We start from the raw sequence: 57,671 nt of genomic DNA on the forward strand, positions 1-57,671 counted from the left end.
GATTCGGATCGTGAGCGTGAACTGCCGCGGCACGGGGGCAGCGACGCCGCCGGTGTTGTAGAACTCGGGATCCTGGCCGTTGAGTTTCTTGTCGGCGTAGATCAGGAAGAGGTTCGTGGCCTGCAGTTTGAGCGAAAGCGAGGAGAAACGCAGCTTCGAAATAAGTCTTTTCGGGAAGTCGTACGAGAGCGAAATCTCCTTCATGCGGATGAAGTCGCCCTTGGCGATGCGTGCCGTCGAGTAGTTGTAGGCGCTGTACCCGTACGAAATCGAGGAGTTCAGCTGGCGCTGGCGCTTCGAGGCGATGGTCGGGATGTTCGTGACGGCTTCGTCGCCGGAGACCATCCAGCGGTTCTTGAACTCCCGCGGCATGGCGTCGAGGTCCGAATAGATGCTGCTGAAGACCGGGTTGAGCCGCACGACGTTGCCGAACGAGTAGGTCATGAAGACGTTCAGACGCCATCCCTTGTACTGGAACGTATTGCCGAAACTGCCCAGGTCGGTCGGGTCGACCGGTCCGGAGTAGACCAGATTCGTTTTCAGGTTGTTCTCGTTGCTGTCCTGGAAATTGAAGGAACTGGAGCTGAGCTTGCCTTCCGTGTTGACCACGACCGGCAGTCCGACTTCGTTCAGCCCTGCGAACTGGAACGAGAAGAGCGAACGGGCGGGATACCCCTCCATCGTGAATCCGGTTCCCGAAACCAGCGTCATTGCGCGTGTGGAAGTTTCGAGTTTGGTGACTTCGTTGTGGATGTGCGAGTAGATGAAGTTGGTGGTCCAGCTGAAATTCTTCGTCTGGATGTTCTTGGTCGAAAGGCTGACCTCGACGCCGTTCGATTTCATCTCCGCGACGTTGCCGTATTTGGAGATCTCGCCGCCGATGCCCTGGGTCGTGACCGTGCCGATCAGGTCGAAGTTGTTGCGTTTGTACCAGTCGAAGGCCAGGTTGATGCGGTTGTTGACGAAACCTGCATCGAGTCCGAGGTTCAGCTCGTGCTTCTTCTCGTAGGTGAGCTGTGCATTTTCGAGGCTCGAAACCTTGAGACCGGTTTCGGTGTCGCCGCTGGTCGGGCGCCACGGGGTCGAGGCATTGATGACAGCCAGCGAGTTGGTGACGTAAGACGGGCCGCGGTCGGCGGTCAGCGAGTAGGAGGCTTTGAGCGACAGGTGCGACAGGGCGGGCTGTACATGATTGAAGAATTTCTCCTCGTGGACGTTCCACGCCCCGGAGATATTCCATGTCGGCAGCCAGCGGGCTTTGCGGCTCTTACCCATCTTGTTGGTCCCTTCGTAGCGGTAGGTTCCGTTGATGGTGTAGCGTCCCTTGTAGGAATAGGTCCCGTTGAAGAAGAAGGCCACCTCCCGGTAGAACGTGTCGCCGATCGTATAGTACTTGCTGCCGTTCTCCATGCCCTGTTTGAAGGCCAGGTAATCGTAGTAAGGCTCCATACCCATATCGTACTGGAGTCCCCAGCCGCGGAACCAGGTGTTGTGACGGTCGATCTTGTTCACCGACATACCGCCGTAGAGGCTGATGATATGCGTGTTGTTGAACGTTTTGTTGTAGGTCGCCGACGCACGGAAGTCGTACGAAAGCATTTTGTTGTCCGTGCGTTCGTAGATGCCGCCCTTGGGCAGCACGGTCACCGGAACGGCGTAGGGGTTGTCCGGATCGGTGTAAAGGAACGGATTGTTGTCCCGGACGGTGGTCGGTTCGACGGTCCGGTAGGCGACGGACTGGTTCGAGGACTCGGTGATGTTGTGCTCCTGTATCGAGGCCTGGTATTTTACCGCACCCAGGGCGCTCAGGTCGAGGCCCTCGACAGGCGTCCACTTCAGCTCGGCCTGGAATTTGGTCTCGACGACCGAAAGGTCGATGTAGTTGTTGGCCAGTTCGTGCAGGATGTTGAAGCGCGCGTAATTCCGCGTGTAGAATTCGCCGGGATCGAGCGTGCGCGACGTGTTGAGCGCGTAGGAGTAGGGGTTGATGTCGAACTCGCGCTTCACCTCGCCCGTCACGTAGTTAGTGGCCGACGACAGGGTTCCCGGTGCCTTCTGTTTACGATAGGAACCGTTGGAAATCAGGTTCAGCGACAGGTTTTTGAAGATGTTGTAGGTGGCGTTGATGTTGGCCGTGTAGCGTTCCACCTTGCTGGTCTTCGTCCATCCCGGGTCGCTCATGGCGCTCAATGAAGCGTAGTAGGACGATTTGTCGGTTCCGGACGAGAGGCTTACCGAGTGGGTGTGCATGACGTTGTTGTTGAACAGCTCGCTGAACCAGTTCGTATTGCGGAACTCCGCCGCACGCAGATAATTTCCGGTGCTCACGTCGTCGTTCTGCAATTGTCCGGCCGCAATCATCTGGTACATCTTTCCGAATACGCCGCTCTCCGAGTCGGTGATGGTTTCGGCGAGGTTGAGCCAGCCTTTTTTCTGCATGTCCATATACACCGACATCTGGTCCTGCGAGTTCATGATGTTGAAATCCCGGTAGGACGGAATCATGCGGTAGGTGAATTCGCCGGTGTAGTTGATGGTGCTCACGCCGGCGCGGCCGCGTTTGGTGGTGATGACGATCACACCCGCCATGGCGCGCGCTCCGTAGATGGAGGTGGCGGAGCCGTCTTTCAGAATGTTGAAACTCTCGATGTCTTCGGCATTGAGTCCGGCGATGGCCGATGCGATGAGCGTCGTGGCGTCGCCCGAGGAGAGGTCGTCGGCGTCGATGTCGACGATGTCCTCCATGATGACGCCGTCAACGACCCACAGCGGCTTCGAACTGCCGTAAATCGATGTGGCGCCGCGCACGCGGATTTTCGGGGCGGTTCCGAACGTACCGGATACGTTCTGGACGGATACGCCGGCCGACCGGCCTTCCAGGCCGCGGCTGATGTCGGCCATACCGGCCAGTTTCACGTCGTCGGCAACCAGCTGGTCTGCGGCTCCCGTGAACAGCCGCTTGTCCATCTTGGTCATACCCGTCACCACGACGGCCTCCACGGCCTGGGCGTCGGGTTCGAGTTTTACCTTGATGTCGGGAGCAATGTCAACATCCTGGGTTTTGTAACCTACATAAGAGATTTGGAGTTTTCCCCCCCCCCTTCGGGACTCCTTGAAGTGCGAATTCTCCCTTGACATCGGTCGAAGTGCCGATTGTCGGACGGTTCTTGACGACAACGGTCGCACCGATGACCGGTGCGTTGTTCTCGTCGACGACACGGCCTTTGACCGTCTGGGTCTGGGCCGAAGCTGCCGTCATGCAGAAAACCGCCGATAGCGATAAGAGCAATTTTTTTATCATAGGCGAAAATTTAAATGGGTTTGGTACATGGTTCGGGTCGACTGCTTTTCCGATGAGCCGTCGGCAATCGGAAAAGAAACAGTATGTTTGAATAAGTGTGCAGCAGGTATGACGGGAGGGTTGCTGCGGGAGGATGCGGATGCGATACGGTGGATTAACCGAGGTGCGGGTCGTTCGGATGCCGTTGTTTCCGGTATTTCGACCTGCGGAACTGGAAAACGGAAAAGGATGCGGAGACTGCCCGGAATGATTTCCCGGCTATCGCCCGATTTTGATGCGAATACCTTTGATGCCGAAACGAGTGCGTTTTCTTCATTGCATGCTGGTTTTATATAAATAGGTGTCGCAAATAAGCCTTTCGGAAAGCGGAAACTTTCGTCCGGGCTTTTACAAAAATATCAGAAAACGGCGTTGTATGAGTATATTTTCTTGTAAAATTAGTATGATTTCATATCACAGAGGCCGAAGATCGCACTTTGCTGCTCCCGGCGCAAGCCATACGGCATATTCGGGAAAAACGCTCGTGCGGTGGGGAATCTGCCGTGTTGTTAAATAAGATATTTTGTTTTGAAATCCGGTTTTTTTGTATATATTTACATAGATATTCCGGTCTGTTTTTATCTAATTCGCCCTGCCATGTATTTCAGATGCGTATTCCTTCTCCTTGCGGTCGCGGTCGCCCGGAGTGCATTCCCGCAAAATATCCGCCGCATTACCCACCGCGACGGGCTGTCGAACAGTTCGATTCTGTCGCTGGCGCAGGATGCCGACGGGTATATCTGGGCGGGCAGCTGCGACGGACTGAATCTGTGGGACGGCAATTCCGCCCGGAATTTCCGTTTCTCGGGCAACCTGATTCAGGAGATCGTCGCCACGGACGACGGTTACCTCTGGGTGCGGACCAACTACGGCGTCGACCGTTTCGACACGCGCGACCGGCGGATCGAAATGCTCGCCGGATTCCAGCGGGTCTATAAATTTGCGGCCCGCAGCCGGGACGAGGCGTTTTTCCTGCACGGCAATAAGCTCTATGGATATGTGGCGTCGAAGGGTGCGTTCGAGCCGGTCGATGTCCGCGGGGCCGAGCTGACCGGAGTGTTGCGCATGTGTCTCGACGGCGACGGCGTATTGTGGCTGGTGCGTTCGGGGGATATCCGTTGTGCGCAGGTGGCCTACGACGCCGACGGCAGGGCTTCGGTGGGGGAGTGGGAGCGGATGACGATGCCGGACGGGGTGGTGTTCACCCGTTACGACGGTGACCGGACGATCTTCTTCACCGACCGGAACGGCATGTTGTTCCGTTTCGACACCGAACAGCGGCGGGCTTTTCCGATTTTCGATTTGCGGGAGGAGCTCGGACGGCGCGGCGCCCTTTCGTCGGTGATCAGCGACAAGGACGATTACGTGCTGGCCTTCGGGATGAGCGGCGTGCTGCGGCTCCGTTCGACCGATCCGATCGAGGGGCGCTACGAGTTGCAGGAGATCGATGTCAACTGCGGCGTTTTTGCATTGCTGAAGGACTGTAACCAGGATATCGTCTGGATCGGAACCGACGGCAGCGGGTTGCTGCGGCAGGCGGTCGGGGAGGTCGCGATCCGTTCGGTCACCTACGAAACGCTGCCCTACCTGCTGACCAAGCCGATCAAGGCGCTGCATGTCGATTCGGAGGGCGACCTCTGGATCGGGACCAAAAACGACGGCATTCTGCGCATCCGCGATTTTTACTCCCGGCGGACTTTTACGCGGGAGAATACCGACAGCTATACGGCCGCCGATTCGCCGCTGGGAAAAAATTCGGTCTTTGCGTTTGCCGGAAGCCGCCGCAATGTGTTGTGGATCGGCGGCGACGGCGGGGTGTGTTACTATTCGTACCGTCACAGGCGGATTTTCGAACTGCCGCAAAGCGGGGAGCTGCGCCGCATATACGGTCTCTGCGAGGACCGGGACGGGGTGCTGTGGGCTGCGAGCGTGGGTTACGGGGTCTGGCGTATCGAACTGTCCGGGAGTGCCGACGCTCCCGTCGCCGCGCGTGTCGAGCCGGTGGAACTGGGACTCGGGACGCGGAGCCGGAACTTCTTTTTCTCCGTTTGCGAGGAGTCCGACTCCACCCTCTGGTTCTGCAACCACGGTATTGGCGTCGTACATTATAACAAGCGCACCCGGGAGGGCCGGACCGTCGGATTCGATGCCCGCCGGGGACTGGCCGTGAACGACGTGACGGCGGGCGTGTGCTGTTCGGACGGTTCGTCGTGGTTCGGGACCGGCTGCGGCCTGGTGCGTTACGATCCGGCGGCCGGCCGGGCGGAACCCGATTTCAGCAACGACCAACTGCGCGGCGGGGTGATCCATGGCCTGCTGGTCGATTCGCTCGACAATATCTGGGTCGGGACCAATGCCGGCATCGTGCGCTACGACCCGGCGACGAACCGTTCGGTGGCTTACGGCGCTTCGTACGGCCTTGATGTGGTCGAGTTCAGCGACGGAGCCTATTTTTACGACCGGGAGCGGGGAAAACTGCTTTTCGGCGGGATCAACGGCTTCGTGGTCATCTCCGATAGCGGGGACTCCGAGGCGGCCTCCTACATGCCGCCCATCCGGTTCCGCGAGGTGAGGGCCAACGGCGAGTCGTACGATGTCGGGGCGCTGATGCGCCGGGGGCGGATGGTGCTGCGGCATCACCAGAATGCTTTCAGCCTTTCGATCGCGGCGCTGGATTACGTCAACGGCAGCAATTATTCCTATTTTTACAAGATCGAGGGCCTGGACGGCGACTGGCACGACAATTACCACAGCAACACGCTGGCTTTCGCCGCATTTCCCGCGGGCCGCTATACGCTCGGGGTGCGCTACCGGAACAATACGACCGGGGAGTGGAGCCCCGTCAGCCGCCTGCCGATCCGTGTGCTGGCTCCGCCCTATGCATCGACCTGGGCCTGGATCGGCTATCTCGCAGCGACGCTGGGCATCGTCATCGGCGTGTCGGGATACCTGATCCGCCGCCGCCGGCTCCGGACGCGGCTCCGGCAGTCGCTCTACGAACAGCGGCAGCGGGAACTGGTCTATGAGTCGTGTATCTGGTCGTTCTCCAACCTGACCAACGAACTCTCGATCCCCGTGACGCTGATAAACGGTCCCTGCCAGCAAATCATGGCCTGCAAGTCGGCCGATGCGTTCGTCCGCCGACAGGCGGAGCTGATCCGGCACAACGCGCAGAAGATCAACGACCTGATCTATATGCTCAACGAATTCCAGTCGACCGATCCCGTCGACGGCTCGGACGATATCGAGATGCTGGACGTTTCGCGTACGGCCGGCGGCATCGCGCAGACATTCGCCGATTATGCCGGGGAGAACCGCATCGCCTACCGGACGGCCGTAGGCAGCGGCGTGCTGTTCCCTTCGGTGCGCAATATCCTGATGATGATCTTCAATATACTGCTTTCCAATGCGTTCCGCCGGACGGGACCGGGCGGCGAGGTCAGTGTTTCGGCCGGGATATGCTCCGCGCCGCACCCGGACGATGCTGCTTCCGGCGCCGGGGAAGAGGCTCCCGACGCGGCGGAACGGCTTCGGATCGAGGTTTCGAACCGGGGTGCGGAACTCGATGCCGGGCAGATCGAACTGATTTTCGACCGTTATAAACTGTTCAACCACCTGGGGGAGTTGAGCCGCAGGGGCGTGTCGCTGAAGGACGACCTGGAGCTGGCGATCTGTTACAACCTCGTGGCCAAACTCCAGGGCGAATTCCGCGTGGAGAGCCGCGACGGGCTGACGACCTTTACGCTGTCGCTGCCGCGGCTCGGAATCACCCGTGCGGCCCGGCCCGCCGCACAGCCCGACATCGTTGCCGAGCAGCGGTTCAGCCTGTCCGTGCCGGCTCCTGCGGCCTCCGCGGTGGCGTTCAGCGACATGCTCCCGACGATGCTCGTCATCAACGAGGACCGGGATATGGCCGATTTCATCGCCGGGTTGTTCAGCGGCAGTTACAACGTGCGGATCGTCTCCGACCTGAAATGTCCGCAGGAGAAACTGGCCGAGGCGCAGCCGCAGATCATCATTTGCGGGGCGGTGTCGCTCAATGCGGCGATGATCGGCGTGATCCGCACGATCCGTGAAACCAAGCAGCTGATGCAGGTCCCGATTATCCTGCTGACGGCGGTTTCCCGTACGGACGTGAAGGTCGAGGGGCTGGAACTGGGCGTGGACATCTGCCTGAAGCTGCCCTTCGACATCACCCACCTTCAGAGCGTCGTCGACCAGCTGTTGCGCCGTTACGAATCGCTGAAAAGCTACGGACGCTCGGTTTACAGCGCTTTCGACCTTACGCAGGGGCGGTTGCTGCACAAGGACGACAAGGCGTTTCTGGAACGGATGCTCGACATCATCAACCGGAACGTTCTCGATCCGGGATTCTCGACGCAGTTCATCGCCCGGGAACTCGGTATGAGCCTCTGCAATTTCTACCGCCGCCTGGGGACGATCACCGGCCAGACTCCGGCGGGAATCATCCGGGAGTACCGGCTGAACCTGGCCGAGCAGCTGCTGGTGACCACGCGGCTCTCGATCGACGAGATTATCTACAGGTCGGGTTTCGCCAACCGAAGCACCTTTTTCCGGGGATTCATCGCCCGGTTCGGGGCGACGCCGAAGGTCTATCGCGAGCGGAAGATCGAGGAGGCGCTGCGGGAAAAGGACGCCCCGGCCGAGGAATCGGACCGGGCGTGAGAGCGGCCTTCGGCGGCGCAGGCGCAGTCCTTTTCCGGTTTCCGGACCGCATGCCTGTGTTCCGGATTCTGCCGATTTCCAGACCGAAAGGAGGATTTTTCCCGGAAAATCGTTATTTTTGCCTCCGGAGCTTCCGTGTACGGTTCGTCCGAGCGGGAACGATGATCACATTCTAACTTTAGAGAGATGAAAATTGCTATTGTGGGCGTCAGCGGTGCTGTGGGCCAGGAGTTTTTGCGGATTTTGGAGGAGCGCCGGCTCCCGATCGACGAACTGGTGCTGTTCGGTTCGGAACGCAGTGCGGGCCGTACCTATAAATTCCGCGGAAAGGAACTTACCGTCAAACTGCTGCAACACAACGACGATTTCAAGGGAATCGACTTCGCCCTGACGTCGGCCGGGGCGGGCACGTCGAAGGAGTTCGCCGAGACGATCACCCGGCACGGGACCGTTATGATCGACAATTCGAGCGCCTTCCGCATGGATGCCGACGTGCCCCTCGTCGTGCCGGAGGTCAATCCCGAAGATGCGAAGAACGCGCCCCGCCGCATCATCGCCAATCCCAATTGCACGACGATCCAGATGGTCGTGGCGCTGAAGGCGATCGAGGACGTGTCGCATATCCGCCGCGTGCACGTGTCTACGTACCAGTCGGCCAGCGGCGCCGGGGCGGCCGCCATGACGGAATTGGAGACGCAGTATGCCGAACTGGGCGCGGGCAAGGAACCGACGGTGGCGAAATTCGCCTTCCAGCTGGCCTACAACGTGATTCCTCATATCGATGTCTTTACCGACAACGACTATACGAAGGAGGAGATGAAGATGTTCCACGAGACGCGCAAGATCATGCATTCGGACATCGCCGTATCGGCGACCTGCGTGCGTGTTCCGGTGATGCGCGCCCATTCGGAGAGCGTGTGGCTCGAAACCGAGCGTCCCGTCTCCGTGTCCGAAGCCCGCGAAGCCTTCTCGAAGGCCGAAGGCGTGGTGCTGATGGACGATCCCGCCGGCAAGGTCTACCCGATGCCGCTCTTCATCGCCGGCAAGGACCCCGTGTACGTGGGGCGTATCCGCAAGGACCTGACGTGCGACAACGGCCTGGCGTTCTGGTGCGTGAGCGACCAGATCAGGAAGGGCGCGGCGCTCAATGCCGTGCAGATCCTCGAAACGCTGATTTAGCCTTCGGCCGCCTGCGGCGCAGTTGCCGCACATAAACCGGATTTTGGAACATGAAAAAACTTCTCGACGAGCTCAATGCGATGCCCGGACCCGTATGGGTGTTCGGGACATACGCTGTGTACCAAATGTGGTTTTGGGTAGCTGATAACTTTAACCGGTTGGCCGGTTTTCGTTTGTCGCCGGCTTGGACGGATGTGGCTTTCTGCATCGGCGGATTTATTGCTGCGGCCCAGCCGTTGCTGTTTTTTTGGCTGATGCTCCGACGAAGCCGTTATGCCGTGTCGCTGGTCAGTTGGTATGCAGGATTAAGGGCTGTGGCCAGTCTTATTATATTGTTCTCGCCGTTGTATTACGGGGTGTCGAACCTGTGGTATATGCTGTCTGCGGGATTTTCGAGCTTGATGTGGTGCGTCCTGTGGTTCGGCCTGTTGCGCTACATGGAACGATCAGCGGTCATAGCGGAGTTTTTTCCTGTGGAGCAGCGCAAGAATCTTTGGTGGACCGCACTGCCGATGATCGTGCTGATTCTGTTGTACGGGTACTAGTTACCGGATTGGCATATTGGACAGACCCGGCCCGAAAGAGCCGGGTCTGTCTGGTTTGCCGGATTCTTGCCTGAAGTGTGAACTTACCCGATTAAGCAGGGGTGGGTATGCGTGCGAAATAGAGGATAATTGCGACCTTTCGGAACAAATCCCATACTATTATGATCACTTCCGTAAAGGTAAAATTCCGCGCATCGCGCGTGTCCGGCAAGGCCGGAACCGTCTACTATCAGTTGAGTCGTCTCCGCCGGATCCGCTGCATTACGACCGACATCCGCTTGCTGCCCGGCGAGTGGGACGCTTCGGCGCAGCGGACCGTCTCCCCGGAGCCGGGCCGCGTCCCGGTCTGGCAGTGCCGCATAGCGTGCGACGTGGACCTGCTGCGCCGGATCATCCGCGACCTGGACCGCGAGGGGCGGCCCTATACGGTCGACGACGTCGCCGACCGCTTCGGCGCATTGCCGCGCGGCGTGGGTGTGACGGCGTTCATGCGCGAGCAGATCGCGCAGCTGACGGCCGACAACCGGCTGGGCACGGCCCGCAACTACACGCGCACGCTCCACAGTTTTTCGGGCTTTCTCGGCGGCGGCGAGCTGCCTTTCGCCGCGTTCACCGAGCGGCTGGTCGAGGAGTACAACGCTTACCTGCTGCGCCGCGGGGTCGTCCGGAACACCGTGTCGTTCTACATGCGCATCCTGCGCTCGGTTTACAACAAGGCGGTCCGCAGGCGGCTGGCCGAACCGGCATCGCCGTTCGGCGGCGTCTACACGGGCGTCGACCGCACGCGCAAACGGGCTATCGACGAGCGGCTCATCGCCCGTCTGAAAAACCTCGACCTGCCGGTTTCGGGTCCGTTGCCGCTGGCCCGCGACCTGTTCGTTTTCAGCTATTGCGCGCGCGGCATGGCGTTCGTCGACATGGCTTTTCTCCGGAAAAAGGACATGAGGGACGGGGCGATACACTACGTGCGCCGCAAGACGGGCCAGCGGATGACCGTGCATCTGGAGGCGTGCATGCGCGAAATCATCGGCCGTTACGCCTCGCGCACGCGCGATACGCCCTATCTTTTTCCGGTGCTGACGGCCGAAGACCCGGCCCGGGCCTATGCGCAGTATCAGGGCGCGCTGAACTACTACAACCGGCTGCTGAAAAAACTCGCGTCGCTGCTGGGGTTGGATTCCGGGCTTTCGTCCTATACTTCGCGCCACAGCTGGGCGACGGCGGCACGCAACCACAATGTGCCGCTGCCGGTGATCAGCGCCGGAATGGGGCACACCTCCGAGCGCACGACGCAGATTTACCTCTCGGCGCTGGAAACCTCGGTCGTCGACTCCGCCAACCGGAAAATCCTCGCTTCGCTGAACCGCTGCGCCTCCTGCTGACCTCTCCGGAGGTGCGGGCCTCGAAAAATCCGGCCGCGGAGGTTTTGTCCCCGCGGCCGGATCGGTCGGTTGGAATATGTGTTTACTTCACCTCCCAGTCGTCGGTGCGGAACGAGGAGACGGGGATGCCGGAGGCGTTGAAAAGGGAGGCTTCGGGAGCGTTCCGGAAGGCGTAGCGCACGGCGACCGGTTCCGGAACGGCGTCGCACGCGACGATCAGACGGCCTTTGCCCTTCTCGATCCAGGCCGTGGCGGGATGGAACGTGCGGTCGGCGCCGGCGACTTCGAAACCCGTGAGCGTGTCGCCCAGCGGAGCCAGTCCCTCGCGTCCGACGCGGAAGGTCAGGTAGGCTTTGCCGTCGGCGACCTCCATCTTTTCGTAGACGGGCGTCTCGGCGTCGATGCCTTTCATGCCGTAGGTTTTCGACAGCGCCAGCCATGCGAGACGCATTCCGACCTGTTGTTTCTTTGCCGGATGGATGCAGTTCCGGTTGCCGATGTCGAGCGTCGTGGCCATGCCGCTCGAAGGGATGTCCTCCAGATTGCGCAATTGTGCCTCGCGCAGCAGCGCCGAGCCGATTTCGTCGGCATTCTCATAGCGGTAGGGGGCGATCTGCACGTAGTAGAACGGCAGTTCGCCCTGCGCCCAGCGGCTGCGCAGCATCCCGACGAAGGAACTCATCAGCGCGCGGTACTGGGTGGGGCGCAGGCGGTTCGATTCGCCCTGATACCAGAGGAAACCCTTCACGGTGAAGGGCACGAGCGGCGCGATCATGCTGTTGTATAGCCCGCAGGGCTTATTCTGGGGAGCCTTGATCGGAGCCGGGTTGTCGAGGAACGAGAGGTCGAACTCCTTGAATCCGGAGATCGTTTCGCGGTCCATCCACGCCTCGACGGGCGTGCCGCCCCAGCAGGTGACGATGACACCTACGGGGACGTCCAGCACGCTCTGCAGGTATTGTGCGAAGAAGTAGGCCGTGGCGCTGGTCCCGGCGACCGCTTCGGGGGTGTGCTTCAGCCATTGTGCCGTGCACTCCTCCTGCGGGGTGCGCGCCGTGCCGCGTTTGACGGTGCAGAGGCGGATCGGCGTCGCGGCCTTTGCCCGGATGATCGCGTCCGCCGAACCTTCGACGGGCTGGTTGAAGAATCCGCGCACCGGCATCTCCATGTTCGATTGTCCGGAGCAGAGCCACACCTCGCCGATCAGTACGTCGCGGAGCGTCAGCCGCTCGCCGTCGCTCAATTCGACCGTGTAGGGGCCTCCGGCTTCCGGGGTGGGCACGGCGGCCCGCCAGCGGCCGTCCTTGCCGACGTCGGCCGTAATGCTTTTCGTGCTCCACGAGGGGCGGATCGTGACTTTTTTTCCAGGTGCGGCCTTGCCCCAGAACTGCGCTTCGGACTGCTGCTGGAGCACCATGTTGTCGCCGAAAATGCCGGGCAGGACGACTTTCGCCTGCACACCGAGGGCCGCACCCAGGGCGGCCAGCGAGAGAAGGATTTTTTTCATGGATGGTATGGATTAGATTTTTTCGAGTTCTACGGTGAAGTGGCGCAGGATCGGCGCCTCGAAGGCGATGCGGTAACCCGTGGTGATCTCCGCACGGCGCTCGAAAATGTTGCGGCATGCGGCGGCGATCACCCGGATGTGGTTGTCGGAGTAGACGCGGCGCGGGATGGCCAGGCGCAGCAGTTCGAGTGCGGGGTAGCGGTTCTCGTGCGTCTCGGGGTCGCGGTCGGCGAGGATCGAGCCGATCTCCACGCCGCGGATGCCCGCTTCGAGGTAGAGCTCCACGGCCAGCGTCTGGGCGATGAACTGCTCCTTCGGGAGGTTCGGAAGTGCCTTCTTCGCATCCACGAAGATCGCGTGTCCGCCTGCCGGACGCTGGTAGGGGACGCCGTACTGGTCGAGCAGGTCGCCCAGCAGCCGCACCTGCCGGATGCGGGCGTCGAGCTGTCCGAATTCCGTATTTTCGTCCAGCCCCACGGCCAGCGCGTCCATGTCGCGGCCCGACATGCCGCCGTAGGTGACGTAGCCTTCGAACATGATGCTGAACGACATCGCCTTTTTATAGAGTTCCTCGGAGCGCATCGCCACGAAACCGCCCATGTTCACCGCGCCGTCCTTCTTGGCCGAGACGGTCATGATGTCGGCCCAGGCGTACATTTCGCGGACGATCTCCTTGATCGTCTTCGGGGCGTAACCCTCCTCGCGGGTCTTGATGAAGTAGGCGTTCTCGGCGAAGCGCGCCGAGTCCATCAAGAGGGGCACGCCGTAGCGGCGGCACAGTTCGGCTGTCTGGCGGATGTTGCGCATCGACACGGGCTGGCCTCCGGCCGTGTTGTTGGTGACGGTGAGCACCACGCACGGAACCCTTTCGCGCGGGTTCTCACGCAGGATCTTTTCGAGCTTCGCAAGGTCCATTTCGCCTTTGAACGGCAGTTCCAGCTGCGTGTCGGCCGCGGCGTCGATCGTGCAGTCCACGGCGTGGCAGCGGCGGAACTCGATGTGTCCCTTCGTGGTGTCGAAGTGCGAGTTGCCGGGGACGATGTCGCCCTCCTTGAGCAGCGCCGAGAAGATCACGTTCTCCGCGGCGCGTCCCTGGTGCGTGGGCAGGAACCACGGCATGCCGAACAGGTCGCCGACTGTCTCCTTGAGCCGGAAGTAGGACGACGCCCCGGCGTAGCTTTCGTCGCCGGTCATCATCGCCGCCCACTGGCGGTCGGACATCGACCCCGTGCCCGAATCGGTCAGCAGGTCGATCGTCACCTGGTCCGAGCGCAGTTTGAAAAGGTTGTAACGGGCTTCGCGGATCCACGTTTCGCGCTCTTCGCGCGTGGAGGTGCGGATGGCCTCGGTCATCTTGATCTTGTAGGGTTCGGCGTATGGAAGTGTCATCGTATGATGGGTTTTAGGTTGCAATTCGTCGGCATTCCGACCAAAATTAAGAAAAATTTCCCAAAACCGGAACTCGGGTACGCTATTTGTTCGGGATTCCGCTGAATTTAACCTTCCGAATGCGATGCAAAACTACCGCTGCGTCTACTGCGAATACATCTACGATCCCGTGCTGGGCGATCCGGAACACGACGTGGGCCGGAACACGCCGTTCGACGCGCTGCCCGACGACTGGGTATGTCCCGTCTGCGGCCGGGGAAAATGGGCTTTCGAGGCGATGAAGGAACAAAAAACAAGCGATATATGATTATGTTTATCAATTTATTAATACCTTTGATTATGGCAACGACCGATACCGCGGCTACGCCGCGTTTCACCCCGCAGGACCTGCCTTATGCCTACGACGCGCTTGCGCCCGCAATCTCCGAGGAGACGATGCACTACCACCACGACAAGCATTATGCCGGTTATGTCAACAAACTGAACGAGTTGATCGTCGACACGCCCTTTGCCGGGCAGCCGCTGGAAGACATCATCCTTTCGGCCGACGGGCCTGTTTACAACAACGCCGCGCAGGCGTGGAACCACGAGTTCTTCTTCGAACAGCTTTCGCCGAAACCTCAAAAGGAGCCTTCGGGCGAACTGCTGGAGGCCATCAACCGCGATTTCGGTTCGTTCGACGAACTGAAGGTGCAGATCGGCCGCGCCGCCGCGGGCCTTTTCGGCTCGGGGTGGGTGTGGCTTGCCGAGGACCCCTCGGGGCGGCTGGCCGTCGTCAGCGAACAGAATGCCGGCAATCCCATGCGCCACGGCATGAAACCGCTGCTGGCGTTCGACGTGTGGGAGCACGCTTATTACATCGACTACCGGAACCGCCGTGCCGATGCCGTCGAGGCCCTCTGGGGCGTCGTCGACTGGAAGGTCGTGGGCGACCGCTACGCCAAAAAATAGGCGGTTCACTTCGGTGTTCCGATGCCGTTTCCCATACAGGGGAACGGTATTTTTTTGTGGGTGGCCGGTTTTTCTCGGTTACTGAATAATCTTGCAGCCCTGACTTTAAAGCATATTTTATGAGAAATATTTCGAAAAAATTGGGATATACGATTTTTATATATAATATCGTATAAGGAATGGACCTGGAAAATCTTCAGTAAAATAAGCTATAAATGTTGAAAAAAATAGTTCTGGTCGGTTTTTCCGCCTTCCTGTCGTTGGCTTGCAATACAGTGCCGGTTATCGACGGGAAGATGGTCGTGGAGACGGATTTTAAGGAGGTGCAGCCGCTTCGGGGAACGGTTTGCGATCTGACGATCGAGGGGGATCCGAATCATATTTATCAGGTGGATTCATTGCTCGTCGTGAAAGACAACAACACGGATAAGAGTTTGTTCCTGTATTCGGAAAAGGATTATAAGCTGGTGAATAACATGTTCTCCAGAGGCCGGGGACCGGGCGAATTCATCCTTTGCTGGGACTTGCAGTGTGCGGATTCTCTGGTCTGGCTATTCGATTTGCAGCTGGGGCGGATTTCCTCGTATGCGACAGCGGATTTTATCGCTGCGGCCCACCCTGCCCAACTCCAAACAGTCACGTTCGACGCAATGGGAGTTACCCTTGCGCAAAAAATGAACGACGGGAAATTTGTCGCTTCCTCACTCCGGGAAGATGAATTGTTTACGTTTTATCGGGCAGATGGTGGCCGGGATACGCTGTCGACCGGGAAAGCGCCGTATCCTTTCCGCTTTCAGGGGATTGACGACACCTCCCTGAAAGTCAAAAAAAGAATTTTTGAATATCGGTTGAAATATAATGGGCATAACGATCAATTCGTCGTATGCTACTGTCTGAATAATCTCTTCGAGATTTACAATTCGGATGGCAGTCTGCATAAAAGGATAATCGCTCCTTATCCTTACCTTGTCGATACGAATCATCTTTCAGCCGATAAACTGGGAGTTCCCATCGCCGAACTGATTTTTACTTTTAAGGATTGCTGCCTGACGGATGATCGAATTTTTTTGTTGTATAACGGGTCTTCTCCTACCGGAATGATCGGTGCGCAGTCTAAAATCTATGTTTTTGATTACGAAGGTAATCCGATAAAATATTATTTGCTGGATCGGTATGCGTATAGTTTCTGCATCGATAAACAGGATGGTGTAATATATGCTCTCTCCGACGAAAACGATCAAAAACAGGTCGTAAGGTATAGCATGTTATGAAATTTTTCCGGGCCTGTTTTTTTATGATCATTCGTCCTTTTGCGGTTTGATCTGACCGAAACGAATTTCGTTATTCCGGACAGGCCCGCTGATTCGTGGATTTGTAATCAATATTCGCCATTTTGTGATCTTTTTGGTTCGCCAATGTGTTTTTCTGCGCAAAAGAGTGTATCTTCGCAGCGCAGAAATTTATGATTCGGACCGGATGCAGGAGAGAATTCAATTGGCATTGATTCTGTTGCTCTTCGCCCTGGCGGGGAGTCTGGAGGGTACGTCGTTCCGCAGCGATGGGGAGAACGTGTGCCCTGCCCTGACGCAATCCTCGGTTGCCGGTTCGCATGCCGCGGCATGCAATTATCTCTCCGCCGCGATCTGTCCCTGCACCGCCTCGATCGAGGCTCCCGCAGCTCCTTCGGACCATAAGGCCGCCGTGCGGCAGCTTGCCGGTGCGCGCCTCGCCTGCGATGCCGCTTTCGGCGTCCGTACCGCGATGTGCACCTATTCCCCGGCGTTGCACCCCGACGCCGTGGATTACTACGTCTTCTCCCTGGGACGTATCCTGATTTAGCCCTTTTCCGTCGTTTTCCCTGCCGCCTGTTTCCGGGACCCTTGCCGTCCGCGGGGCGTGCGGGCGTTTCGTCGTGCCGGAATTAAAATCGTAAAACAACATATCTATGTATTTCACGCTATTGGTGGTCGTCATCCTTACGGCCATTGCGCTGGTCGCAGTTGCGCTGGGTATCGCCCGCGCCGTGTCGCCGCGTTCGTACAACCCCCAGAAGGGCGAGGCCTACGAGTGCGGCATCCCGACGCGCGGACGTTCGTGGATGCAGTTCAAGGTGGGTTACTACCTCTTCGCCATCCTCTTCCTGATGTTCGACGTCGAGACGGTGTTCCTCTTTTCGTGGGCCGTCGTCGTGCAGGAACTGGGCGTCTACGGACTGGTGAGCATCCTCTTCTTTTTGGTGGTACTGATTCTGGGCCTTGCCTACGCATGGCGGAAAGGAGCTTTGGAATGGAAATAAAGAGACCGAAAATCAAGTCGATGAAGTACGAAGACTTCAACGACAACGAATACCTCGAACAGATGGCTCGCGAACTGCGCGAGAACGGAACCAACGTGGTGGTGGGGTGTCTCGACGAGGTGATCAACTGGGGCCGCAGCAACAGCCTCTGGCCCCTGACCTTCGCCACGAGTTGCTGCGGCATCGAATTCATGGCCGTGGGCGCCGCGCGCTACGACTTTGCCCGGTTCGGGTTCGAAGTGGCCCGGGCCTCCCCGCGGCAGGCCGACTTCATCATGGTCGCCGGAACCATCACGCACAAGATGGCCCCGGTGCTCAAGCGCCTTTACGACCAGATGGCCGATCCCAAATACGTGATCGCCGTGGGCGGCTGCGCCATCAGCGGCGGCCCGTTCAAGAAGTCGTACCACGTAGTCAACGGCGTGGACCGGATCCTGCCCGTCGACGTTTACATCCCCGGATGTCCGCCGCGTCCCGAGGCGATGCTCTACGGACTGATGCAGCTCCAGCGCAAGGTGAAACTGCAGCGTTTCTTCGGCGGCGTGAACCGGCAGGTCGACCGCGAGGAGTACGAACGCCTGCTGCGGAGCGACCTGACGGCGGAGAAGAACGATTTGAATGTGGACGAAGAAAAACGAGAATTATGACCCTGACAGATAAAATGAAGGCCTGGGAGCCTGCGGCCGTTCGGTCGGAGGCCGGCGATGGGATGTTCACCGTGCCGGCGGAGGCTTTCCGCGGGGTGGCCGAACGCCTGAAGGCCGAAGGCTTCGATTTCCTGCGCAGCCTGACCGGCATGGACTGGGGCGAAGAGGGCTTCGGCGTGGTCTACCACTTCGAAGCCACCTCGACGGGCGAGAACGTCGTGGTGCGGACGCTGACTCCGGAACGCGAACGCCCGGTCCTGCCCTCGGTGTGCGACCTGTGGAAGGCCGCCGAACTGAACGAGCGCGAGGCGTTCGACTACTTCGGCATCCGTTTCCTGAACCATCCCGACATGCGGCGGCTGTACCTGCGCGACGACTGGGTGGGACATCCCCTGCGCAAGGACTACGACCCGGCGCAGAACCCGCTCCGCATGAGCAACGAGGTGTCGAAGGACAGCGCCCCGACCTTCGAGTTGCAGCCCGACGGCAGTTTCATACGCGGGCGCAACGTGCTTTTCGAGGAGGAGGAGTACGTCATCAACGTCGGTCCCCAGCACCCGGCCACGCACGGCGTGCTGCGCTTCCGCGTGTCGCTCGAAGGCGAGATCATTAAAAAACTCGACGTGCACTGCGGCTACATCCACCGCGGCATCGAGAAGATGTGCGAGGAGCTGACCTATCCCCAGACCCTCGCCCTGACGGACCGTCTCGACTACCTCGGGGCGTCGCAGAACCGCCACGCCCTCTGCATGTGCATCGAAAAGGGGCTGGGCGTCGAGGTGCCGGAGCGCGTGCAGTATATCCGCACGATCATGGACGAGTTGCAGCGCATCGACTCGCACCTGCTCTTCTTCGCCTGCCTGTGCATGGACATGGGCGCGCTGACGGCTTTCTTCTACGGTTTCCGCGACCGCGAGAAGGTGCTCGACATCCTGGAGCAGACCACCGGAGGCCGCCTGATCCAGACCTACAACACCATCGGCGGCGTGCAGGCCGACATCCATCCCGATTTCGTGCGCAAGACCAAAGAATTCATTGCTTACATGCGTCCCAAACTGCGCGAATACCACGAGATCTTTACGGGCAACGTCATCGCGCAGGAGCGTCTGAAAGGCACCGGCGTGCTGACGCGCGAGGATGCCATTTCGTTCGGAGCCACGGGTGGCACGGGCCGCGCCGCAGGGTGGGCCTGCGACGTGCGCAAGCGTCATCCCTATGCGATGTACGGCAAGGTGGATTTCGAGGAGGTGCTCTTCACCGAGGGCGACTGCCTGGCCCGCTACATGGTCCGGATGAAGGAGATCGAGCAGAGCATGAACATCATCGGGCAGTTGATCGACAACATTCCCGAAGGCGAATACCAGTTGAAGATGAAACCCGTGATCCGCATTCCCGAGGGCAGCTATTACGCTGCCGTCGAGGGAAGCCGCGGCGAGTTCGGGGTCTTCATCGAGAGCCGGGGCGACAAGTTCCCTTACCGCATGAAGTTCCGCTCGACGGGACTGCCGCTCGTCTCGTGCCTGGAGACCATCGCCCGGGGGACGAAGATCGCCGACCTGATCGCCATCGGCGGCACGCTGGATTACGTGGTTCCGGATATTGACAGATAAAAGAGATAGGATATGTTCGACTTTTCTATAATTACGAGCTGGGTCCACGGGCTGCTGACCTCGCTGATGCCCCTCGGGCTGGCCGTTTTCATCGAATGCGTGATCGTCGGCGGCTGCCTGCTGCTGATGTACACCGTGATCGCCATCCTGATGATCTTCATGGAACGCAAGGTCTGCGCGGCCTTCCAATGCCGCCTCGGGCCGATGCGCGTGGGGCCGTGGGGCACGGTGCAGGTCGTCTGCGACGTCTTCAAGATGCTCACCAAGGAGATCATCACCATCCGCCGTTCGGACAAGTTCCTCTACAACCTGGCGCCCTACATCGTCATCCTCGCCTCGGTGCTGGCCTTCGCCTGCCTGCCGGTCAACAAGGGGCTGGAGGTGCTGGATTTCAACGTGGGCGTCTTCTTCATGATGGCCGCCTCGTCGATCGGCGTGGTCGGCATTCTGCTGGCAGGGTGGAGTTCCAACAACAAGTATTCGTTGATCGGCGCCATGCGCAGCGGGGCGCAGATGATCTCCTACGAGCTTTCCATCGGCCTCTCGATCCTCACGATCATCGTGCTGACCGACACCATGCAGTTCTCCGAGATCGTGGCCCGGCAGGCCGACGGGTGGTTTCTTTTCAAGGGCCACATTCCTGCTTTCATCGCCTTCGTGATCTACCTCATCGCCGGCAACGCCGAGGTCAACCGCGGTCCGTTCGACCTCCCGGAGGCCGAGTCGGAGCTGACGGCGGGTTACCACACCGAGTATTCGGGCATGCACTTCGGGCTGTTCTACGTCGCCGAGTTCGTCAACCTGTTCATCGTCGCGGGCGTCGCCGCCACCATCTTCCTCGGAGGCTGGATGCCGCTGCACATTGCGGGCTGGGAGGGCTTCAACGCCGTGATGGACTGCATTCCGGGCTTCGTGTGGTTCTTCGCCAAAGCGTTTTTCGTGGTGTGGCTGCTCATGTGGATCAAGTGGACCTTTCCGCGCCTGCGCATCGACCAGATCCTGACGCTCGAATGGAAATACCTCGTTCCCATCGGGCTGGCGAACCTGCTGCTGATGGTCATTGTCGTCGTCTTTAAACTGCATTTTTAGTTATGAGTAGCTATATCAAAGGCCTTTTCCACGGACTGGGAACCCTTTTGACCGGACTTAAAGTGACGGGACGCGAGTTTTTCACGCCCAAGATCACCGAGCAGTATCCCGAGAACCGGGCGACGCTGAAGATGTACGACCGTTTCTGCGGCACACTGACGATGCCGCACGACGCCGAGGGGCGCAACAAGTGCATCGCCTGCGGGCTGTGCCAGTCGGCCTGCCCCAACGGAACCATCCGCCTCACGACCGAGACGGTCACCGACCCCGGGACGGGCAAGAGCAAAAAACGGCTGGTGCGCTACGAGTACGACCTGGGGTCGTGCATGTTCTGCCACCTGTGCGTCAACGCCTGCCCGACCGGGGCGATCCGCTTCTCGACCGATTTCGAGCACGCCGTCTACACGCGTGAAAAGCTCGTCAAACAACTCAACAAACAGTAAGTCATGGAAATAACTCTCGAACTGATCGTTTTCACGGTCCTGGCGCTGTTCATCGGCGTCAGCGCGATTCTCGCCGTGACGACCCGGCGCATCCTGCGCGCCGCTACCTACCTGCTGTTCGTGTTGTTCGGCACGGCGGGCATCTACTTCCAGCTCAACTACTCGTTCCTCGGGGCGGTGCAGCTGCTGATCTACGCCGGCGGCATCACGGTGCTGTACGTCTTCTCGATCCTCCTGACGTCGAGCCAGGGCGACAAGGCCGAGGACCTGAAGGGCTACAAGCTCTTCGTGGGGCTGGGCGCCGCACTGGCCAGCCTGGGCATCTGCCTCTGGATAACACTCGGCCACGACTTCCGCCCCTCGCATTTCGAACATGGGGAACTGCACGTGCAGACCATCGGCCACGCGCTGATGAGCAGCGGAAAGTACGGTTACATCCTGCCGTTCGAGGTGATCAGCCTGCTGTTGCTGGCCTGCATCGTCGGCGGCATCCTCATCGCGCGCAAACGCTAAATAATACGACTATGATACACATGGAATATTACCTGATTGTCTCCACGGTGATGATGTTCGTGGGCATTTACGGATTCGTCACGCGCCGCAACCTGCTGGCGATGCTGATTTCGGTCGAGTTGATTCTCAACTCGGTGGACATCAACTTCGTGGTCTTCAACCGCTTCCTCTTTCCCGAGCAGCTCGAAGGGTTTTTCTTCGCCCTGTTCGCCATCGGAATCAGTGCTGCGGAGACCGCCGTGGCCATCGCCATCATCATCAATATCTACCGCAACATCCGCAACATCGGAGCCAGGAGCCTGCGGGAAATGAAGTGGTAACGGCCCGAAAAACGACGTTCTATGGAATATACGATTCTGATTCTGTTGCTTCCGCTGGCGAGTTTCCTCGTGCTGGGGCTTGCGGGCATGAAGATGCGTCCCGCGGCGGCGGGCGCAATCGGTACGGCCGTGCTGGCCGTGGTGGCGCTGTTGAGCTACTGGACGGCTTTCGAATACTTCTCGGCCGGGCGCGATGCCGCAGGGGTGTTCCCGACGCTGATCCCCTGGAATACCGTGTGGCTGCCCATCGGCGGCGCGCTTCACATCGACCTGGGCATCCTCCTGGACCCGATTTCGGTGATGATGCTCGTGGTGATCTCCACGGTGTCGCTGATGGTCCACATCTACTCGCTGGGCTATATGAAGGGCGAGCGGGGCTTCCAGCGCTACTATGCCTTTCTGTCGCTCTTCACGATGAGCATGATCGGGCTGGTCGTGGCGACCAACATCTTCCAGATGTACCTTTTCTGGGAGCTGGTGGGCGTCAGCTCCTACCTGCTGATCGGCTTCTACTATACGAAGAGGGAGGCCGTGGCCGCCTCGAAGAAGGCCTTCATCGTGACGCGCTTCGCCGACCTGGGCTTCTTGATCGGCATTCTGATCTACGGCTATTACGCCGGGACCTTCTCCTTCACGCCCGAGGCGAACATGCTGGTGGCCGCCGGGGCGATGATCCCGCTGGCACTGGGGCTGATGTTCGTCGGCGGCGCGGGCAAGAGCGCCATGTTCCCGCTGCACATCTGGCTGCCCGATGCCATGGAGGGTCCCACCCCCGTGTCGGCGCTGATCCATGCCGCGACGATGGTCGTGGCGGGCGTCTACCTCGTGGCGCGCATGTTTCCGCTGTTTATCGGCTATGCGCCCGAAGTGCTGCATTGGACGGCCTATATCGGGGCCTTCACGGCACTCTACGCCGCTGTCGTGGCCTGCGTGCAGAGCGACATCAAGCGTGTGCTGGCATTCAGCACCATCTCGCAGATCGGTTTCATGATCGTGGCGCTGGGTGTCTCGACCTCGGCCGATCCGCACGCCGGAGGGCTGGGTTACATGGCTTCGATGTTCCACCTCTTCACCCACGCCATGTTCAAGGCCCTGCTGTTCCTCGGCGCGGGGTGCATCATCCATGCCGTGCACTCCAACGAGATGTCGGCCATGGGCGGCCTGCGCCGCTACATGCCGCTGACCCACGCGACGTTCCTCGTGGCGTGCCTCGCCATCGCGGGCATCTGGCCCTTGAGCGGTTTCTTCTCGAAGGACGAGATCCTGACGGCCTGCTTCGCTTTCTCGCCCGTCATGGGGTGGGTGATGACCGCCATTGCGGGACTCACGGCCTTCTACATGTTCCGCCTCTATTACGGCATTTTCTGGGGTACGGAGAACCGCGAATTGCATGCCGAGCACACGCCGCACGAAGCTCCGCTCGCGATGACCCTGCCGCTCGTGCTGCTCGCGGCGGTGACCTGCGTGGCCGGATTCATTCCCTTCGGCGAGTTCGTGTCGAGCGACGGCGCGGCCTACACGATCCATATCGACACGGGCGTGGCCGCCGTCAGCCTTTGCGTGGCCGCCGCGGCTATCGCGCTGGCGACGTGGATGTATGCCCGCGACCGGCAGCCCGTGGCCGACAGGTTGGCCGCGACGTTAAGCGGCCTGCACCGTGCGGCCTACCGCCGGTTCTACATCGACGAGGTCTACCAGTTCATCACCCACCGGGTGATTTTCGCCTGCATCTCCACGCCCATCGCGTGGTTCGACCGGCATGTGGTCGACGGCTTCATGAATTTCCTCGCGTGGGGCACGAACGGCGTCGCTTACCTCGTCCGCGACATGCAGAGCGGCAGCGTGCAGCGCTACTGCATCTGGTTCCTCGGCGGTGCGCTGGGCCTCACGATCTTGATTCTTCTAATCTGTTAATCCGAACGAGTTATGAATATACTATCTCTGTTTCCCGCCGTTCCGCTCGTGATGATGCTGGGTCTGTGGCTCTCGAAGTCGACGCGGCAGATTCACGCCGTGATGGTCGCAGGCTCTTCGCTGCTCGTGGCGCTGGCCGTCGTGCTCGTGGTGCAGTACCTCGGCCTGCGCGGCGCGGGCGAGACGGCGCAGATGCTCTTCACCGAAAGCCATGTCTGGTATGCGCCGCTCAACATCCACTACGCCGTGGGCGTCGACGGCATTTCGGTGGCGATGCTCCTGCTGTCGGCCGTCATCGTCTTCACGGGCACGTTCGCTTCGTGGCAGATGAAGACCGACATCAAAGCCTACTTCCTCTGGTTCTGCCTGTTGAGCGTGGGGGTGTTCGGGTTCTTCATTTCGGTCGATCTCTTCACGATGTTCATGTTCTACGAGGTGGCGCTGATCCCGATGTACCTCCTGATCGGCGTCTGGGGCAGCGGCCGCAAGGAGTATGCGGCCATGAAACTGACGCTTATGCTGATGGGTGGCTCGGCGCTGCTGCTGATCGGCATTCTGGGCATCTACTTCGGCGCGGGCGCCACGACGATGAACATTCAGGAGATCGCCGCGCTGAACAACATCCCCGCGGTTCAGCAGCGCATCTGGTTCCCGCTGGTGTTCGTGGGCTTCGGCGTGCTGGGTGCGCTGTTCCCGTTCCACACGTGGAGCCCCGACGGCCACGCCTCGGCCCCGACGGCCGTGTCGATGCTCCATGCCGGGGTGCTGATGAAGCTGGGCGGATACGGCTGTTTCCGGGTCGCCATGTACCTTTTACCCGAAGCGGCGCATGAATTGAGCTGGATATTTATCATACTGACAACGATTTCCGTCGTTTACGGCGCTTTCTCGGCCTGCGTGCAGACCGACCTCAAGTACATCAACGCCTACTCCTCGGTGTCGCACTGCGGACTGGTGCTGTTCGCCGTTTTGATGATGAACACCACGGCCGGCACGGGCGCCGTGCTCCAGATGCTGAGCCACGGCCTGATGACGGCCCTCTTCTTCGCGCTGATCGGCATGATCTACGGCCGCACCCACACGCGCGACATCCGCCAGCTGGGCGGACTGATGAAGGTGATGCCGTTCCTGGCGGTCGGTTATGTGATCGCGGGTCTGGCCAACCTCGGGCTGCCGGGTCTGAGCGGCTTCGTGGCCGAAATGACCATCTTCAACGGCGCGTTCATGAACGCCGGCACGTTCCACCGCGTGGTGACCGTCATCGCCTGCACGTCGATCGTCATCACGGCGGTCTACATCCTGCGCGTCGTCGGGAAAATCCTCTACGGCACGTGCGACAATCCCGGGCACCTGAAGCTCTCCGACGCCACGTGGGACGAACGCCTGTCGGTCGTCTGCCTCGTCGTCGCCATCGCCGGCATGGGTCTGGCGCCGCTGTGGGTGAGCGACATGATTCGCGGCAGCGTCGCGGAGGTTATTACTCACATCATGAATTAAGCGACTATGGATTACACCTCGATATTTACGCTGATGCGGGCCGAAGTGACCCTCACGGCGATTCTCGTTCTCGTGTTCCTCTACGACCTCGTGGCCGGGGAGCGCGGACGCCGCCGCTTCTCGGCCGTGGTCTGCTGCCTGATGGTCGTGCAGGTCGTCGTGAACCTCATTCCGGGCCCGGCGGGCGAAGCCTTCGGCGGCATGTTCCGGTATGCGCCGATGGACGGCATCGTCAAAGGCATGCTCTCCGTCGGGGCGCTGGTCGTCTTCCTCCAGTCCGACACGTGGCTGCGCCGCGAGGACACGCGCCACAAGCAGGGTGAATTCTACATCCTGACCCTCTCGACGCTGCTGGGCATGCATTTCATGATCGGTGCGGGCAACTTCCTGCTGTTCTTCATCGGGCTGGAGCTGGCCTCCGTGCCGATGGCCTGCCTGGTGGCCTTCGACAAATACAAACGCTATTCGGCCGAGGCGGGGGCCAAATACATCCTCTGCGCGCTGTTTTCGAGCGGACTGATGCTCTACGGCATCTCGTTCCTCTACGGTACGACCGGGACGCTCTATTTCGACGATATGGCCGCCCGCATCGACGGTTCGCCATTGCAGGTGATGGCCCTGGTCTTCTTCTTCTCGGGACTCGGTTTCAAGATTTCGCTCGTGCCCTTCCATCTCTGGACGGCGGACGCCTACCAGGGGGCGCCGACGAACGTGACCGCCTATCTTTCGGTGGTCTCGAAGGGCGCTGCGGCGTTCGTGCTGCTGACGGTGCTCGTGAAGGTGTTCGCCCCGATGGTCCGGGAGTGGCAGACGCTGCTCTGGATCGTGACAGTGTCGAGCATCACCGTCGCCAACCTCTTCGCCATCCGGCAGAAGGACCTCAAGCGTTTCATGGCCTTCTCGTCCATCTCGCAGGCCGGATACATCATGCTGGCCGTCATCGGCGGCAGCGCCATCGGCATGACCTCGCTGGTCTTCTACGTGCTGGTCTACATGGCCGCCAACCTCGCGGTGTTCGGCGTGCTGTCGGCCGTCGAGCAGCACAGCGGGGGCAAGGTATCGCTGGAGGACTACAACGGGTTTTCGCGCACCAATCCCCGCCTGGCGCTGCTGATGATCCTGGCGCTGTTTTCGCTGGCGGGAATCCCGCCCTTCGCCGGGTTCTTCTCGAAATTCTTCGTCTTCGCGGCGGCTTTCAGGGGCGGGTTCCACCTGCTGGTCTTCATCGCCCTGATCAACACGGTGATTTCGCTCTACTACTACCTGCTGATCGTCAAGGCGATGTACATTACGCCCTCCGACGCGCCGATCGCGGCGTTCCGCAGCGACCGTTACACGCGTGTCAGCCTCGCGCTCTGCATGGCGGGCGTTCTGCTGCTGGGCATCGTCAGCGCGGTTTACGACGGCATCAACGCCGTTGCGTTCGGACTTTGACCGGACGGGATATGCAAATGCGAGGCACGGGAGACCGTGCCTCGCATTTTTTCGTGCGGGTGCGATTTGCAGGCCTGCCGCCGGGGTGCGTTTATCGCCGCTTTTCCAGGTCGAGCAGCCGCTCCTTGATGTCGAGTCCCCCGGCGTAGCCCGTGAGTTTGCCGTCGTAGCCCAAAACGCGGTGGCAGGGAACGACGATGACGATGGGGTTGCGGTTGTTGGCCATGCCGACGGCGCGGAACGATTTGTTGTGGCCGATCTGTACGGCGATATGCCCGTAGGTGCGGGTTTCTCCGTAGGGAATGGTTTGCAGCGCCTGCCAGACGGATTGCTGGAAGGGTGTTCCGGCGGGTGCGAGCGGCAGCGAGAAGTCGCGGCGCGTGCCGGCGAAGTACTCCCGGAGCTGCGTCGCCGCCTTCAGCAGCAGGGGCGTGGCGGAGGTTTCGGGGACGGCTGCGGAGCCTTCCGGAATTTCCGTGCCGAAACGGATCTGCGTCACGGCCTCGCCCGTAGCCGTGATCGTCACGGGGCCGACGGGCGTTTCGAGTTGCAATGTGTACGTCATAAATTCTTCAGTGTGTAATCGATCATCTTTTGTCTTATGTGTGCCGTTGCGTCGGGCAACATCGAGTGGTTCTGGTCGGGGTAGATCATCATGTCGTACTGCTTGCCGGCGCGGTTGAGCGCCCGGGTCATCTCGACGGTGTTCTGGAAATGGACGTTGTCGTCGGCCGTGCCGTGGATGATCAGCAGCCGCGTGCGCCGGTCGTCGAGCATCCGCGCGAAATTGATCGGCGAATTGTCGTCGTAGCCCGCAGTGTTGTACTGCGGAAGGTTGTTGTAGATCTCGGTGTAGATCGTGTCGTAGTAGCGCCACGAGGTGACGGGAGCCACGGCGATGGCCATTTTGAACAGCCCGAGGCCCTTCATCGCGCAGCTCAAAGCCATGAATCCGCCGTAGGACCAGCCGTAGATGCCGATGCGCGCGGGGTCGACCCAGGGTTGCGCCGCCATGTGGCGGGCGGTCGAAAGCTGGTCCTCGACCTCCAGCGCCCCGAGGCGTCCGTAGGTGAGTTTCTTGAATTTCTCGCCCCGGAATCCCGTGCCGCGGCCGTCGGCGCAGACCACGACGTAGCCTTTGTCGGCGAGGGCGTCCTCCCAGTCCAGCGACCAGCGGTCGCGCACGGACTGCGAGCCGGGACCCGAATACTGGGTCAGTAGCACGGGGTAGCGCTGCGAGGGGTCGAAGCCGCGGGGCTTGACCATATAGGCGTTGAGCGTGTCGCCGCGCTCGGTCGTGAAGGTGAAGAACTCCTTCACGGGGCGGTCGGCGGCGGCCAGTTCTTCGCGCAGGCGGCGGCTGTCGGCCAGTGTGCGGACGGGCTTTCCCGCGGCGTCGCAGACCTCCGTGACGTTGGGCGTCGAGGCGTTGGAAAAAGTGGTGATGAAGTATTTCATCCCGGCGCTCGGGGCGGCGGTGTAGTAGCCCTCGCCCGTGGTGAGGCGCTGCTTGCCCTTGCCGTCGAGGCGCACGCTGTACAGGTTGCGGCGCAGCGGCGAGGTTTCGGTCGAGAGGAACCACACGCGTTTGCCGTCGGTCCCCACGACCTGGGTCACCTCCCACGGACCTTTGGTCACCTGTTCGAGGATGCCCCGGCGGAGACTGTAAAGGTAGAGGTGCATGAAGCCCGTGTGGCTCTCCTGCCGCACGAGGAAGCGGTCGCGGTCGACGAAGGTCACGGTCCCGTCGTCCACGCGCTCGACGTACTGCTGCGCCCGCTCGTCGTAGACCGTGCGCTGCGCCCCGTGGGGTTCGCAGACGATCATCTCGAAGGTGTTCTGGCGGCGGTTGAGGCGGTAGTACCACGGCCGTCCGTCGGGCGTCCAGCCGATGCGGGGAATGTACTGGTCGGTTTCCCCGCCCGTGTCGATGCGCTCCCTGGCGCCGGTCTCAAGGTCGGCGATCCAGAGCTGGACCACGGAGTTGCGCTCCCCGGCCTTGGGGTATTTGAACGAATAGGCCCGGTTGTAGAGTTTGCCGTCGAAGCGCATCATCTCCATCAGCGGCACTTCGCTCTCGTCGAAACGCAGGTAGGCGATGCGGCGGCTGTCGGGCGAGAAGGCGTAGGCCCGCGTCACGCCGAACTCCTCCTCGTAGACCCAGTCGGTCGTGCCGTTGATCACCTGGTTCCACGCCCCGTCGTCGGTGATGCGGCGCGTGGTCCGGGCGGCGATGTCGTAAACGTAGAGGTCGTTGCGGTCCGAGTAGGCGATCTTCTGCCCGTCGGGCGAGAAGGAGGCGTCGCGCGGCGCTTCGGCCTCGCGCAGGACGGGGCGCACCGTGTTGTCGCGCACGAGCGAATAGCTGGTGGTGTACGAATGGCGGTAGATCGGTTTGCGGCCCGAGGCAATGAGGATCGAGCGCTCGTCGGGCGAGAAGGCGTAGTCGGTGATGACGAGGTTCGGCGCGGGCGCGGGGAGCATGCTCTCGCCGGGGGCTGCGGACGCGTAGCTGTAACGGACGATGTCGTTCGACTCGAGCGTGGTGTAGTGTTCGCCGTCGGCCATCGAGCGGATGCCGCGCACCGATTCGTTCAGCCCCCGCAGACGGGCGATTTCGGCGTATTCGTTCTGGGCGCGGACGCTGCCCGTCAGGAGCGCCGCTGCGGCTATTAGCGGGAAAAGGATGGTTTTCATGAGAAAATGGCGTGTTGAAAGTTGTGCTCGATGCATGGGGCTTGGTACGGCAAGTCCCCTCCGGGGAGGGGATTTGGGGAAGGGCCGGATTTACGGCGTGCCGCTAAAGCTACGATCGTGTGCCGCAACGGCGGCTGCGGCCCGCGGGGCCCGGTGAAAACCGGAAGCCTCTCCCATGCCCGGCCTGTTAAATATCCTCTATGTCGAAGTCGTAGCCGAGGCGTTTGCCCGTCACGAACTTCGAGTTGTCCATCTTGGTGTTGAACTGGTCCACCGTCACGCGTTTGTTCTCCTCGTAGGGCGGCATCAGCAGGTCGAAGTTCAGCGCGAAGCCGATCGCCGATTCGAGAATCGCGACCAGCGCCTCCTGATCGATCTCCGACTTGCCGAAATCCATCGCCCGCATCGAGGTCTGCTGCTTGCCTTCGGCGAAGTAGCGGCGTTCGCGGTTGATGAAGATGCGGCCGATCAGGTAACCTTCGTCGGCGTTGCGGTTGAATTTGAACGAGTCGGACAGGAAGTTGTAGATGTTGATAAGTCCGCAGTAGGAGTTGTCGCGGTCGGCCTGCACGTAGGGGTTCTGCCAGATGAGGTGGTCGGAGCCGAACTCGAAAACGTCGGTGTGCATCTGGAAGATCAGGATGTCGTTGGCCACCTGCAGCTGTGCCTCGAACTTGCCGCGGTCGCGGTATTCGAGCCGCACGCGGCGGTCGAGTTTGCCGTCCAGTTCGTCGTCCATCTCCGAGGCCATTTCCAGCAGCGTCTCCTTCAGTGAGTTGAACGCTCCGAAGGTGTTGTCGAAAACCCGTTGTTTGAGTGTCGACTTGCGGATGATGGTATCGAGAATCTGTGCTCTCAGCGGGGTTGTTTCCATGGTATGTAGGTTTTATTTTATGCGTATTTCGCGTCCTGCGGCCAGCTCCTCGTCCTTGCGGAGATGGTTGAGTTTCTCGATCGACCGCGTGCGGATGGCGTAGGACTGGCCTACGGAGTAAGCCGTTTCGCCCTGGCGGCAGATGTGATGCCGGGAGTTGCCCTCCCAGCGTTTCCGCTTGCGCTCGATGTAGACCGTCTCGCCCGGCACCGGCTGGGCCTTCTTGTCCTTCAGGTCGTTGAATTTGCGCAGGTTGCGCGCCGAGAGGCGGAACTTCCGTCCGATGTTCTCGAACGTGTCGTTCTCCTTGGCCAGCACGTAGTGCACGCCGTTGGTGGCGTAGACGTTGTAGCCCTGGTGGGCGTTGATCGTCACGCGGTAGTTGTCCGGGTCGACGGCTCCCCCGGTCCAGGCCAGTTCCTCCACGCTGCTCTGCGACGAGAACCACTCCTCGGGGTCGCGTTTCAGCCCGAACCGCGAGGCGTAGAGCCGTGCGCCGTCGGGCCGGTCGAGCAGGAAAAGCTGATTCTCCTCGATGATGCGGATGAGCCGCTGCGCATAGTCGGGGGCCGTGGCGTAGCCCGCGGCCTTGAGGCCCCGCGCCCAGCTCTTGTAATCGTCGGAGGAGTAGGCGAACAGCGAGTCGTAGCGGGGCTGCGAGTCGAGGAATTCGGCGTGGTCCCGGTACGACGCCTCGACCGAGGGGTAGGAACGGAAGCATTCGCCCTTGGCGTCGTCGTCGTGGTAGACCTTGTCGCCCGTCCAGTTGCGCTTGCATTTGATGCCGAAGTGGTTGTTCGACTTCATCGACAGCAGGCTGTTGCCGCAGTCGGATTCGAGGATTCCCTGCGCCATGGTGATGCTCGCGGGGATTCCGTAGCGCTCCATGTGGGCGATGGCGATGGGCATGTAGCGGCTGATGTACTCTTCGCGTGTCTGGCGCACCTGCGCCCCGAGCTGCACGAACGCGCAAAGGAGGATTCCCGAAAGGAGTATTGCTTTTTTGGAAAAAGTCATTATCTTTGTTTAATCGTTACCGACAAAGGTATGATTTTCCGGTGAAAAATCCAATAATACTATAAAACCGCAAGCTATGTTTACCGAAAACGCGAACCGTATTTTCAACCGGTCCATCGAGGAGTATCACCGCTGGGACGATGTGGACCATCCCATCGACAACCCCTACGCACCGGGTACGATCGACCATCTGCTCTACCACAAGAACTGGATCGACACGGTGCAGTGGCACTTGGAGGACATTATCCGCGACCCGGCCATCGACCCCGCGGAGGCGCTGAAGATCAAGCGCCGCATCGACAAGTCGAACCAGGACCGTACGGATATGGTGGAGTACGTGGATTCCTACCTGCTGGACAAGTACAAGGACATAACGCCTGCCGAAGGCGCGCGTCTCAACACCGAGACCCCCGCGTGGGCCATCGACCGCCTGTCGATCCTGGCGCTGAAAATCTACCACATGGCTCGCGAGGCGGAGCGTACGGACGTGGACGATGCGCATCGCGCGGCCTGCCGGAAGAAGCTGGACGTGCTGCTCGCGCAGCAGGCCGACCTTTCGCGGGCCATCGAAGAACTGATCGAGGACATCGAGGCAGGGCGCAAGTACATGAAGACCTACAAACAGATGAAAATGTACAACGACCCTGCACTGAATCCGGTGCTCTATGGGCAGAAAAAATAGCGCGGAAACGACGAACGGCGTCACAGGCGCGGGACGCGAGGGCGGTGCGGCGGCCGGGAGCGGTGTGCTCCGGGGCGGCGGGCCGGTCCCGCGTCATCTGCTGGTGATGCGCACCTCGGCGATGGGCGACGTGGCGATGCTGCCGCATGCGCTCCGCGCCCTGACGGCCGCTTATCCCGGCCTGCGGGTCACGGTGGCGACGCGGCCCATGTTCAGGCCCTTCTTCGCGGGGCTGGATGTCGGGTTCCTCGACGTCGACACCCGGGGCGCCCACCGCACCCTCGCGGGGATGTGGCGGCTGGCGGCCGAAGCCCGGAGGCTGGGCGTGGACGCCGTGGCCGACGTGCACGACGTGCTGCGTTCGAAGGCATTCCGCCTCGCAATGCGCCTGCACGGCGTTCCGACGGCGCATATCGACAAGGGGCGTGCCGAAAAACGGGCGTTCATCCGCTGCGGAGGCCGCGGCATGGAGCCGCTGCGCCACACGGTGCTGCGCTACTGCGACGTTTTCCGGAAGCTGGGATTCGTGCCGGACGACCCCGCGCCCGCCGTGCACCGGGAGCGTCCCAATCCCTTCGGGGAGAAACACGGCGTGTGGGTGGGTTTTGCCCCCTTCTCCGCACACCGGGGCAAGACCTATCCCGAGGCGCAGAGCCGCGAACTCGTGCGGATGCTCTCGGAGCGTTACGGGCGGGTTTTCATCCACGGGGGCGGAGGGGCCGAACAGGCGTTCGCCGAGGAGATGGAGCGCACGTATCCTAACGTCACGGCCCTGTACGGCAAGGTCCGCTTCGCCGGGGAGATGGACCTCATCGCCAACCTGGACTGCGTGGTGACGATGGATTCGCTGGTGATGCACCTGGCGTCGCTCGTCGCGACGCCCGTGGTGTCGGTATGGGGCGCGACGCATCCCGGGCTGGGGTTCCTGGGCTACGGGATTCCGTCCGGGGACGTTTTGCAGGCCGACATGGCGTGCCGTCCCTGCTCGGTCTTCGGCAACAAGCCCTGCCGCTACGGCGACTACCGCTGTCTGAAAGCCGTAACGCCCGAAACGGTGGCCCGGCGGGTGGCCGAAATTACCGGCAGCTTACCGGAACGTTCCGGGAACAGATAAACCGATTGAATCCACAATCCGGCTCCGGGGATGACCTTACGGAGCGACGCCGGACGGGGGACGGGGCTGAAAGCAGGCCTCCGGTTCCCGTCCGGGGTCTTATTCCGCTTTATTCACCGCTCCGGTTCCGGGGCGTCGTATTCCATTTCCATGAAATTGCATTTTCGGTTACGTAGAGGGTTCGTCCCGTTCGTACTTATTATAACCGACCCGATGAACTTATGAAAAAACTTCTCTTTCACCTGCTGATTTTTGCCCTGTTTGCAGCAGCAGCCGGCTGCTCTTCCGGCAAGGACGACGACGGAAATCCCGACGTCAGATTCTATGCGGCTCCGGCTTCGCTGAATTTCGAGTCCGGGAAAACGACCTTGCAGTTGAGCATCTCGACGACGGCGCATTGGAAGATCGTGTGCGACGACGAGTGGCTGGAGGCCGTTCCGGCGGAAGGCACGGGGAGTGCGAAGGTCGGAATCACCGCCCAGGCGAACCCCTTGGCTCAACTGCGCACCTCGTCGCTGATGATCGCATACGGCGGTGCGGAACCGGTCGTCGTGCCCGTCTCCCAGAAGGTGTCCGGGGAGGAGTCGGTCGACCTGTTCGGTTCGACCGACGAGATGAAAGCCTACCTGAAAGCACGCGTGGAGGCCTGCAATTATGCCGAGTCGGTGACGACGACCGCCGGAGGGGTGCTGAAATTCGGGTTCAAAGGCGCCGCGACGCGGGGCGTTCGGAAAGGCGCGATTCCCGTCTTTACGGTCAGCAGCGGCGGTTACTGGGCGGCCGACGGCGACGCGACGGCGGTGAAAGCCGATGCGGAGGCCCTGCGGGGCGGAGCGTCGCCTGCGGTGACGCTGACGACCGGCGGGACGATCGCTTTCGACGGGGCCGACACGGGCATAGCGGCTCCTGCGGACGGAGCCGTTGCCCTGCGCTGCGTGCTCGACACGGGGAAATACATCTGCTTCGTCTTCGCCGACGGCGAGGTGATCCGGATAGGGAGCGAACTGGGCGGCACGTTCAACCCGCCGCTGCCGGCGGGAGGCAAATCCCTCAAGATACTCTTTATCGGAAACAGTTTTACGGTCGACGCCACGGAGCATCTGCCGGGGATGTTGAAAAGCGCCGGGATCACCCATGTCCGGATGGTGCGGGCCTATCACGGCGGCTACAAACTGCCCGAATTTTTCGAAAACTATACGGCGCCGGACATCTGCACCTATTATTATTGTGAGCCGGGAGCGACGAAGTGGGAGAACGAAGGGACGCTGAACCGTTCGCTCAAGAGCATCGTCGAGTCGGATACGTGGGACATCGTGACGCTGCAGGAGCACACCGGTTCGTACTATGCGTGGGAATGGGATGAGACCGAGCGGGGCGCGATTTCCGGACTTTGCGACTACATCCAGCAGGCGCAGCCCCTCGACCGTCCCACGATCGGGTACATCATGGCCCAGGCCTACGGAGCCTACCACTCCCATTATCCGAAATATTTCGCCAACCAGCAGGCGATGTTCGAGGCGATCGTGGCCCAGGTGCGGAAGATCACCGCCCAGACCTGCATCGACATCGTGATCCCCTCGGGAACGTCGCTCCAGAACCTGCGGACTTCGTCGCTGAACAGGGACAACGGGATGGACCTCACGCGCGACTCCTACCACATGGACTACGGAATCAGCCGTTACGCGGCCGCCGCGACGGTGTTCCGGACGCTCGTCACGCCCTGCACGGGCGTCAGCGTCGAGGGAAACGGCTACCGCTATTCGACCGCCAGCACCTCGTCGACGGGGTATTCGACGCCGGTTACCGACGCCAACGCCCCGGTGGCGATCCGGGCGGCGCTGGAGGCCTGCCGGACGCCCTATGCGGTTACGGACATGAGCAAATACTGACCGGCATGCAGAATTGTTTACGGGATTCGGAACTCGTCGTGATGATGCGCGGCGGCGACAAAGCAGCCTTCGGAGTGCTTTTCGACCGCTACTACGACCTGCTGCACACGTTTGCCAGGCATATCATCAAGGACGCTTCCGTGGCGGAGGACATCATCCAGAACGTCTTCGTCAAAATGTGGATGCGCAAGGAGCAGGTCAACCCCGAACTGTCGGTGCGCAACTACCTGCTGGTCGCCACGCGCAACGAACTCTTCGACTACATGCGGCTGCGGTACAACATGCTGCGCAGCGACATCAACGATGCGATGCTCGACGTCGCCGACGGCGATACGGACGTTTACGACTACGTCGACGTGCGCGAACGGGTCGGGTTCATCGACTCGGTGATGCGTTCGATGCCCGACAAGCGGCGCGAGATATTCGCCATGCGCTACGACCGCAACATGACCAATGCCGAGATCGCCCGGGTGCTGAACCTCTCGATCCGCACGGTCGAAAAGCACGTCGACCTGGCGATCAAGCAGATCCGCAAGACGATCTCCGTCGTGATGCTCTTTTTCGTGCTATTCTCCTGAAAACAAGAAGAAACCTATGGATACCAAGAAAAATATGTCGCGCGAACAGCTGCTCGCCTACATGCGGGACAACTGCACGGAAGCCGAGGCGCAGCAGGTGCGCATGTGGCTGCGGGAGCGGCTGAAGGACCCGGGGCTGGATCAGCTGTTCTGCGACCTGCTGGACGCCACCGAGACCGAATACGATCCCGAGGGCAAGGAGCGCGTGCGGCGTAAGCTGGACTCGATCCTCGCGGCATGCCCCGCCCCGAATTCCCCCCCCCGCAGCGGTAACGCCCGGCGGTGGCGGTGGCCCCTCCGTATAATCGAATACGCCGCCGTCGTTGCCGCCGTCGTCCTGGCGCTCCATTACAGACACCAGGCCAACACCCCGCGCGAGTGGGTGGAGGTCTATGCCGGCATGGGCGAGCGCCGCGAGGTCGTGCTGCCCGACAGTACGCACGTGTGGCTCAACGCCGGCACGAAACTCATCTACCCCAGGCAGTTCAACCGCTCGATGAGGCAGGTCTACCTGTCGGGCGAAATGTTCGCCGACGTCCGCCGCGACGAGGACCGCCCGTTCATCGTCTCCGCCGACCGGCTGGAGGTGAAGGTCCTCGGCACGCAGTTCAACCTCAAATCCTACCAGGAGGACGCCAAATCGGAGGTGAGCCTGGTGCACGGCAAGGTGTCGGTCGGCATCAAGGCGTCGAAAATGAACGGGAAACTCACCCTCGCTCCCGGAGACATCCTCCGCTTCAACAAGACCAACAATCACATCGATTTCCTCAATTTCGATCCCGATTCCTATGCGAACTGGATCGACAACGACAACTTCTTCTTCGTGGAGCAGACCCTGGGCGACATCGTCGCCGACCTGCGCCGCCACTTCGCCGTCGAGATCGTCGTCACGGACAAGTCGCTGTGCGACGAGACCTACTACGCATCGTTCATCAACAACGAATCGCTCGACGAAATCCTCGACGCGCTCAACAAGGACCGCCTTTTCTCGGTGCGCAGGGAAGCCGAGGTCTATTACATATCGCCACCCCTAAAATAACCATATCATGTAGTATGCAAAACGAACGGAACTTTTAATGACCTATTTCTCAAAACTTCAAATCTTAACGTAATGAATAAACTTTTACCTTCCGTCAAAAGTTTGATCACGCTTGCCGCGCTTCTGTGCTTCCTGTTCCAGGCCTCCGCGGCCCAGGCCCAGAAGGTGAGCCTGTCGGTCCGCAATGCGACCGTCAAGGCGGCGATCGAACGCCTGCAAAAGGATTACGGCTACTCGTTCGTCATCAAGACGAAGGATGCCGATGTGAACAAGAAGATCACCCTCGATGTCGAAAACGAGGAGATCGGCGCTGTCGTCGAAAAGATGTTCGCCGGACAGAACGTCGTGAGCAGCGTCGAGGGCAAGATGATCGCCATCATGTCCGCCCCCGCGAAGCGGGACTCCGCGGCCCGCGCTTCGGCCAATGCCGTCGTGAAGGGCGTTGTGAAAGACAGCGCCGGGAACCCGGTCACCGGCGCCACGGTGATCGTCGACGGCACGACCATCGGCGCCACCACCGACCTCGACGGTTCGTTCTCCGTCCGGATCGGGTCGCGCACGGATGTCCGCCTGATCGTCTCCTACCTCGGTCTGAAGACCAAGGAGGTTGCGGTGGGCGATCCGGCCAAGTTCTATGAAGTCCGGCTCGAAAACGACAACATGGCTCTCGACGAGGTGGTCGTGGTCGGTTACGGTACGCAGCGCCGCAGTCTGGTGACCAACGCCATCAGCCAGTTCAAGCCCACCGAGGAGAACATGCGCAGCGTGATGTCGCCCTCGGAGCTCCTCCAGGGCCGCATCGCCGGTGTGTCGATCTCGACCAGCTCGGGTAACCTCGGTTCGGCCGAGAAGATGAGCATCCGCGGTTCGTCGTCGCTCAGCGCCAGCAACGAGCCGCTCTACGTGATCGACGGCATTCCGCTGTCGAACAACTCGGCGTCGCTCTATTCGTTCGGCGAGGGCATGAGTTCGCTGGCGACGCTCAACCTCACGGACATCGAGTCGATCGAGGTGCTGAAGGACGCCGCCTCGGCGGCGATCTACGGCTCGCGCGCCACCAACGGCGTCGTGCTGATCACCACCAAGCAGGGCCGCGAGGGCAAATCGGAGGTCAAGGTCAACTATGGTTTCAGCATCACGCAGTTTCCCAACACCGGGCGCCGCGAATACGTCGGCTCGAAGCAGTACGTCGAGGTCTTCAACGAGGGCGTCGACAACTACAACCGTCAGAACGGCTTCACGATCAACAGTTCGGGCTATGTCAAGCACATCCGGAATCCCTACGGGAACATGCCCGACACCGACTGGCTCGACCTGATCACCCGCCTCGGCCAGTCGCACTATTTCGACGTGTCGTTTTCGGGCGGCAATGCCAAGACCAAATATTACCTCTCGGGCAGCTACAACTACCAGGAGGGCGTCATCAAGACGAACGACATCTCGAAGGTCAACCTCAAGTCGAATATCAGCCACGAAATGTTCAAATGGCTGAAGGTGGGCGCCAACATCAGCGGCAACTACCTGCACAACAACCGTATCCCGGGCGCCGACCTCGGCTCGACGATCATCGGACGCGCCGTGCAGCAGCGCCCCTTCGACCGTCCCTACAAACCCAACGGCGGCTATTACACGGGCGGAACCGACGAACTGCTGCTGCACAATGCCGTGCAGATTCTCTCCGAGGAGATCTCCTATACGGACAACTACCGCTTCATCGGTTCGTTCTGGGCCGAGGCGCAGATCGCCAAGGGGCTGACGGTCAGGGCGTCGTACAACAACGACTCGGCCTACACCTACGACTACGTCTATTACAACCAGAACCACCCCTATGCCGCCGACAACGGCCGTATCCTGGACCGGAACCGGTTCGTGATGACCAATACGATCGACCTCTACGCCAACTATAACCGCAAGATCGGCGAAGATTTCGAACTCGGGGCCATGGTGGGACACTCGTTCCTCAAGACCAAGAGCCGCACGTCGTATATCGACGCGCAGAACTACCCCTCGCCGGCGTTCGACGTGGCGAGCGTGGCCGCGAACATCGTCGGGGCCAGCGCCGGACTGTCGGAATATGCCATCGAATCCTATTTCGCCCGTTTGAGCCTCGCCTACAAGGACCGTTACGTCGTCAACGCGACGATCCGTACCGACGGTTCGTCGCGCTTCGCGCCCGACTGCCGCTGGGGCTGGTTCCCCTCGGTGTCGGTCGGCTGGAACGTCTCGAACGAGTCGTTCTGGGACGCCGAGAAGACCGAACTGAAGATCCGCGCCAGCTACGGCCGCACGGGTAACCAGGACGGAATCAGCAACTACGGCTGGCAGGCCCTGATCAGCGGCGGCACCAACTACGGCGGCCAGAGCGGCATCGCCATCTCGTCGAGCGGCAACGACCGCCTGACGTGGGAGACCGCCGACCAGTACAACGCCGGATTCGACCTGAGCTTTCTGGGCGGAAAGATCAACATGATCGCCGACGTTTACCTGAAGAACACGAACAACCTGCTCTACTCGAAGCCCGTGCACGCCACGACGGGCGAAACCTCGATCCTGAGCAACATCGGTTCGATGCGCAACAAGGGCGTCGAGTTCACGATCAACACCCACTTCAACCTGGGCAAGGTGCTGTGGAGTTCGTCGCTCAATATCGCGCGCAACGTCAACAAACTCACCGCGTTGCTGGAGGACGACATGCTGGCGATCGGTTCGAACCGCGCGCTGAAACTCGGCCGGACGGTGGGTTCGTGGTACATCTTCCGCACGGACGGCATCTATCAGTACGACGGCGAGGTTCCGCAGGCGCTCTACGACAAGGGCGTGCGTGCCGGCGACGTCAAGTACTGGGACCGCAACGGCGACGGGGACATCACCGACGACGACCGTATCGTCACGGGCAACCCCAACCCCAAGTTCTCGGGCGGCTGGAACAACACCTTCAAGTACAAAGGGCTGGAACTGAGCCTCTTCTTCACGTACAGCTACGGTAACGACGTGTATGCGTCGTGGATGATCCACGGCTCCAAGCCCGGCTATACCCGCTCGCTGCTGAAGGCCTATGCCGACAACCGCTGGACGGGACCCGGTACGTCGGACAAATATCCGCGCGCGATCTACTCGTACAGCGGCTGGAACGGCAAGAACTCGACGATGTACCTGACCGACGGATCGTTCATCCGCCTGCGCTCGGTGACGCTGGGCTACACCTTCCCGCAGCGGCTGGTTTCGAAAATCCATCTCAAGGGACTCCGGGTCTATGCCCAGGGCGACAACGTCTTCCTCTGCTCGCGTTATCCCGGCTGGGACCCCGAGACGAGCGTGAACCTCGATCCGCGCTTCTACGGCGAGGATAACGACGGCGTTCCCCAGCCGCGCATCTTCAAGTTAGGCGTAAACATCACTTTCTAAATCCGATTAATCATGAAATCGTTGCATAAAATAATATTGCTTGCCCTGCTGCCTCTGATGGGTGCCTGCGGCAGCATGCTCGACATCGAGCCGCATTCGGCGGTCTCTCCGACGGTGGTCGGCTCCGACGACATCGAGGCGCTGCGCATCGGAATGTACAACAAGGTCCAGGAGGGTCCGACCTACTACTCCTACATCGCGTTCGACCTTTTCGGCGGTGAGCTGATGACCAGCACGGGCCGCCCGATCGACCTGATCAACTCGCTTTCCAATGCGCTGCATACGTTTGTCAGCAGCCAGTGGAACGGCTACTACAAGGCGCTTCTGCAGGTGAACAACGTCATGTCGATCGCCGAGGGACTGGCCGACAGCCCCACGCGGAACCGGGTGCTGGGCGAGTGCCACTATTTCCGGGCGCATATCTATCTCTGTCTGGTGACCCGCTTCGGCGACGTGCCCGTCCTGCGGCAGAACACCCAGGCCAAGGTTTCGCGCGACCCGGCCTCGATGGCCTGGGCGCTGGTCGAGGAGGACCTCGACGCGGCTTCGGGCTTCCTGAACGGGTTGAGCGCCGACAGTTTCTACTATGTGTCGCCCGCCGCCGTGACGGCCCTGAAAGCGCGCGTGAAACTCTATCTGGGCAAGAAGGGCGAGGCTAAAGAGCTGGCCGAGAGCCTGATCACCAATCCGAACTACGCACTCGACGACTTCGACAAGATTTTCCGCTCGAAGGCCAACAAGGAGGTGATCTTCGCCTTCTCGTGCCTGACCGAGGACGGTTCGTCGATCAAGATTTCCAACCAGTTCTACTCCTACAACCACCCCAACAAGGGCAGTTACAACTACCGTCCCGCGGGCGACGTGATGACGATGTACGCCGACGAGGACCTGCGCAAGGAGGTGTCGATCACCACGCTCGACAACCTGAACTTCATCAACAAATACCCCAGCGGGCAGACCGGGTCGGACCCCGTGGTGATTTCGCGGCTGGCCGAAATGTATCTGATCAGCGCCGAGGCGCAGGGGCTCAACGGCGGTCTGGATCGTCTCAACGAGCTGCGGGAAAAGCGCGGTCTGGACAGGGTGAGTCCGGCGAACGAAGCCGATTTTCTCGACGCGGTGCTTCAGGAGCGCCGTCTGGAGTTCCTCGCCGAGGGTTTCCGCTGGTACGACCTCGTGCGGACCGGAAAGGCTACGCAGACGCTCGGCACGAAGGACTACCAGTGCCTGATGCCGCTTCCGAGCCGGGAACTGCTTTATAACCCGAATCTCAAACCGAATAATCCGGGTTATTAGCGGGATTGTCCAATATGCATAAAACGATAAAACGATGAAAACATACAGATATATGATCGGAATGCTGTTGTGCGTGTGGCTGCTTGCGGCGTGCGACAATTCGAATGCTTTCGACGAATACGCCAAGTTCGACACGACGGCTCAGACAGCCTGGGGACAGAGCATCGTCGACGGGTCGAACGGATATGTGGCTCATGTGAAGAGCGACAGGGCCTACAACCTGGCCGACGGTGTGGACGTGCTGGAGATGGCATTTCTGGCCGACGACGGACTGGCCATGCAGATGTTCCTGTTCCGGATTGCCTTGAGCGACAAAATCACCCTGCGCACGACGCTCGCCAACGACAAGGACGCGGTGGGCACCGGACAGACGATTATGAAGCAGCTCGAGGCGATGCAGAAGAACGGGAAGAGGGTCTTGGGCGGTACGAACGCCGACTTCTTCAATACGACGACCTACATTCCCTACGGCGTGTGCTACCGCGACGGCGTGGCGGTGAAGACTTCGTTCAACCGTACGGACTGCAACGTCTTCGTGATCTCGAAGGACAACACGGCCTACTGCTTCACGGCGGAGGAGTACGCTCTCGACAAGGACATCGTCCGCGAGGCGGTCTGCGGCCGCAGCACGCTGCTGCTGAAGAACGGCGAGCAGCTGGACCAGAGCGCCAACACGATGCCGGTGGCGAACATGGAACCGCGCACCGCAATCGGCGTGTCGCAGGACGGCAAGGAGGTCTACCTGATGGTGGTCGACGGCCGTAATTTCTACTACTCGAACGGCGCCGATCTGCTGGACCTGATGAACCTGATGTCGGCCTGCGGAGCCTACGACGCGCTCAACCTCGACGGCGGAGGCTCGTCGACCTTCATCGCCCGTGACGGCGCGGAGGGCGAACTCAAACTGCTGAACTGGCCGACCGACCAAGGCGGGGTCATGCGCAAGGTGGCGACCGGACTGGCGATTGTTGAACAATAAACGACGGAACCGATGAAAACGATATTTCAATACCTGCTCCTGACGGCCGCATGCGCGGCGCTGGGAGCCTGCCAGGATTTTAGCGACGATACGGCCTTTACTCCCGAGACACCCGAACTGTCGTTCGTGGAGGAGAGCATCATCGCAGAGAAGGCTACCAAGGACTACGACCTTTCGATCAAATCGAACCTTCCGTGGCGCATCGAATGCGACAAGGACTGGGTGTCGTTCGATCCGTCGTACGGACAGGGCGACGCCACGATCACCGTGACCGTGGCCGCCAACCGTACGCTCGACGAACGCACGGCGACGATCTCGGCCTATGTCATCAAGGGCGAGAACACCACGCTGCCCGTGACGCAGGCCGCCGCGAGCGCTTCGGATCTTGCGACGCACTACTACGTCAAGACCGACGGCTCGGCCGACAAGGACGGCCTGACGTGGGAGACGGCGACCACGCTGGCCAACGCCATCGACCTGGCGATGAACGGCGACGTGATCCACGTGGCTGCGGGCTCTTACGTGCCTTCGGTGCCGCTGACGGGCATGAAGACCGCGCTGGACAACACGTTCGAGATCCACAGCAACTTCTCGATGATCGGCGGCTATCCGGCCGATGCGGCCGAGGGTGCCGTGGCCGATCCTGCCGTGAACGAGACGATTCTGGACGGTAACCATGCCGTATGCCACGTGGTTGCGGTGACGGCGGCCAAGATGAACGGCATGAAGGCCTCGCTCGACGGATTCACGATCAAGAACGGTTCGTCGCAGTTCGGCACGGTGGGCAGCACGACGATCAACGGCGTGAAGTTCTTCCAGAGTTACGGCGCGGGCATTTTCATCGGCAACGCGACGGTGGACATCCTCAACTGCAAGATTGTCGAAAATACGGACATCCGCATGGGTGCGATCCGCGTCGACGCGGGAGCCGAGGCGCTGTTCGACAACTGCGTGGTCTCCGACAACGCGACCAAGTCGACGGCGGCATACAACGGCGGATGTCTGTGGGCCGACGGAGCCAAACTGCTGCGGATCAACAACTGTACGTTCAACAACAACAAGACCTCGGGAGTCGGTATCTGCATGTATATCTTCGGCGACACGGGCGGCAAGACCAACGTGCTGATCAGCAACACCACGATCTCGAACAACAGCGTCAATCCCGAACATGCCACCAAGAACGGCGGCGGTATTTACGTCCGCGAGAACGGCAACCTGGTGATCGTCAATTCGACGCTTTACGGAAACCATTCCGGAAAGGGCGGCGGTATCGCGGTCTACGGCACGGCGGCCAAACCGAGCAAGGCGGTGATCGTCAGCTGTACGATTGCCGGCAACACGACGGTGACGGCCGGAAACGGCGCCGGATTGCAGCAGGCTGCCGTCGGAGGAGCCATCGAGGTCTACAATACGCTGATCTCCGGCAATACGACGGACGGCGCTGCCGACGATGTCGCCTGGTTCAAGGACGCCAGCTACAAGGTCGCCAGCTCCATTATCGGAGGCACGGTCTACAATGCCGACGGTATGGCCGTCGGAGGCGCGGCGTTCGATCCGGCTTCGATGCTCAGCCCGCTGGGCGACAACGGCGGTACGATGAAGACCTGCGTACTGCTCGGCGACGCGAATCCGGCACGCCAGTACGGCATGTCCGCTTCGGATTTGAAGATACTGGGCGAGACGCTCGACCCGGCGTTCGGCGAGGCGGTCAGCACGGTCGACCAGACCGGCGCTTCGCGCGAGGGCAAGACGGTGATCGGAGCCGTCGTCAAATAAGTTTATTCACAAGGGGCGTACCAACACTTGGTACGCCCCTTTTATCCGTTGTAACGTTCGGCCGTCCCGCATGCCGGCCCGGTTTTGCATCGGCCTGACTTTTTACGATCTTTGCATTTATGAAACTTTACAGAACCGGACTGCTGCTGCTTGCGGTCCTATGCACAATCCCGGTGTTTGCCGGGCAGCCGCCGCGGCTGAAAGTGGGTTCTTCGTCCGGGATTTTCGGCCCGGTGTCGAATTGGACCTACGAAACCTTCGCAGAGGCGAAGAAGGCGGGTATCGACGCCATCGAGATCAGCGCGTCGAAACTGTTCTTGGACAAGGAGATGACCGACGATCGGCAGATCGAGGCGCGCTGCCGTCGGTTGAAGCGCGACCTCAAACGCGCCGGAATCGAAGTCTGGTCGGTGCACATGCCTTACGGCCGGGAGATCGATCTTTCGCAGACGGACGAGGCCGTGCGGCGGAAAAGCGTCGAACTGAACCGGCGGGTGCTGCGTTTCTGCAAGATACTTTCGCCCCGGATCGTGCTCTTCCATCCGAGCTGGTATCTCGGGCACGGGGAGCGCGACGCGCGGATCGCCCGACTGGTGCGCTCGGTCGGAGAACTGCTTCCCGATGCGAAGAAGATCGGCGCCCGGGTGGTGATCGAGAACATGCTGGGCCATGAACTGGTCAAGGACGGGAACTACGAACGCCCGCTGGGCCGGACCGTCGAAGAGGTGCTGCACATCATGTCGCTGATGCCCCGGGAGGTGGACGCTGCGGTCGACACCAACCACATCGACAATCCCGAACTGCTGATCACGGCGCTCGGACGGCGGGTGAAAACGATCCATGTCAGCGACGGCGACGGCCGCAACGAGTGCCACGAACTGCCGGGTCAGGGCCGGGGCGACAACGACTGGGCGGCGGTCATGAAGGCTCTGTACGAGGATGCGCACTACCGGGGCGTCTTCATGTACGAGGTGAAGAAGGCGGAGTTTCCGCAGTTGAAAGCTTGTTACGACCGGATGTACGACGAGTACGTGCGGTCGAAGCGATAAGGAGGCAAGGTTAATGGAAACGCGGTTTGATGCAACTTCATCAAACCGCGTTTTTTGATTCCGGGTCGCTGGTCGGTTACCTGCGGACCACGATGCAGTTGGGGACCCCGCGCTCGCCTTCGTGGTCGAAGCGGCGGTTGTCGTAGGGATGGTTGAGGACGCCTTCCTGCGCCGTCCAGAGCGTCGAGGAGCCGCCGCCGTCGAGGTTCAGCGCCTCGGTAAGTCCGAGCTGGCGCGCGATGTAGGCTGTTTCAGCGATGGTCGCGCCGTCGCCCCGGCCTTTGAAACGCCCGTCGATCACGGCCATCACCACCGTGCCGTCGGCCCGCTTGCCGATCAGCGTCCGGGGATGGCGGCGGGTGTAGAAGCTGCTCCCGGAGGTGTATTCGACCACCTTGCCGCCGTTGATCAGCACCGGGCCTGCGGCCAGCGCCGAGCGGTAACGGCGCGCCACGTCGGCGTACTGCGTCGTGTCGCACGGGAAAATCTCCATCCGGCGTCCCTTGCGGTCCTTGAAGGCGATGACGCCGTTGGTGCGCGACGTCTCCTCGGGGGTGGTGCGTCCCAGGATTTTCCTGTCGAGCAGGACGAAGGTGACCGGTTCGAAGGTTTTGACATTGAAGTAACTGCCGTTGACGGCGATGTCCGCGCCGGCGGCTTTGCCCAGATCGCTCGTGGACTCGGCCCTGCGGTCGAGGTGGACGATCGAGGTGGTGAACCTGCGTCCGGGGTAGGTGGCGACGGAGATGCTCTGCCGCGACCCGAACATGTCGATCTGGGCATAGCGGCATTCGGCACCGCCGCCGAGGTCGGCCGTGCGCCATTCGGCAGTGGCGAATGCAATCGAGTCGCGGGGAGTCTGCGCCGCGGCGCTGAAGGAACAGAGGAGCAGCAAGGCTCCCGTCAGAATTTTGTTCATGGTTCGGATAAACGGGTTAGTAGCCACAAATTTACGCATTTAGCGCGGATTTAGCAAGCGCCGGAGCCGCTATTTTCGGGAAAAAAGCCGTTGCCCCGCCGGAAACAAAAGCGCCCCCGGAGGTCCGGAGGCGCTGGCTTTTCGGTGCGGAAAACTGTTTACTGCCTGGCCTTGGTGTAGACCGTGCCCGTGCCCTCGATCGTGAGGGTGTAGTTCCCGTCGGCCGTTTGGGCGATCACGCCCGTCTCGGTGAAGTCGATGGTCTGGCCGTTGCCGAGGCTCTGGCCCTTGAGCAGGATTTTGTTCGTTTCGCCCTGCAGCTCCCACGAAGTGTAGGCCAGCGTCGCCATGTTGATCGATTTGGCTTCGCCTTCGACCATGATCTCGATGCCCATGACGCTTTCGGGGCTGATCGGGTCGGGCATCGTCCATTTGCCGACGGCTTCGGCGTAGGTGGGATCGGTCGCGACCTTCGTGGCGGCGGTTCCGTCCTTCAGTTTGCCCGTGTAGTCCACGGTGATCGGGGCTCCGAGCAGCAGGCCGTTGGCGTCGCTCTTGTCGGCATTCATGGTCGAGAAGGTGTAGGTGTCGTCGGCGGTCAGCGCGCGGACGGTGACGGTGTTCATCGAGGCGTCTGCGATGAATCCCGAGAAGGTTTTGGGGGTGTTGTCAGCGCAGGCTGCCAGGCCGCAGAGGGCCAGGACGGCAATCAGGGATTTGATGTTTTTCATGGTGTTGGAATTTATCAGCTTTGCATGTCGGCGCTAATGTACGGATTTTTTGCCTAATGTATGCCGTTCGCACGCGATTTTACATATTCGTCGATGGCCTTGGCTGCGGTCCGTCCCGCGCCCATGGCCAGGATGACCGTCGCGGCGCCCGTCACGGCGTCGCCGCCCGCGAAGACACCCGGACGAGTCGTCGCGCCGCGCTCGTCGGCCGTGATGCAGCCGCGGCGGGTGGTCTCCAGACCGGCGGTCGTGGCGGCCAGCAGCGGATTGGGCGAGGTTCCCAGCGCCATGATCACCACGTCGCAGGCGATTTCGAAATCCGAACCCTCCTTCACCACCGGCGAGCGGCGGCCGCTTTCGTCGGGTTCGCCCAGCTCCATCTCCACGCAGCGCAGCCCCGTCACCCAGCCTCTTTCGTCGCCGAGGATCTCGGTGGGGTTGGTCAGCATGCGGAAGCGGATGCCCTCCTCCTTGGCGTGGTGGACCTCCTCGACGCGCGCCGGAAGCTCTTTTTCCGAACGGCGGTAGACGATCGTGGCCTCCGCGCCCAGCCGCTTGGCCGTGCGCACGGCGTCCATCGCCACGTTGCCGCCGCCCACGACCACGACACGCTGCCCGACGTAGATCGGGGTGTCGTACGCCTTGTCGTAGGCGTGCATCAGATTGGCCCGCGTCAGGAACTCGTTGGCCGAAACCACGCCGTTGAGGTTCTCGCCCGGGATGCCCATGAAACGGGGCAGCCCGGCGCCCGAGCCGATGAAGACGGCGTCGAACCCTTCCTCGTCCATCAGCGAGTCGATCGTCACGGTGCGGCCCACGATCACGTCGGTCTCGATCCCGACACCCAGCCGTTCGACCTGGGCGATTTCGCGCGCCACGATCCGCTCCTTCGGGAGACGGAACTCGGGAATGCCGTAGACCAGCACGCCGCCCGCCTCGTGCAGCGCCTCGAAAATCTTCACTTCGTAGCCCATGCGGGCCAGGTCGCTGGCGCAGGCCAGCCCGGCCGGGCCGCTGCCGATGACGGCGACTTTATGGCCGTTGCGGGTTGCGGCGGGCTGTACGGGGGCGCCGTGTTCGAGTTTCCAGTCGCCGACGAAGCGTTCGAGTTTGCCCACGGCGACCGGTTGGCCCTTGATGCCCAGGATGCACGAACCTTCGCACTGGCTCTCCTGCGGGCAGACGCGGCCGCAGATCGAGGGCAGCGAACTGTCCTTGGAGATGATGTCGGCAGCCTCCTGCAGCCGCCCTTCGTGCAGCGCGGCGATAAAGTCGGGGATGCGGATGCCTACGGGGCAGGCCGCCACGCAGCGGGGATTCTTACAACGCAGGCAGCGCGAGGCTTCGAGCGTGGCCTCTTCGAGGTCGTAGCCGTAGCAGACCTCCTCGAAATTGGTCGCACGGATCGCCGGGTCCTGTTCGCGCACCGGCACGCGGGGTATCTTGTTTGCCATAATCTATTTGTCCAATCCGATCTTACATACGTGTCCGGCCTCGCGCTCGGCCTCGATGACCGCGGCGCGCTGCTCCTGGGTGCGGTACATGCCCTGCCGGCGCATCGCCTCGTCGAAATCGACCTCGTGGGCGTCGAATTCCGGGCCGTCGACGCACGTGAAGCGCGTCCGGCCGCCGACCGTCACGCGGCAGGCGCCGCACATGCCCGTGCCGTCGACCATCAGCGCGTTGAGCGATACGGTGGTCTTCAGGCCGTATTTCTTCGTGGTGAGGGCCACGAACTTCATCATGATCATCGGGCCGATGGCCACGCATTCGTCGTAGCGCCTGCCCTCCTTTTCGATCAGTTCTCCGATCAGCGCCGTCACGAGTCCCTTGAACCCTTCCGAACCGTCGTCGGTGGCGATGTAGAGGTTTTCGGCCACCGCGCGCATGGCGTCGGTATAAATCAGCATGCCGCGTGTCTTGGCGCCGATGATGACATCGGCCTTTACGCCGTGTTCCTTGAGCCATTTGACCTGCGGGTAGACCGGGGCCGTGCCCACGCCGCCCGCCACGAACAGGTAGCGGCGTTTGCGCAGCTCTTCGAGGGGCATTTTGACGAATTCCGAAGGGTGGCCCAGCGGGCCTGCGAAGTCGGCGAGAGCCTCGCCCTCGTTCCGTGCGCAGATTTTGCGCGTCGAGGCGCCGATGGCCTGGGTGACGATGGTCACGCTGCCCTCCGCAGCGTCGAAATCGGAGATCGTGAGCGGGATGCGCTCGCCGTGTTCGTCGACGCGTACGATGACGAATTGTCCGGGCTGTGCCGAACGGGCCACGCGCGGTGCGAGGACCTTCATCAGCCAGATGCCCTCCGCGAGGAGTCTTTTTTCAAGAATGGGGTACATTATATCCGTTGTGTGTTTGTGTGTCACTCTTCGATGACCGCCGTCACCCGGATGCGCCGCATGGGCCGCAGGGGGTCGTTGGTCACCACCACGAGGTGTTCGGTCACGATGCCGTAGTCCTGCGCCCGGGGATCGAGCAGGATTTCGCAGCGCACCGAATCCCCGGGGGTGATTTTCAGTCCCGGGGCGAGTGTCGTGGCTACGTGTCCCTCGCCCTCGACGGCCCGCACGATCAGCTCCGCGCCGCCCGCGTTCGAGAGCGTAAGGTACATTCTCCGAACCGGTCCCGCATGTTTGACCGGCCCAAATTTAAGGATATTTTCCGAAAAATCGGCTTTCGGGGCGTTTTGTGTCGCATCCGCGGGCTGCGGGTCGACGCCGATGCCGTGCGTGACGAGCGTCGTGCCGTTGCTGCGGCCGTCGACCACGACCTCCAGTGCGTCGCGCACGGTCCCGTAGCGGGGCTTGTCGGCGGGGATGAGGTAGGAGAAGTTGATTTCACCCCGTTCGCCCGGCGCGACCTGTCTCGGATAGCCGGTCCGGAGCAGTCCGCTCGTGGTTTCGGGGCGCAGTTCGAGGCGGACCGGGCGCTTCGAGGTGTTCGCGTAGCCGATCGCCGCCTGCACCTGCCGGCCCGGATAAATATAGGAGAAGGCGTTGAGCGTCGAGGCCAGCCGCAGCCCTCCGCCGGCATCGACGGGGTAGAGTTCCTCGACGGTTTTCTGCCGCGGAATGACGCTCCCCTGCACGGTGAGCGTGGCGATTTTCCGCTTTTCCGAGGAGTAGACCCACAGTTCCTTGGTGAATGCGCCGGGGCGGTTGGCGGGGTCGTAGGTGACGGTGATTTGCGTCTTTTCGCCCGGAAGGATCGGTTTCTTCGAGAAATCGGGGACCGTGCAGCCGCAGGTGGTCACTACGTCGAGAATCACCAGGGGGCTGTCGCTGCGGTTGACGCCCGTGAACGTGTGGCTCACGCGGCCGTCGGTTTCGCGGATCGTGCCGAAGTCCCACGCATCGGGCTGAAAAGTCAGACGTTCCTGCGCCAGGCCCGTTAAGGCGCATAGTGCCAAGAGAATAAGAGAAATAACACGTTTCAAGATCATTTCTTTACGATTTGTGCGACATGCAAAGATACTTTTTTTACGAAAAATTCGTGCAATAATTTTGCGGGAATGAAAATTTGCTATATATTTGCACTCCGAAACGACGATACAATTCGTCTCGAAAAGCCTGAATAGCTCAGTTGGTTAGAGCACATGACTGTTAATCATGGGGTCCTAGGTTCAAGTCCTTGTTCAGGCGCAGATGCGCGAGGGTTGCGTAGAGGTTCTTTCAAAAACGCCTGCAAGGGATCGTCTGTAAAAGGGTGGTCCGGGGGTAATCGGAAGATTGCCTTTGCAGTCCCAAGCCATTTTTAGGGGAGCTTAGCTCAGCTGGTTCAGAGCGTCTGCCTTACAAGCAGAGGGTCGGGGGTTCGAATCCCTCAGCTCCCACAACTGAAAATCAACGACTTACAGCAATGTGGGTCGTTTTTCTTTTGTCTGCGTCCGCGGTCGGTTTACACGTTTTTTGCCCGTTTGTGTTAACCAATGTGTCAACCAACATGACGCATGAAAGCAAACATTGAGGTCATTTGTTACAAGTACAAACCTCTCAAAGACGGAACGCTTCCTTTAATGCTCCGAGTTACGAAAGACCGTAAACGCAAATACGTTTCGCTCGGTCTTTCCCTGTACGAAAAGTTTTGGGATTTCGAGAAAGGCAAGCCTAAACGGAATTGTCCCAACAAGGAGCAAATCGAACGGCTGATAGCCGCAAAAACGGCGGAATACAACGATTTGATTGTCGAAATGACCGCCCAGCAACGCGAATACACGGCGGAAACGCTCGTGTCCCATTTTCACAATCAAGTCTGTTGTGCGACGGTGGTCGAATTGTACGATAAACTGATTGACGACATGACGCGCGGCGGAAAACTCGGCAATGCAGGTGTTTACAAATACTCCCGTACATCGTTGCTGAAATTCACGGGGTAGCGGTTGCAAATTCCGTTCAGCGACATTGACGCCGTATGGTTGCGTCGTTACGAGAATTGGTTACGGACGAGCGGTTGCGGAGATACGACCATCAGCCAACTCTTTCGCACGTTGCGTAGCGTGTTCAACAAGGCCGTCGAATTGCAGTTGGTGAAACGGGATTATTACCCGTTCGATACCTATAAAGTCAGCAAATTCGATACGCGGACGAAGAAACGGGCCATCACGAAAGAGGACGTGCGCAAGGTTATTGCACTCGATTTGTCGCAAGGCTATCCATCCGAACGATTGGCACGGGATATTTTCGTGTTCAGCTATTTCGGAGCGGGGATTAACTTTGCGGACATCGCCCTGCTGAAATACGGCAACATACGGGACGGACGGGTGCAATACGTTCGCAAGAAAACGGGCAAGCCGATTAATTTCCTGCTGACGGAAGAAATGCGGAATATCATTGCCAAATACCAGCGACAAGGGCAGACGGATGAAGATTATATTTTCCCGATACTCGACCGCCGTGTGCATAGAACGGAACAGCAGAGATATGACCGAACGCACAAGGTGCTGACGAACACGAATCGCTGGTTGCGTAAAATCGGACAGCGGGTCGGCATCGAACATCTGACTACCTATGTCGCTCGGCATACGTTCGCTACGGTCTTGAAAAGGTCAGGTGTAAGCGTAGCCCTCATTTCCGAATCATTGGGACACTCCGACCTATCTACCACGCAAATCTACCTCGATTCATTCGAGAACTCGCAGATAGATGCGGCTATGCAGCATTTATTGTAGAGAGGAGCAAGGACAAACTTTGTAAAAGGGTCTAAAAGATAAACCCTTTTACAATGTCTGTCCTCACTCTCTACTTAACCAGTAGCAACAGTTCATAAAAGACAAGGACAGACATTGACAGGGGGTCTATAATTCATACCCCTTGACAATGTTTGTCCTCTTACTGACTGAATTTTTATTGTAGATACCAGCATCGGAACCGATAACGATTACCTATCAACTGAACGAACGTTGCAAAACCTTACCCGAAAAAGTATCGTTATCCTACTTTATAAAGGCACTCGATATGCAAAATCAATATCGGAAGATTATAGAACGAGAACAACAAACCGAAGCAGATTTCAGCGGTTTTGCATTTTAGATATACGGCCCCTGTGCTTATGCACGAGGGCTTTTTCATTTAATAAGAGAGGGTGACATATTTTGAGGATTAAGGAAATTTGAAATAACGTCACATATTTTCTGCTTTAGATATACGTCAACAACTGCTAAAATCCACCTGCCTTACGGCAAATTTTGCAACGTAAGGTTTTGATAAGATTTTTTATTGACATATGCATTAATAACCAATTTATTATGAAACAATTGTAAGGTTGCAATTTCCGAGATTATTGAACTCGAAAGTTTAACTTTGTTAAACAGATATTACCTGTTTATGACCAGTAAATCACATATGACAATTCAATGGAGAAACCTACTCCTGACAGCAATAATTTGTTGCTTGGAATTGCTGTTTCTTATTACTCCTCCAAGTCAAGCGCAACCACTCCAGACAGAACAGCCTATTGCCATTTGCAAAGACAAATTCTATCAGACTGCTTTTGATGAAATAACGGCGATGCTTGACGGAAAAGCAGAATTGAGTGTAAAACGGAGTGTATTTCTTCTTGAATGGGCATTTTTGCAAGGGCAGTCAGACTACACGGTATATTGCCAACAGATCGCTAAGATTGCAGATGAACTCAAAGCCTTTATGCGGCTCAATAACCTGAATGAACACCCAATCGGCGGCAATATGGCATTATTCGAATTTTTCACAAACGATAATCCACTGAACGGATATAAATCATATATGTATGATTTCGACGATTATATGGGCAAAAATGACTTTACAAAAATGTTCGTCACAAAGCTTATGCGCACCCATTCGGGACAATGCCGCTCGTTGCCGCTTTTCTACAAAATACTTGCAAACGAAATCGGAGCGGAGGCTTATATTGCTTATGCTCCTATGCACTCATTTATTAGGCACCATAACGAAGATGGCAGCAAGCTGATTAATGTGGAGCTTACAAACTATTCGATGCCCAGAGAGGTATTTATTATTGAAAGAAATGGGGTTACACAGCGAGCTATTGAAACTGGTGCTTACATGAAGCCGTGTGATGACAGAGAGATTATCATTCAACTTCTAGTCGAACTGACATATGGTTATGAGCGCCTTTATAGTGCTGACTCATTTGTAGAACGTTGTATAAAGACAGTTTTACGATATGACCCGAACAATCTTCCTGCGTGGATGCGGGTTGCGGACAAGCTGTATTGCGACGGCGTAGCCTATCAGCAGGAGTTACGTCGCAAAGGCTTGCCTGAAGATAAGTGGTCACTCAATAATTATGCACAATATCAAGTGGCTAAGAAGAAAATCAGCGACTTGGGTTATGTCGAAACATCTCCTGAAATGTACGATGCATGGATGAAGGATATTCAAAACGAGATAGAACGCAGAAAACAAACAGCAACTAACCATTAAATCATACTGCCATGAGAACGAAAAACTTAATCGCAATTTGCATTTTTACATTATTAATTGTAGATTTGACTTACGCAAGATGGCCGACGGTCGATCCCCATGCAGAGAATTACTATCCCCAAAGTCCGTATGCATTCGTAGGTGGTAATCCGATAAATAATACAGAGCTGGACGGCAAAGACTGGTACAGGAATGAAAATGGCGACATGATGTGGCGCCGTATGCAGGATGAAACATATAAAGATGACAATGGCGTTATTTGGACGAATGCAGGAACGACCTATTTACACCAGAGAAAAGATGGAAGTGCCATTTATTTTATGCAGAAAACGAACGACAATGGAGACTTGACATTATCGCCACATGGTTTTTCAAAGAATGAAATGGCTGTTTTCGGATTATTCCATTCCGAAAAAGCTATGATGGCTGCAATCGACGACCATGTGAATCCCAGTGCAGGCAGTTTTGCCAAAATGGTTGGGGCCGAAATGGCCGCTCAATGGACAGACCCTTACTTGTTGACAGGAGGAGCCGCTATCGGAGTGACGGCAATGGGAATAAATAACTCTTTCGGGAGAAGGAAAGGTGCACCGAAGCCAACTCCAAATTTCGTATCTCCGACTAATACACCCCAAACTCCAATGATTAACCCTCCTGCTGGGCTCAAAGTTAGAATCATGCCACCTACACAGCAATATCCTAATGGATATTGGGTATTAGAAAAACCGATGCCGCAAGGAGGATACCAAAAAATAAATCCTACTACTATGAGGCCTGGAACAAGGGCTGAAACACACATCCCATTACCACCCAATTATTATAGACGTTAAAATAATTACAGCCATGTATAAAATACCAAAAGAGTTTGATTCGCAGGCCTTAATCGGCAAACCAATTGTACAGATATGTTATACGATTAATAGTGTGTGCTTATATTGGGACGGAGGATATATTCAAATAATGGGGGCATTCTCGATATTATATGACAATAAAACGTATTCCTATCAGGAAATATATCCCATTGATCAAGACTATAATCTTTTGCTACTATTAGATAAGAAAATTATGAACATAGATATTTCCGACACAAGGGATTCACTAATGATTCTCTTTGAGAACGGTATGTCTTTAACTTTATATAGTGATGCAAATTACGAGTCTTTTGAAGTGAATTTTAATTCAAAAAGAAATATTTTTTGAAAATCAAAAAAATCAATTTAAGGCAAAAAACTCAATCCTGATGCACATTATAAGAGGGGAAAATAGTAACAACTTATGGCACGCCAAGAAATTGAAAATATGTCAACGGAAATTATTGAGTTAAAAAAACAGGAACTCGACCTACTTGTCAAACACTCTTTAATTGAGAATCTGCATACCACTACTCAGCAGGGAAATAAAATTCTATTGTCAGAAACAAAGTATTATTTTGAATCTTTATTAGAGAAATTGTCGAATCTTTTAATTAAGGAAGGAATTGATTCAAAAACAAACGAACCCAATGAGCTGGGATTAAAAATCGAGACTTTAATTGACATTGTAAGTAGAGTTGTCTATTCATCCAAATAAGTTTTTGATATTTTCAAAAACAGATAGGATTTATTCAAAAATCCTTCAATGTCATCAATCTTAAGAGCCATTCACCACATGAGTGGCTCTTATTTGTATCTACTCCACACAAGCCGATACACCAACTAAAGCCCCCTCCCCTTTGCCGAATGTAAAATCTTTTCAGATATGAAAACACTTGACAGGAGAGCGGCGGAGATTTTCCGCAAAATGTTAGCTTTACAAACAACCAAAATCGACAACTCGGACGGTACTTATATGCCCGTCCACATCGAACTAATCGGCCGCATCGACAAGTACGACTTTTTCTCGCTGGCTCATTACGGACAGCAGAACGGCGATGCCATGCGCGACCCCGAAATGCTGTTTGCCCTGCACAATGAAACTCGGCAATTCATTCCCTACTATTATCGCAACGACTATTGCGGTATCGAGCAGAACAGCGTCAGATGGTCGGAAGATGGAATAGCGTTGAACCCTCGCTTGCAGGCCAGCCACACAACATTTGCGAACCAATGGCTTCGTAACATAGCCGCACAACAGGGAATCCAATGACGGCACAGCGATTGGTGGAGAATTGCGTATTGACGAATCAGACCGCAGTCGTGGATGAAATGCTGAATAAGAACCTGCTACCCGAGGAATATATCTATCCATTCTTGGGTGATATTATGGAATGGTGGTTGATTGATGCGTGGCTGGCCGAACGTCTGAAACGGGAGGGAGAGGTTATTATCGAGGAATACGGGTGCTGTTGGTGGGGACGATTAGCCAGCGGACAGTCTATCTGTATGGACAGCGTGATACGGAAAATTACAGGAGAGTAAAACTACAACCGTATTTCTATTTATTGGAACGCATAAATTACAGAATTTAGGGGTATTGTAATCTCTACAAGATTTTACTACCCCTAATTTTCGTTTTCGTGTTGGCATAAAGTCGATAACTGCCAATACAAACTATTTGCACATCACAATTACGGCATTTATGCAGACATAATCCCAAAACCTTTTATCCCCAAGTTAGAACGAACAAAATTGCAATTCCATAGGCTCCGCTATTGGATAGAAACTTTGTTTTTGAGAACTTTGCGGCATAATAATAGCAACAGCACCGAGAAATCGGAAAGATGTTTTGCATTTTCCATCGAATATGTTACTTTTGTGGTAACATATTGAATACACGGAAAGTGTAGCTTATTCTCGTCAGACGAACGTAGGAAATTCGACCGAAGAGAGAATAGGTGAACATCTTGCCGCGTCATATCCATTCATGGATATAGGCGTGGGGCTGTTGCTTATTTATCTTCAAGGTTTCCTACGACCTGTCTGACTAAAATAAGTTTTCAGCACCACGCTTTCTGTTTATTTAAATCAAAAAAATAACCGTCGCGGTGGTGCTGGAGCGATATTTTTTCAGGTATGAAAAGAAAATTACTGTCATTTTTATTGATTTTTATCGCGATACCATTCGCAGGAATATCATCCCCTAACATTAAGCATAATGTTATTGAGGCTCCTTACCAATGTAATGTTTTGAAAGAAAAAAAAATCTTTCAAAAAAAGATTTCGAGATATAAGGACATCGGGGAGGTTTATTCTATTTGAAATAGAATTTGTAAACAGAGATTCAGTAGCCCATCTTGTTGATTATTCTTGTTTCTGTGTAATTGATAATAATGGAAATGAATATGAAGTACATCCTTATGCGACAATGGTTAAGCAAACAGAACTTGAAGATATTAGACTTCTTAAAGACGTTGATGTTTATGGATTTAGTAATCAAACTATAAAATCAAATTTTGGGATACGCGGATGGTTAATATTTGAAGTGCCTGCCATTGGTGAATACAAAATAAAATTTCGGGGATATTTAAAATAATGCCTTAATGTAAAATCCTATTTCAAACTTAAATTCTACAATTATGAAAAAACGATTATACTGATGTTTGTCGCTGCTTTGACCATGACCTCTTGCTCTGTTGTGCATAAAACAGCAACCACCCGTGATGTAACAGCTCCTCTTGCTGCCGCTGTAATTAGTGATTTGGATGTTGCTAATCAGAAAATTACTTATACTCTCGTACCGACCAAAAAGGTACGAAAAGGCGGATTAAAAAATTGCATCAATACTGCTATTAGTGAGGCTCTTGCAAACAATGGTGGCGGCGATGTGTTGATTGAAACGCAAGAAGCTATTGTTATAAGAACAGGTCTTTGGGGAAGAAAAATCAAATCTGTAACGGTAACTGGTTATCCTGCAAAATATAAGAATTTTAGGGCGGCTGATGAAGAAACTGTAAAAGCAGGAATAATTAGTGGAAGCCTTGTAAGACATGAAGTAAAACGCAAATAATTTTTTTAAATATCCTCGAAGTTTGGACAGACTTACA

General features: G+C 58.4%; 49 protein-coding genes, 2 tRNA genes and 1 pseudogene (1 of these 52 running past the window's edge). 40 read left to right on the forward strand and 12 right to left on the reverse strand.

Annotation, left to right across the window (positions count from 1 at the left end; translation table 11 throughout):
* Positions 1–3,301, reverse strand: a pseudogene (locus ACGHP5_RS09565) (SusC/RagA family TonB-linked outer membrane protein); it reaches 9 nt to the left of the window's first position.
* A 27-nt stretch (positions 3,302–3,328) separates the two neighbouring features.
* Between ACGHP5_RS09565 and ACGHP5_RS09570 the strand changes: the two are divergent.
* The 5 genes from ACGHP5_RS09570 (at position 3,329) to ACGHP5_RS09590 (ending at position 11,132) form a co-directional block, all read left to right on the forward strand.
* Entirely contained in the window at positions 3,329–3,637 is a 309-nt protein-coding gene (locus tag ACGHP5_RS09570) for a hypothetical protein (protein ID WP_390566384.1), read from the forward strand.
* 300 nt (positions 3,638–3,937) lie between these two features.
* Positions 3,938–8,026: a two-component regulator propeller domain-containing protein gene (locus ACGHP5_RS09575; RefSeq protein WP_390566386.1), complete on the forward strand. Its 4,089-nt coding sequence runs from the start codon at positions 3,938–3,940 to the stop codon at positions 8,024–8,026.
* A gap of 186 nt (positions 8,027–8,212) precedes the next feature.
* Positions 8,213–9,205: an aspartate-semialdehyde dehydrogenase gene (locus tag ACGHP5_RS09580; RefSeq protein ID WP_337657318.1), complete on the forward strand. Its 993-nt coding sequence runs from the start codon at positions 8,213–8,215 to the stop codon at positions 9,203–9,205.
* 50 nt (positions 9,206–9,255) lie between these two features.
* Positions 9,256–9,750, forward strand: coding sequence for a hypothetical protein (locus ACGHP5_RS09585; RefSeq protein ID WP_290533563.1), 495 nt, complete (start codon positions 9,256–9,258; stop codon positions 9,748–9,750).
* 161 nt (positions 9,751–9,911) lie between these two features.
* Positions 9,912–11,132 (forward strand): site-specific integrase, encoded by a 1,221-nt coding sequence (locus ACGHP5_RS09590; protein WP_337756060.1) that lies wholly within the window; start codon positions 9,912–9,914, stop codon positions 11,130–11,132.
* 82 nt (positions 11,133–11,214) lie between these two features.
* Here ACGHP5_RS09590 and ACGHP5_RS09595 read toward each other — a convergent pair whose 3' ends face one another.
* Together ACGHP5_RS09595 and ACGHP5_RS09600 are read right to left on the reverse strand one after the other, a co-directional pair.
* Positions 11,215–12,639 (reverse strand): sialate O-acetylesterase, encoded by a 1,425-nt coding sequence (locus tag ACGHP5_RS09595; protein ID WP_295903201.1) that lies wholly within the window; start codon positions 12,637–12,639, stop codon positions 11,215–11,217.
* A gap of 12 nt (positions 12,640–12,651) precedes the next feature.
* Positions 12,652–14,028 (reverse strand): tryptophanase, encoded by a 1,377-nt coding sequence (locus ACGHP5_RS09600; RefSeq protein ID WP_390566389.1) that lies wholly within the window; start codon positions 14,026–14,028, stop codon positions 12,652–12,654.
* A gap of 124 nt (positions 14,029–14,152) precedes the next feature.
* On the opposite strand from ACGHP5_RS09600, the gene ACGHP5_RS09605 reads away from it, so the two are divergent.
* From ACGHP5_RS09605 to ACGHP5_RS09670, 14 genes are all read left to right on the forward strand, one after another.
* Positions 14,153–14,335 (forward strand): rubredoxin, encoded by a 183-nt coding sequence (locus ACGHP5_RS09605; RefSeq protein WP_290533559.1) that lies wholly within the window; start codon positions 14,153–14,155, stop codon positions 14,333–14,335.
* A gap of 32 nt (positions 14,336–14,367) precedes the next feature.
* Positions 14,368–14,979: a superoxide dismutase gene (locus tag ACGHP5_RS09610; RefSeq protein ID WP_295903196.1), complete on the forward strand. Its 612-nt coding sequence runs from the start codon at positions 14,368–14,370 to the stop codon at positions 14,977–14,979.
* Between the two features lie 215 nt (positions 14,980–15,194).
* Positions 15,195–16,250: a BF3164 family lipoprotein gene (locus tag ACGHP5_RS09615; RefSeq protein WP_337756064.1), complete on the forward strand. Its 1,056-nt coding sequence runs from the start codon at positions 15,195–15,197 to the stop codon at positions 16,248–16,250.
* A gap of 205 nt (positions 16,251–16,455) precedes the next feature.
* The gene (locus ACGHP5_RS09620; RefSeq protein WP_290533556.1) at positions 16,456–16,818 is read left to right on the forward strand and encodes a hypothetical protein; all 363 of its coding nucleotides are present in this window, start codon (positions 16,456–16,458) and stop codon (positions 16,816–16,818) included.
* Between the two features lie 106 nt (positions 16,819–16,924).
* Positions 16,925–17,275 (forward strand): NADH-quinone oxidoreductase subunit A, encoded by a 351-nt coding sequence (locus tag ACGHP5_RS09625; RefSeq protein ID WP_009599057.1) that lies wholly within the window; start codon positions 16,925–16,927, stop codon positions 17,273–17,275.
* Complete coding sequence (locus ACGHP5_RS09630; RefSeq protein WP_337656858.1) at positions 17,266–17,922, forward strand: NADH-quinone oxidoreductase subunit B; 657 nt, start codon at positions 17,266–17,268, stop codon at positions 17,920–17,922. The genes ACGHP5_RS09625 and ACGHP5_RS09630 overlap by 10 nt, the downstream gene beginning before the upstream one ends.
* 62 nt (positions 17,923–17,984) lie before the next feature.
* Positions 17,985–19,532 carry an NADH-quinone oxidoreductase subunit C gene (locus ACGHP5_RS09635; protein WP_337756082.1) on the forward strand — a complete coding sequence of 516 codons (1,548 nt, stop codon included), beginning with the start codon at positions 17,985–17,987 and terminating at the stop codon, positions 19,530–19,532.
* Between the two features lie 12 nt (positions 19,533–19,544).
* Positions 19,545–20,621, forward strand: coding sequence for an NADH-quinone oxidoreductase subunit NuoH (gene nuoH, locus ACGHP5_RS09640; protein ID WP_290533553.1), 1,077 nt, complete (start codon positions 19,545–19,547; stop codon positions 20,619–20,621).
* A 2-nt stretch (positions 20,622–20,623) separates the two neighbouring features.
* Positions 20,624–21,064 (forward strand): NADH-quinone oxidoreductase subunit I, encoded by a 441-nt coding sequence (locus ACGHP5_RS09645; RefSeq protein WP_290533552.1) that lies wholly within the window; start codon positions 20,624–20,626, stop codon positions 21,062–21,064.
* Between the two features lie 3 nt (positions 21,065–21,067).
* Positions 21,068–21,577, forward strand: a complete 510-nt coding sequence (locus ACGHP5_RS09650) for an NADH-quinone oxidoreductase subunit J (protein WP_290533551.1) — start codon at positions 21,068–21,070, stop codon at positions 21,575–21,577.
* Between the two features lie 11 nt (positions 21,578–21,588).
* Positions 21,589–21,897, forward strand: a complete 309-nt coding sequence (gene nuoK, locus ACGHP5_RS09655) for an NADH-quinone oxidoreductase subunit NuoK (protein ID WP_022061764.1) — start codon at positions 21,589–21,591, stop codon at positions 21,895–21,897.
* Positions 21,898–21,918: 21 nt separating this feature from the next.
* Positions 21,919–23,811 carry an NADH-quinone oxidoreductase subunit L gene (nuoL, locus tag ACGHP5_RS09660; protein WP_390566394.1) on the forward strand — a complete coding sequence of 631 codons (1,893 nt, stop codon included), beginning with the start codon at positions 21,919–21,921 and terminating at the stop codon, positions 23,809–23,811.
* A gap of 12 nt (positions 23,812–23,823) precedes the next feature.
* Positions 23,824–25,308: a NuoM family protein gene (locus ACGHP5_RS09665; protein ID WP_390566396.1), complete on the forward strand. Its 1,485-nt coding sequence runs from the start codon at positions 23,824–23,826 to the stop codon at positions 25,306–25,308.
* Positions 25,309–25,314: 6 nt separating this feature from the next.
* Entirely contained in the window at positions 25,315–26,742 is a 1,428-nt protein-coding gene (locus ACGHP5_RS09670) for an NADH-quinone oxidoreductase subunit N (RefSeq protein ID WP_390566398.1), read from the forward strand.
* A 91-nt stretch (positions 26,743–26,833) separates the two neighbouring features.
* Here ACGHP5_RS09670 and ACGHP5_RS09675 read toward each other — a convergent pair whose 3' ends face one another.
* From ACGHP5_RS09675 to ACGHP5_RS09690, 4 genes are all read right to left on the reverse strand, one after another.
* Positions 26,834–27,307 carry a methylated-DNA--[protein]-cysteine S-methyltransferase gene (locus tag ACGHP5_RS09675; RefSeq protein ID WP_295903151.1) on the reverse strand — a complete coding sequence of 158 codons (474 nt, stop codon included), beginning with the start codon at positions 27,305–27,307 and terminating at the stop codon, positions 26,834–26,836.
* The gene (locus ACGHP5_RS09680) at positions 27,304–29,439 is read right to left on the reverse strand and encodes a S9 family peptidase (RefSeq protein ID WP_390566400.1); all 2,136 of its coding nucleotides are present in this window, start codon (positions 29,437–29,439) and stop codon (positions 27,304–27,306) included. Before ACGHP5_RS09680 ends, ACGHP5_RS09675 begins: the two co-directional genes overlap by 4 nt.
* Positions 29,440–29,626: 187 nt before the next feature.
* Entirely contained in the window at positions 29,627–30,313 is a 687-nt protein-coding gene (locus ACGHP5_RS09685) for a hypothetical protein (RefSeq protein WP_290533545.1), read from the reverse strand.
* 12 nt (positions 30,314–30,325) lie between these two features.
* A complete protein-coding gene (locus ACGHP5_RS09690) occupies positions 30,326–31,330 on the reverse strand; it encodes a glucosaminidase domain-containing protein (RefSeq protein ID WP_390566402.1) in 1,005 nt (334 codons plus the stop codon).
* A 76-nt stretch (positions 31,331–31,406) separates the two neighbouring features.
* Here ACGHP5_RS09690 and ACGHP5_RS09695 point away from each other — a divergent pair, with 76 nt between their 5' ends.
* From ACGHP5_RS09695 to ACGHP5_RS09740, 10 genes are all read left to right on the forward strand, one after another.
* Positions 31,407–32,012, forward strand: a complete 606-nt coding sequence (locus ACGHP5_RS09695; protein ID WP_390566403.1) for a DUF4254 domain-containing protein — start codon at positions 31,407–31,409, stop codon at positions 32,010–32,012.
* Positions 31,996–33,126, forward strand: a complete 1,131-nt coding sequence (locus ACGHP5_RS09700; RefSeq protein WP_390566405.1) for a glycosyltransferase family 9 protein — start codon at positions 31,996–31,998, stop codon at positions 33,124–33,126. Before ACGHP5_RS09695 ends, ACGHP5_RS09700 begins: the two co-directional genes overlap by 17 nt.
* Positions 33,127–33,347: 221 nt before the next feature.
* On the forward strand, positions 33,348–35,015 hold the full coding sequence (locus tag ACGHP5_RS09705) for a DUF4886 domain-containing protein (protein ID WP_337773249.1): 1,668 nt from the start codon (positions 33,348–33,350) through the stop codon (positions 35,013–35,015).
* Positions 35,016–35,020: 5 nt separating this feature from the next.
* Entirely contained in the window at positions 35,021–35,593 is a 573-nt protein-coding gene (locus ACGHP5_RS09710) for an RNA polymerase sigma-70 factor (protein ID WP_290533540.1), read from the forward strand.
* A 16-nt stretch (positions 35,594–35,609) separates the two neighbouring features.
* On the forward strand, positions 35,610–36,632 hold the full coding sequence (locus tag ACGHP5_RS09715; RefSeq protein WP_390566406.1) for a FecR family protein: 1,023 nt from the start codon (positions 35,610–35,612) through the stop codon (positions 36,630–36,632).
* Positions 36,633–36,704: 72 nt separating this feature from the next.
* Complete coding sequence (locus tag ACGHP5_RS09720; RefSeq protein ID WP_390566408.1) at positions 36,705–40,037, forward strand: TonB-dependent receptor; 3,333 nt, start codon at positions 36,705–36,707, stop codon at positions 40,035–40,037.
* A 12-nt stretch (positions 40,038–40,049) separates the two neighbouring features.
* Complete coding sequence (locus ACGHP5_RS09725) at positions 40,050–41,333, forward strand: RagB/SusD family nutrient uptake outer membrane protein (protein WP_290533537.1); 1,284 nt, start codon at positions 40,050–40,052, stop codon at positions 41,331–41,333.
* A gap of 34 nt (positions 41,334–41,367) precedes the next feature.
* Positions 41,368–42,312 carry a phosphodiester glycosidase family protein gene (locus tag ACGHP5_RS09730; protein ID WP_290533536.1) on the forward strand — a complete coding sequence of 315 codons (945 nt, stop codon included), beginning with the start codon at positions 41,368–41,370 and terminating at the stop codon, positions 42,310–42,312.
* Positions 42,313–42,324: 12 nt separating this feature from the next.
* Complete coding sequence (locus tag ACGHP5_RS09735; RefSeq protein ID WP_290533535.1) at positions 42,325–44,088, forward strand: BACON domain-containing protein; 1,764 nt, start codon at positions 42,325–42,327, stop codon at positions 44,086–44,088.
* Positions 44,089–44,207: 119 nt separating this feature from the next.
* The gene (locus tag ACGHP5_RS09740; protein WP_337772278.1) at positions 44,208–45,137 is read left to right on the forward strand and encodes a sugar phosphate isomerase/epimerase family protein; all 930 of its coding nucleotides are present in this window, start codon (positions 44,208–44,210) and stop codon (positions 45,135–45,137) included.
* Between the two features lie 76 nt (positions 45,138–45,213).
* Here the strand turns inward: ACGHP5_RS09740 and ACGHP5_RS09745 are convergent, their stop codons facing one another.
* The 5 genes from ACGHP5_RS09745 to ACGHP5_RS09765 all read right to left on the reverse strand — a co-directional run bounded on the left by ACGHP5_RS09745 (position 45,214) and on the right by ACGHP5_RS09765 (position 50,232).
* Entirely contained in the window at positions 45,214–46,056 is an 843-nt protein-coding gene (locus ACGHP5_RS09745; protein WP_337772276.1) for a phosphodiester glycosidase family protein, read from the reverse strand.
* A gap of 158 nt (positions 46,057–46,214) precedes the next feature.
* Positions 46,215–46,787: a lipocalin family protein gene (locus tag ACGHP5_RS09750; protein WP_337756079.1), complete on the reverse strand. Its 573-nt coding sequence runs from the start codon at positions 46,785–46,787 to the stop codon at positions 46,215–46,217.
* A gap of 53 nt (positions 46,788–46,840) precedes the next feature.
* Positions 46,841–48,241 carry an NADPH-dependent glutamate synthase gene (gene gltA, locus ACGHP5_RS09755; protein ID WP_337756080.1) on the reverse strand — a complete coding sequence of 467 codons (1,401 nt, stop codon included), beginning with the start codon at positions 48,239–48,241 and terminating at the stop codon, positions 46,841–46,843.
* 3 nt (positions 48,242–48,244) lie between these two features.
* Positions 48,245–49,129, reverse strand: a complete 885-nt coding sequence (locus ACGHP5_RS09760) for a sulfide/dihydroorotate dehydrogenase-like FAD/NAD-binding protein (protein WP_290533530.1) — start codon at positions 49,127–49,129, stop codon at positions 48,245–48,247.
* Between the two features lie 23 nt (positions 49,130–49,152).
* Complete coding sequence (locus ACGHP5_RS09765) at positions 49,153–50,232, reverse strand: DUF1573 domain-containing protein (RefSeq protein ID WP_390566411.1); 1,080 nt, start codon at positions 50,230–50,232, stop codon at positions 49,153–49,155.
* 125 nt (positions 50,233–50,357) lie between these two features.
* On the opposite strand from ACGHP5_RS09765, the gene ACGHP5_RS09770 reads away from it, so the two are divergent.
* The 11 genes from ACGHP5_RS09770 (at position 50,358) to ACGHP5_RS09820 (ending at position 57,634) form a co-directional block, all read left to right on the forward strand.
* Positions 50,358–50,431, forward strand: a tRNA-Asn gene (locus ACGHP5_RS09770).
* Between the two features lie 116 nt (positions 50,432–50,547).
* Positions 50,548–50,622: transfer RNA gene (locus ACGHP5_RS09775), tRNA-Val, on the forward strand.
* 117 nt (positions 50,623–50,739) lie between these two features.
* Complete coding sequence (locus ACGHP5_RS09780) at positions 50,740–51,165, forward strand: Arm DNA-binding domain-containing protein (RefSeq protein WP_390566413.1); 426 nt, start codon at positions 50,740–50,742, stop codon at positions 51,163–51,165.
* A gap of 3 nt (positions 51,166–51,168) precedes the next feature.
* On the forward strand, positions 51,169–51,957 hold the full coding sequence (locus ACGHP5_RS09785) for a tyrosine-type recombinase/integrase (protein WP_390566415.1): 789 nt from the start codon (positions 51,169–51,171) through the stop codon (positions 51,955–51,957).
* A 655-nt stretch (positions 51,958–52,612) separates the two neighbouring features.
* Positions 52,613–53,710, forward strand: coding sequence for a hypothetical protein (locus ACGHP5_RS09790; protein WP_337772270.1), 1,098 nt, complete (start codon positions 52,613–52,615; stop codon positions 53,708–53,710).
* Positions 53,711–53,721: 11 nt separating this feature from the next.
* Positions 53,722–54,540, forward strand: coding sequence for a hypothetical protein (locus ACGHP5_RS09795; protein WP_337772268.1), 819 nt, complete (start codon positions 53,722–53,724; stop codon positions 54,538–54,540).
* A gap of 445 nt (positions 54,541–54,985) precedes the next feature.
* Positions 54,986–55,279 (forward strand): hypothetical protein, encoded by a 294-nt coding sequence (locus tag ACGHP5_RS09800; protein WP_337772267.1) that lies wholly within the window; start codon positions 54,986–54,988, stop codon positions 55,277–55,279.
* A gap of 168 nt (positions 55,280–55,447) precedes the next feature.
* Positions 55,448–55,834, forward strand: coding sequence for a DUF6908 domain-containing protein (locus tag ACGHP5_RS09805; protein WP_337772266.1), 387 nt, complete (start codon positions 55,448–55,450; stop codon positions 55,832–55,834).
* Positions 55,831–56,106, forward strand: a complete 276-nt coding sequence (locus ACGHP5_RS09810; RefSeq protein WP_390566417.1) for a hypothetical protein — start codon at positions 55,831–55,833, stop codon at positions 56,104–56,106. The genes ACGHP5_RS09805 and ACGHP5_RS09810 overlap by 4 nt, the downstream gene beginning before the upstream one ends.
* An 886-nt stretch (positions 56,107–56,992) precedes the next feature.
* A complete protein-coding gene (locus ACGHP5_RS09815) occupies positions 56,993–57,160 on the forward strand; it encodes a hypothetical protein (protein WP_390566419.1) in 168 nt (55 codons plus the stop codon).
* A gap of 63 nt (positions 57,161–57,223) precedes the next feature.
* Positions 57,224–57,634 carry a hypothetical protein gene (locus tag ACGHP5_RS09820; RefSeq protein WP_337772262.1) on the forward strand — a complete coding sequence of 137 codons (411 nt, stop codon included), beginning with the start codon at positions 57,224–57,226 and terminating at the stop codon, positions 57,632–57,634.
* The last annotated feature ends 37 nt before the right edge of the window (positions 57,635–57,671 follow it).

The organism is Alistipes sp. i18-0019-D1 (genome assembly GCF_042852885.1).
In the GTDB taxonomy this organism is placed as follows: domain Bacteria; phylum Bacteroidota; class Bacteroidia; order Bacteroidales; family Rikenellaceae; genus Alistipes.

What these genes read in the sequence shown, in the direction of transcription:
- ACGHP5_RS09570 (WP_390566384.1), top strand. Translation starts at nt 3,329, where the DNA reads ATGGTTCGGGTCGACTGCTTTTCCGATGAGCCGTCGGCAATCGGAAAA.
- ACGHP5_RS09575 (WP_390566386.1), top strand. Translation starts at nt 3,938, where the DNA reads ATGTATTTCAGATGCGTATTCCTTCTCCTTGCGGTCGCGGTCGCCCGG.
- ACGHP5_RS09580 (WP_337657318.1), top strand. Translation starts at nt 8,213, where the DNA reads ATGAAAATTGCTATTGTGGGCGTCAGCGGTGCTGTGGGCCAGGAGTTT.
- ACGHP5_RS09585 (WP_290533563.1), top strand. Translation starts at nt 9,256, where the DNA reads ATGAAAAAACTTCTCGACGAGCTCAATGCGATGCCCGGACCCGTATGG.
- ACGHP5_RS09590 (WP_337756060.1), top strand. Translation starts at nt 9,912, where the DNA reads ATGATCACTTCCGTAAAGGTAAAATTCCGCGCATCGCGCGTGTCCGGC.
- ACGHP5_RS09595 (WP_295903201.1), bottom strand. Translation starts at nt 12,639, where the DNA reads ATGAAAAAAATCCTTCTCTCGCTGGCCGCCCTGGGTGCGGCCCTCGGT.
- ACGHP5_RS09600 (WP_390566389.1), bottom strand. Translation starts at nt 14,028, where the DNA reads ATGACACTTCCATACGCCGAACCCTACAAGATCAAGATGACCGAGGCC.
- ACGHP5_RS09605 (WP_290533559.1), top strand. Translation starts at nt 14,153, where the DNA reads ATGCAAAACTACCGCTGCGTCTACTGCGAATACATCTACGATCCCGTG.
- ACGHP5_RS09610 (WP_295903196.1), top strand. Translation starts at nt 14,368, where the DNA reads ATGGCAACGACCGATACCGCGGCTACGCCGCGTTTCACCCCGCAGGAC.
- ACGHP5_RS09615 (WP_337756064.1), top strand. Translation starts at nt 15,195, where the DNA reads ATGTTGAAAAAAATAGTTCTGGTCGGTTTTTCCGCCTTCCTGTCGTTG.
- ACGHP5_RS09620 (WP_290533556.1), top strand. Translation starts at nt 16,456, where the DNA reads ATGCAGGAGAGAATTCAATTGGCATTGATTCTGTTGCTCTTCGCCCTG.
- ACGHP5_RS09625 (WP_009599057.1), top strand. Translation starts at nt 16,925, where the DNA reads ATGTATTTCACGCTATTGGTGGTCGTCATCCTTACGGCCATTGCGCTG.
- ACGHP5_RS09630 (WP_337656858.1), top strand. Translation starts at nt 17,266, where the DNA reads ATGGAAATAAAGAGACCGAAAATCAAGTCGATGAAGTACGAAGACTTC.
- ACGHP5_RS09635 (WP_337756082.1), top strand. Translation starts at nt 17,985, where the DNA reads ATGTTCACCGTGCCGGCGGAGGCTTTCCGCGGGGTGGCCGAACGCCTG.
- nuoH (WP_290533553.1), top strand. Translation starts at nt 19,545, where the DNA reads ATGTTCGACTTTTCTATAATTACGAGCTGGGTCCACGGGCTGCTGACC.
- ACGHP5_RS09645 (WP_290533552.1), top strand. Translation starts at nt 20,624, where the DNA reads ATGAGTAGCTATATCAAAGGCCTTTTCCACGGACTGGGAACCCTTTTG.
- ACGHP5_RS09650 (WP_290533551.1), top strand. Translation starts at nt 21,068, where the DNA reads ATGGAAATAACTCTCGAACTGATCGTTTTCACGGTCCTGGCGCTGTTC.
- nuoK (WP_022061764.1), top strand. Translation starts at nt 21,589, where the DNA reads ATGATACACATGGAATATTACCTGATTGTCTCCACGGTGATGATGTTC.
- nuoL (WP_390566394.1), top strand. Translation starts at nt 21,919, where the DNA reads ATGGAATATACGATTCTGATTCTGTTGCTTCCGCTGGCGAGTTTCCTC.
- ACGHP5_RS09665 (WP_390566396.1), top strand. Translation starts at nt 23,824, where the DNA reads ATGAATATACTATCTCTGTTTCCCGCCGTTCCGCTCGTGATGATGCTG.
- ACGHP5_RS09670 (WP_390566398.1), top strand. Translation starts at nt 25,315, where the DNA reads ATGGATTACACCTCGATATTTACGCTGATGCGGGCCGAAGTGACCCTC.
- ACGHP5_RS09675 (WP_295903151.1), bottom strand. Translation starts at nt 27,307, where the DNA reads ATGACGTACACATTGCAACTCGAAACGCCCGTCGGCCCCGTGACGATC.
- ACGHP5_RS09680 (WP_390566400.1), bottom strand. Translation starts at nt 29,439, where the DNA reads ATGAAAACCATCCTTTTCCCGCTAATAGCCGCAGCGGCGCTCCTGACG.
- ACGHP5_RS09685 (WP_290533545.1), bottom strand. Translation starts at nt 30,313, where the DNA reads ATGGAAACAACCCCGCTGAGAGCACAGATTCTCGATACCATCATCCGC.
- ACGHP5_RS09690 (WP_390566402.1), bottom strand. Translation starts at nt 31,330, where the DNA reads ATGACTTTTTCCAAAAAAGCAATACTCCTTTCGGGAATCCTCCTTTGC.
- ACGHP5_RS09695 (WP_390566403.1), top strand. Translation starts at nt 31,407, where the DNA reads ATGTTTACCGAAAACGCGAACCGTATTTTCAACCGGTCCATCGAGGAG.
- ACGHP5_RS09700 (WP_390566405.1), top strand. Translation starts at nt 31,996, where the DNA reads ATGGGCAGAAAAAATAGCGCGGAAACGACGAACGGCGTCACAGGCGCG.
- ACGHP5_RS09705 (WP_337773249.1), top strand. Translation starts at nt 33,348, where the DNA reads ATGAAAAAACTTCTCTTTCACCTGCTGATTTTTGCCCTGTTTGCAGCA.
- ACGHP5_RS09710 (WP_290533540.1), top strand. Translation starts at nt 35,021, where the DNA reads ATGCAGAATTGTTTACGGGATTCGGAACTCGTCGTGATGATGCGCGGC.
- ACGHP5_RS09715 (WP_390566406.1), top strand. Translation starts at nt 35,610, where the DNA reads ATGGATACCAAGAAAAATATGTCGCGCGAACAGCTGCTCGCCTACATG.
- ACGHP5_RS09720 (WP_390566408.1), top strand. Translation starts at nt 36,705, where the DNA reads ATGAATAAACTTTTACCTTCCGTCAAAAGTTTGATCACGCTTGCCGCG.
- ACGHP5_RS09725 (WP_290533537.1), top strand. Translation starts at nt 40,050, where the DNA reads ATGAAATCGTTGCATAAAATAATATTGCTTGCCCTGCTGCCTCTGATG.
- ACGHP5_RS09730 (WP_290533536.1), top strand. Translation starts at nt 41,368, where the DNA reads ATGAAAACATACAGATATATGATCGGAATGCTGTTGTGCGTGTGGCTG.
- ACGHP5_RS09735 (WP_290533535.1), top strand. Translation starts at nt 42,325, where the DNA reads ATGAAAACGATATTTCAATACCTGCTCCTGACGGCCGCATGCGCGGCG.
- ACGHP5_RS09740 (WP_337772278.1), top strand. Translation starts at nt 44,208, where the DNA reads ATGAAACTTTACAGAACCGGACTGCTGCTGCTTGCGGTCCTATGCACA.
- ACGHP5_RS09745 (WP_337772276.1), bottom strand. Translation starts at nt 46,056, where the DNA reads ATGAACAAAATTCTGACGGGAGCCTTGCTGCTCCTCTGTTCCTTCAGC.
- ACGHP5_RS09750 (WP_337756079.1), bottom strand. Translation starts at nt 46,787, where the DNA reads ATGAAAAACATCAAATCCCTGATTGCCGTCCTGGCCCTCTGCGGCCTG.
- gltA (WP_337756080.1), bottom strand. Translation starts at nt 48,241, where the DNA reads ATGGCAAACAAGATACCCCGCGTGCCGGTGCGCGAACAGGACCCGGCG.
- ACGHP5_RS09760 (WP_290533530.1), bottom strand. Translation starts at nt 49,129, where the DNA reads ATGTACCCCATTCTTGAAAAAAGACTCCTCGCGGAGGGCATCTGGCTG.
- ACGHP5_RS09765 (WP_390566411.1), bottom strand. Translation starts at nt 50,232, where the DNA reads ATGATCTTGAAACGTGTTATTTCTCTTATTCTCTTGGCACTATGCGCC.
- ACGHP5_RS09780 (WP_390566413.1), top strand. Translation starts at nt 50,740, where the DNA reads ATGAAAGCAAACATTGAGGTCATTTGTTACAAGTACAAACCTCTCAAA.
- ACGHP5_RS09790 (WP_337772270.1), top strand. Translation starts at nt 52,613, where the DNA reads ATGACCAGTAAATCACATATGACAATTCAATGGAGAAACCTACTCCTG.
- ACGHP5_RS09795 (WP_337772268.1), top strand. Translation starts at nt 53,722, where the DNA reads ATGAGAACGAAAAACTTAATCGCAATTTGCATTTTTACATTATTAATT.
- ACGHP5_RS09800 (WP_337772267.1), top strand. Translation starts at nt 54,986, where the DNA reads ATGGCACGCCAAGAAATTGAAAATATGTCAACGGAAATTATTGAGTTA.
- ACGHP5_RS09805 (WP_337772266.1), top strand. Translation starts at nt 55,448, where the DNA reads ATGAAAACACTTGACAGGAGAGCGGCGGAGATTTTCCGCAAAATGTTA.
- ACGHP5_RS09810 (WP_390566417.1), top strand. Translation starts at nt 55,831, where the DNA reads ATGACGGCACAGCGATTGGTGGAGAATTGCGTATTGACGAATCAGACC.
- ACGHP5_RS09815 (WP_390566419.1), top strand. Translation starts at nt 56,993, where the DNA reads ATGGTTAAGCAAACAGAACTTGAAGATATTAGACTTCTTAAAGACGTT.
- ACGHP5_RS09820 (WP_337772262.1), top strand. Translation starts at nt 57,224, where the DNA reads ATGTTTGTCGCTGCTTTGACCATGACCTCTTGCTCTGTTGTGCATAAA.